Here is a 43,054-nt window from a genome sequence, read left to right on the forward strand (position 1 = left end):
GCACCTTGAGCTTCGAGCAGTACCAGGCCGTCGCGTCGGGATTGGTGAAGTCGACAAGGGCCATGCCCGCCTGCCACATGTCCCACTGCCACACGTCGCCGCTCGGCGTCGTGACGAGGTAGCCGAGCTCCCTGCCCTCGGCGAAGAGGTAGGACCGTTGCGCGATGTACGGGTTGATCCACGCCGAGATCCGCAGGCCCTTCGCGCGCAGCCGGGCGAGCATCCCCTCGGGGTCGGGGAACGTCGCCGGGTCCCAGACGAAGTCGCACCAGTGGAACTGGCGCATCCAGAAGCAGTCGAAGTGGAAGACGCTCAGCGGGATCTCCCGGTCCGCCATCCCGTCGATGAACGAGGTGACGGTCTGCTCGTCGTAGTCCGTGGTGAACGACGTCGAGAGCCACAGCCCGTAGGACCACGCCGGAACACGCGCCGGCCGGCCGGTGAGCGCCGTGAGCTTGCGGAGGATCTCCTTGGGAGTCGGCCCGTAGATGACGTAGTACTGCAGGTGCTGCCCCTCGACGCTGAACTGCGTGCGGGACACGACCTCGGTGCCCACCTCGAACGAGACCCGGTCGGGGTGCGCGACGAACACGCCGTACCCCGCGTCGGAGAGGTAGAACGGGACGTTCTTGTACGCCTGGTCGCTCGCGGTCCCGCCGTCCTCGTTCCAGATGTCGACGCTCTGCCCGTTCTTGACGAACGCACCGAAGCGCTCGCCCAGCCCGTACACGTGCTCGCCGACCCCGAGCGCGAGCTGCTCGTACACGTATCGGCTGCCGTCGTCCCGCGAGACGATCCCGACGCTGCGGGGGGTCGAGGACGTGAGCACGCGACCGTCGGCGACGAAGTCGACGCCCCACGCCCCGCTCGCGCTCACGTCCGCGCGCAGGGCACCGGACGTGATGTGGGCGGTCGACCCGCCCTCGGTCTGCGGAGCCACGACCTTGCAGTCCCCGGGCTCCCGGTGGATCTCGAACGCGGGTCCGCGAGCGCTGACGCCCTGGAAGTGCTCGACCCGGACGCCGATGACGTCGTCCATCGGGGCGTCGAAGGTCACGGTGACCTGCGGCCGGTTGAGGGTGTCACCTCGGCTCGTGATCGGTGCGGTCGGCGCGTAGACGGTGAGACGGTCGTCCTCGACCGTGACGTCTGCGGCGGACTGGGGACGCAGGATGGTCGTCCCGGGCAGGACGAGCCAGTAGCCGTCGGTGAACTTCATGCGGACCTCTCGATGAGAACGACAGCGTCCACCGGGCCGACGACGATCTCGTCGCGGTGGTCGCTCAGGGTGAGCAGATCGGTGACCTCTCCCGGGGGGAGGTTCACGGTGACAGCGGTGTCGCTGTGGTTGAGGAGGAAGTGCAGGTCGCCGCGCCGGACGGACTCGACGCCGGGGTAGCCCGTCGTGTCGATGCCCTGTGCGGCGCAGACGTCGCCGAGGAGCGCAGCGGTCGCTCTCTCGGGGAGGAGCACCCCGACGTACCAGGCGCTCCCGTCGCCGTGGTCGTGCACCGTCACGGCCGGCGTGCCGGCGAGGCCCAGCGGGGCGCCCTCGCCGTGGTGGGCCACGACGCGTGCGCCGTGCGCGCGCAGCCGCTCGGCATAGTCCTTCACGTGCACGGGACCAAGGAGCTCCGACCCGAGGGTGGTCCCCTGCTCGGGCAGCGGCAACCACTCCTCGCCCGAGACCCCGACGACGTCGGCGAGCGGTACGGGGAAGCGCCCCGTACGCACGTGCGCGTCCGGGGTCGCGACGGCGGAGAACGGCCCGACGACGAGCGCACCGCCGTCGGCGACGTACGCGTCGAGCGCACGGGCGTCGTCGTCGCCGAGGAGGTAGAGGTTCGGGGCGAGCACGAGCGCGTAGTCGCCGAGGTCGTGGCTCGGGTGCACGAGGTCGACCGCGATGCCGCGCTCCCACAGCGGGCGGTACCAGGAGCGCACCTGGTCGAGGACCTGGAGGCGGGTCGTCGGCCGCGCAGCCTCCTCCGCAGCCCACCAGCTCGACCAGTCGAAGACGATCGCGACCCGGGCGTCGACGCGGGTCCCGACCACGGCACGGAGCGCGCGCAGGTCGGCACCGAGCCGACGGATCCCGCGGTGCACGTCCGTGTCCGGTCCCGCGTGCGGGAGCATCGCCGAGTGGAACCGCTCGGCGCCGGCACGCGACGCACGCCACTGGAAGAAGCAGATGCCGTCCGCGCCGCGAGCGACCGCCTGGAGGGACTCGAGCCGCATCCGGTCCGGCGACTTCGGCACGTTGTGGTCGCGCCAGTTCACGGAGCTCACGGCCTGCTCCATGAGCAGCCACGGCGCGCCCGACCCGAGCGACCGCATGAGGTCCTGGGTCAGCGCCGCGGTGCTCGGCGCGTCCGGGTCGGTCGGGTCCGGATAGGCGTCGTCCGCGACGACGTCGAGGTCGCCTGCCCAGGACCAGTAGTCGACGAGCGGGAAGAAGCCCATGAAGTTCGTGGTGATGGGTGTCACCGGGTCGATGCTGCGGATGATGTCCCGCTGCTCCCGGTAGACCTCGAGCAGGGCGTCGGAGCTGTAGCGGCGGAAGTCGAGCTCCTGCGTCGGGTTGATGAGGTACGGCGCCCGGCGCGGCGGGATGATCTCGTCCCACTCGTCGTAGCGCTGGCTCCAGAAGGTCGTTCCCCACGCCTCGTTGAGATCGTCGAGCGTGCCGTAACGGGCGCGGAGCCACGCCCGGAAGGCCTGGGCGCTCTCGTCCGAGCGGCAGACCTGGCCGAGCTCGTTGCCCACGTGCCACATCCGCACGGCCGGGTGGGTCGCGTAGCGCTCGGCGAGGTCGCGCGTGATCTCACGCGCGAAGCGACGATAGACGGCGGACGCAGGGCTGAACTGGTTCCGCGAGCCGTAGGCCAGTCGGACGCCGTCGGCGTCGACCGGGAGCGTCTCGGGCCACCGGTGCCCCATCCACGGCGGCGGGGACGCGGTGGGCGTGGCGAGGTCGACCGCGATGCCGTGGGTGTGCAGGAGATCGAGGACACGGTCGAGCCACCCGAAGTCCCGCGCGCCTGGGCTCGGCTCGAGCTGCGCCCAGCTGAACACGCCCACGGTGACGAGGGAGACGCCTGCGTCCCGCATGAGGGTGACGTCGTCCTCCCAGACGGTCTCCGGCCACTGCTCGGGGTTGTAGTCGCCGCCGTAGAGCAGCCCGTGCTCGGCGGTCAGGCCGCTCAGTCCTCGCGCCTCCGTGCCGTCCGGGGACGGTCGGTTCCTCTGGTGCACCATTGCTCCTTGGTCCGGCTTCCAGGCGATTCTCGGTGACCTGGCGTTCGTCGAAGTGTATCGTCGAAGCGGTTCAACACGGTAGCGTCCTGCGGACCTTCGTGTCCACCATCAGGACGCGCGACGACGACGAGGTCAGAGACGATGGCACAGGCACCGACGGACGGCCCCTATCCAGCCCTGTCCTCAGAGAGACCGCCCGATCCGGTGACCGACCGCACCCATGCGACGCATCGCTCCGAGCCTGCGTCGACCTGGATCGAAGCGCTTGCGCTTGGGAACGGCTCGCTGGGTGCGGTGAGCTACGGTGCCCTCGCCGCGGGCCCCACCCCCGGCGGCGAGCGGCTGCAGGTCAACCACGCAGACGCCTGGTCAGGCTCTCCTCGCTCCGCCACCCAGATGCCCGTGCACGACAACGACGGCCCCACGCTCCTCGCGAGCGCCCGCTCCGCCCTCGACGCCGGAGACGTCCGGGCGGCCGAGGCCACGCTCCAGCGCATGCAGTCGACGCACAGCCAGGCGTTCCTGCCCTTCGTCGACCTCACCGTCGACGTCCACCCGGCCGACGAGGACCGGCGACCACGGGACGGCGCACGGCCCGGAGAGATCGGCTACCGCCGCTGGCTCTGCCTCGCGACCGCGCGAGCAGGCCACGAGTACTCGGTCCCGGGAGCCGACGGGGTCGCGCGCCACACCACCTGGACGTCGCGCGCCCACGACGTGCTCGTGCACACCGTCCACAACGGCACGACGCTGGCGCTCGACGTCACCGTCGACCTCGGCTCCCGGCTCCCGGACGCACCTGCGACCACGGGCACCGACCAGAGCGAGACCGGCGCGACGCCTGCCGGCTGGACGACCGCTCTCTCTGTCGAGCTGCCCGTTGACGTCGCACCCGCGCACGAGGAGACCGCCGAGCACGTCAGGTACGACTCGGCACGGGCGCGCTTCGGCACCTCGGCGCTCGCCTCCCGCGTCGAGGACGCTGCCGGGAACCCGGTCCCCAGACACCCGACCGAGGTGGGGGTCCGCCTCGCCCCCGGCGAGCGCGTCGTGCTCGTCCTCGCCGCAGGAGTCACGAGCCGGCCCGGCGACCTCGACGACCTGCGGCGCACCGCGCTCGACGCCCGGGACCGCGCCGAGCACGCCGCCGCCCTCGGCAGCCAGCACCTCTACGCCGCGCACCGCGCCGCCCACGCCGAGCTGTACGACCGGGTCACCCTCGCGCTCGAGACCGCAGACGCCGCCGAGAACGGCGGCGGCACCGGCGACGGGGCGTCTGACGATGTATCGCCCGACCAGGCGGCGCTCGACCGCGCGGCTCTCGTCTTCCACCTCGGCCGGTACCTCCTCGTCTCGGGCTCCCGGCCCGGCGGGAGCCCGATGACGCTCCAGGGCCTGTGGAACGACGAGCTCCCGGCGCCGTGGAGCTCGAACTACACGCTGAACATCAATACCGAGATGAACTACTGGGCGGCCGAGACGGCGAACCTCGCGGAGTGCCACCGCCCCCTCCTCGACTGGGTCGCCGCCGCCTCTCGCGGCCCGGGCGCGCTCGCCGCGCGAACGCTCTACGGGGCACGCGGGTGGGTGCTGCACCACAACTCCGACAGGTGGGGCCACGCGACCCCCGTCGGTGCCGGGTCCGGCGACGTCTCCTGGTCGTTCTGGCCTCTCGGTGGCGTCTGGCTCGCGCGGCACCTGTGGGACCACGTCGACTTCGCCTGCGCGACGGGCACGGCGGGCACAGCAGGTACGACGGGCACAGCGGGTACGACGGGCACGGACCCGTCATCCGTTGCTGCCTCGTCGGGCCTGACCTTCCTCCGCGAGGCGTGGCCCGTCCTGGAGTCCTGCGCAGCCTTCGCGCTCGACTGGATCGTCCCGGACCCTGCGCGCGGCGCCTCCCGGACGAGGACCTCACCGTCGACGTCACCGGAGAACACGTTCGTCGCTGCGGACGGGCTGCCGGCCGCGGCGTCGACGTCGAGCACGATGGACGTCGCGCTCCTGCGCGATCTCGCGCTGCGCTGTCGCACCGCCGCCCTCACCCTGGGCGTCGCTCCGCCGTGGCTGGACCGGCTCGAGGAGGCGGTGGCGGGCCTTCCCGACCCTCAGGTCGGCGCGCGCGGTGAGCTCCTCGAGTGGTCCGCGGAGCTGCCCGAGGCCGAGCCGGACCACCGCCACACCTCGCACCTCGTGGGCCTCTACCCGCTCGGCCAGATCACCCCGGAGCGGACCCCCGCCCTCGCGCGCGCGGCCCGCCGGACCCTCGAGCTCCGCGGCCCGGAGTCGACGGGCTGGGCCCTCGCCTGGCGCGCGGCGCTCTGGGCCCGCCTGCACGACGCCGAGCAGGCCCACGACACCCTCCTGCGCTGCCTGCGGCCCGTCCCGACGGACGACCAGCCCGGCGGTGCGCACCGCGGCGGCCTCTACCCCAACCTCTTCAGCGCGCACCCGCCGTTCCAGATCGACGGGAACCTCGGCTACGTCGCCGCAGTGACGGAGATGCTCCTGCAGAGCCACGCCGGCGGCCTGCACCTGCTCCCGGCGCTCCCGTCCGCGTGGCCGAGCGGTTCCGTGCGCGGCCTGCGAGCGCGCGGCGGCGTGGTCGTCGACCTCGAGTGGTCCGCGGGCCTGCTCACGCAGGTCACCCTGGTCTCCGCCACGAGCGCCCGTGCGACGGCACCGGTCGAGGTGCGCTACGGCGGCCGGTCCGCGGTGGTGCACCTCGACCCCGGCACGGCGCTCCGGCTCGACCACGACCTGCAGATCGACTGCTCGACACTAGGCTGACGGGACGCGAGCACCCGGCACCCCGCTCGACGAGCACGACCAGCGACCAGACCCAAGAACCGAAGGAGCGACCACCCGTGGCCACCATCGACGACGTTGCACGGGCGGCAGGCGTCTCGACGTCCACCGTCTCCTACGTGCTGAGCGGCAAGCGGCCGATCTCGGCCCCGACGCGTCACCGGGTGGAGAAGGCGATCCGGGAGCTCGGCTACCGCCCGCACGCCGGGGCGCGCGCTCTCGCGTCGAACCGGACGAACGTCATCGCCCTCATGGCACCGCTGCGCGTGGACGTCAACGTCAACGTCATCATGCAGTTCGTCGCCGGCGTCGTCACGAGCGCGCGGTCGTTCGAGCACGACGTCCTGCTGCTCACCCAGGACGACGCGGCGGGCCTCGACCGGGTGGCGAGCGGCTCGATGGTCGACGCCCTCATCATGATGGACATCGAGGCCGACGACCCACGCATCCCCGTCCTCGCCGGGCTGCGCCAGCCGACGATCCTCATCGGCCTGCCCCGGCAGTCGCAGGGCCTGAGCTGTGTCGACCTCGACTTCGACGGCGCCGGTCACCTCGCGGTGCGGCACCTGGCATCGTTGGGCCACTCGCGCATCGGCCTCCTCGGCTCGCCGCACGTCGTCCTCGAGCGCCACACGACCTATGCCGAACGCCTCCTGCGCGGGTTCCGCGCCGAGGGCGCGGAGCTCGGCGTCGACGTCGCGGCCGTCCCCTGCGAGTCGTCGCAGACCGGTGCCGGCCAGGCCGTCGCACGGCTGCTCGAGGAGATGCCCGACATCACCGCTGTCGTCGTCCACAACGAGGTCGCGCTCCCCTACGTCGTCACGGCGCTCAAGGACCGCGGCCTGAGCATCCCGGGCGACGTCTCTCTCGTCGCCCTCTGCCCTCCGGACGTCGCGGTCGCGCAGCCCGCACCGCTCACGTCGATCGACATCCCCGCCCCGGCGATCGGTCGGGTCGCCGTGGAGATGGCGATGGCGCGTCTCGACGAGGTGCAACCCGTCGAGACGCGCCTGCTGACCCCCCAGCTCACCGATCGCGGGACGACAGGACCCCCGCGACAGGCGGTCCGGCTCAGCCCTTGATGGCGCCGAAGATGATGCCCTTCGTGAAGTGCCGCTGCACGAACGGGTAGACGACGAGGACCGGGACGAGGGCGAGGACCATGACGGCCATCTTCACCGAGAGGCTCGCGATGTCGCCCGTCGCGACGTCGACCGACGTCCCTCCCGAGCCCGGGATGGGCTGGCCCTGGAGCACGTACGCCCGCAGCACCATCTGCAGCGGCCACTTCTCCGTGTCGCGGATGTAGAGGACGGCGTTGAAGAACGCGTTCCAGTAGCCGACGCCGTAGAAGAGCGCGATGACCGCGGTCACGGCCTTCGAGATCGGCATGACGATCTGCCAGAGGATGCGGGCGTCGCTCGCGCCGTCGATCCGTGCCGCCTCGAGGATCCCGCCGTCGATGCCCATGAAGAAGTTCCGCATGATGAGGACGTTGAAGGCCGAGACAGCACCGGGCAGGATGAGCGCCCAATAGCTGTTGATGAGGCCGAGGTTGCTCACCCAGAGGTAGGTCGGGATGAGGCCGGCGCCGAAGAACATCGTCACGAGGAACACGAAGAGGATCGGCCGGTGCCACAGGGTCCCGGGGCGGGAGAGCCCGTAGGCCGCCATGGCGGAGACGATGGTCGAGATGATCGTCCCGACGACCGTGATCCCGATGCTCACGAGGGCCGCTCGCCCGACGACTCCGCCGTTGACGAGCTGGACGTAGGCGTCGAACGTGATCTCGCCGGGCACGAAGACCATGCCGCCGGCCGCGGAGATCGTCGCCTTCGACGACATCGAGGTGAGGACGATCGAGTAGAGCGGGATGAGCACCACACCGGCCACGACCGTCAGCGCGATCCCCTTGACGGCGAGCCCGACCGGGCCTGCGGGCTCCTCCCACGCCGGGCGGTGCTTCGAGCGTCGACGCCGCTTCACGGGCACCGGTCCGCCGACGATCGTGTCGAGCGGCTTGGTCACGTCACTGGTCGCTGTGCTCATGATTTCTTGTACACCCCTGCCTCGCCGAAGACGTGCGCCAGCTTGTTGGCGCCGAGCACGAGCGCGAGGCTCACGACGCCCTTCATGAGTCCTGCGGCAGCTGCGAAGCCCCAGTCCCCGTACTGGACACCTTGGAAGTACACGTACGTGTCGATGACCTCCGAGCGCGCCGCGCCCACGGCGTCCCGCTGGAGGTAGAGCTGCTCGAAGCCGACGGTGAGCGCGTCACCGAGCCGCAGGATGAGCAGCAGGATGATGACGGGCCGGAGCGCGGGCAGCGTGATGTGCCACATCCGACGCCACTTCCCGGCACCGTCGACGGCCGCGGCCTCGTACTGCGAGGGGTCGACCGTGCTCAGCGCGGCGAGGAAGATGATGATCCCCCAGCCGGCGTCCTTCCAGATCGCCTGCGAGGTCACGAGCACGAGGAACGTGTCCGGGTTGCTCATGATCGTCAGCGGCTCACGACCGGCGGCACGCAGCGCCTGCGAGATGAGGCCCGCACCGCCGAACATCTGCTGGAAGATCGTGATGACGAGCACCCAGGAGAAGAAGTGCGGGAGGTAGACGATCGCCTGGATCGACGTCTTGAGCCGAGGGCTGAGCACCGAGTTGAGCAGCAGCGCGAGGACGATCGGCACCGGGAAGTAGAAGACGATCTGGAAGAGCGTGATGAACAGCGTGTTCTCGACCGCGTTGAGGAACTGCGGGTTCGAGAACACCCGCACGAAGTTCTCCCACCCCACCCACGGGCTGAAGAAGAACCCCGTGTACGGCGAGAACTTCTGCCACGCGATGACGTTCCCCATCATGGGGATGTAGGCGAACACGACGAGCAGCAGGACAGCCGGGAGCGTCATGAGGAGCATCGAGCGGTCCCGCTTGAGCCGCGTCGAGAGCTTGATCTTGCGCACTGCCGGGCGGGGCTTCCTCGTCGAGGACGTCGAGGCAGCGACGCCCGCGGGCTCCGGCGCCTTCGCCTCCGTCGTCGTGCTCACGACTCGTCCAGGAGGTGCTGGTAGAAGCCGCGGAGCTCGTCACCGCCCGCGGACTTCCAGGTCGCGACGGCGGCGTCGAGGTCGGTGATGGACTTTCGTCCGCGCGAGATGTCCTTCTCGAGGTCCTCGAACGGCTGACCGATCGACGCGTACTGGTCCGGTTCGCTGATCTGCAGACCCCAGAAGACCGGCTCCTCGGCGTAGCCCGCGGCGAGCTGGCTGAACTCCGAGGAGGCCTTGACGAACCCGGGGTACTGGACGCGCGCGTTCGTCTCCGGGCCGTCGACGAGGAACATGTAGGTCGGCTGGAGCTCCGTCTTCGCGAGGTCGGTCGGGACAGGCAGGCCGTCGGCGCCGCGCTCGTAGTGGACACCTTCGACCCCGTTCGCGATGAGGTCGAACTCGACGGTCCCGAACGGCGCCGCGATGACGTTCGCGAGATCGAGCAGCTCGAGGATCCGGTCCTCGTCGTCCGTCTTCTTGAGGAACGAGAAGATGTTGCACGGGTTGCCCTTGAAGTACGTCGGCTCACCTCCGTCGGCGCCGAAGGGTGCGAAGGGCTTCTGCGACCACGTCGGGTTCGTGCTGAGCATCTGGGCGAGGTTCTCGTGCCACGAGCCGATGCCGTCGTTGAGGATGACGACCTCGCCGTCCCAGAAGAGCTGCTTGGCCCACGTGTTGTCGACGTCCGGGTGGACGGCGCCGGACGCGAAGACCGCCGCGTTCCACTCGAGCGCGGCTCGGTACTCCTCGGTCTCGACACGGTGGAGGAGCTGTCCGTCGTCGCCGACCTTCCACTTCGGCACGACGCCGTGGATGATCGTCGCCGCCGTCCACATGTCGTGGGCGCCGTACCGCTTGGTGGCAGGGTCCGTCACCTCGACCATGAGGTCGATGAGGTCCTGGCCGTTCGTCACGTCGGGTGTGATGCCGAGGCCGGTGAGCACGTCGTCGCGGTAGAAGATCGCGTCGTTGATGACACCGGTCGGGAAGGGCAGTCCGTAGACCTTGCCGTCGAAGCTCGAGTACTTCCATGCCGCGGTGGGGATGTTCGCGAGGTTGGGCCACTTCTTGATCTTGTCGCCGGAGACGTACTGCGTGATGTCCTGGAAGACGTTCGGCACCACCTCGGTGGCGAAGCGTGGGGGGATGTTCCACGTCGGGACGCTCACCCAGTCCGGCAGGTCCTTGGGCGCTGCGAGCGCGGTGGCGAGCACGGTCCCGTACTCGTTGCCGTCAGCGATCTGGAACTTCAGCGTGGAACCGAGCATCTCGTCGACGGCCGCGTAGTAGGCGTTCCCGCTCGTGGGCGGCGGAGTGCCCCACAGCGGGGTCATGGCGGTGAAGGAGGAGCCCTTGCCCGGCGGTGCCTTGATCGACTGGACCAGCTCTGTCGGGATCGTCTCGAAACCTGGGACCGATCCGTTGACGCTCGGGTAGTCCGGCTCGACGTAGGTGATGGGCACGTAGGTCGGCAGGTGGTCCGAGGTGAGCGCGACCCCGCCTGCGTTGCTCGACCCGGTCGACGCGGTCCCGCCGCACGCGCTGAGGAGGGAGGGGACGCCGATCACTGCAGCGCCGGCGGCGAGCATGCCGAGGAACGAGCGGCGGTGGATCGGGGCCTGCGTGAGCGGCTGGCGATCTGGGCTGGTCTTCATGGGGCGTCCTTCACTCCTTCGTGGGATGCGCAGCACGTCGATGTGCTCTTCGTGGTCGCTCCGTCGCGTCCGTATCGTCGCGTTCATCGTCGAAGCGATTCGACGGAGTGGACTCTACGACACATCATTGCGAGTGACAAGACACACTGGGCAGATCGCCCGATCTGGTCCTCGTGATCGGCGCATTTGCTCACCAGTGGGCCATCCGGAGGGGTGGCGCCCTGTCCGCGCGACAGCACCGCCATGGCATCGAACCGTTTCGAGCGCTACTCTGTGCGCTACCCCGATCGAAGGACGACGACAGTGGCAGCCCAGGCAGACGACGAGGTCCAGCCCGTGACACCCCCCACCACTCCCGCGAACCGCGCCCGTGCACTCGTGGCACTGATGACGCTGGACGAGAAGCTCGCTCTCCTCCACCAGGTCAGCCCCGGAATCGAGCGGCTCGGGCTCGCACCCTTCCGCACCGGGACCGAGGCTCTCCACGGAGTCTCCTGGCTCGGGACAGCCACCGTCTTCCCCCAGCCGGTGGGACTCGCCGCGACGTGGGACGCCGAGCTCCTCGAGCGGGTCGGCGATGCCGTGGCGACCGAGGTGCGCGCCAAGCACGCCGCCGACCCCACCGTCAGCCTCAACGTCTGGGCACCGGTGGTGAACCCGCTGCGACACCCCCTGTGGGGACGCAACGAGGAAGGGTTCTCCGAAGACCCGTGCCTCACCGCACATCTGGCGGGTGCCTACGCGCTCGGCCTGCGCGGCCGTCACCCCGACGTCTGGAAGACGGTGCCCACGCTCAAGCACTTCCTCGCCTACAGCAACGAGGCCGACCGCTCCGTCACCTCGTCGCAGATGCGCCCACGCGTGCTCCACGAGTACGAGCTGCCCGCCTTCCGTGGCCCCGTCGAGGCAGGCGTCGTCGGCGCGGTCATGCCCTCGTACAACCTCGTCAACGGCCGTCCGAACCACGTCGCGAAAGAGCTCCTCGACGAGCTGCGCAGCTGGACGGACGAGTCCCTCCTCGTCGTCTCCGACGCCGCTGCGCCGACCAACCTCGTCGAGTCGGAGCGGTACTACGACTCCCACGTCACCTCCCACGCGGCCTCGCTGCTCGCCGGCGTGGACTCGTTCACCGACAACGACACGGACTCCGGCCCGACGATCGAACGGGTGCGGACAGCCCTCGAGCAGGGACTCGTCACGGAACGAGACATCGATACCGCCGTCCAGCGTCTCCTCCACGTCCGTGCCCTCACCGGCGAGCTCGACCGCGACAACGACCCCTACGCCAGCATCCCCGCCACCTCGCTCGACCTCCCCGAGCACCGGGCGCTCGCCCGCGAGGCGACCGCACGGGGAGTCGTCGTGCTGACCAACGACGGGATCCTGCCGCTCGTCGGCGACGACGGGCAGTCTCCCGCGTCGGTCGCGGTCGTCGGGCCGCTCGCCGAGCGCGTCCTGCACGACTGGTACTCGGGCACACCCCCGTACCTCCACGGTCTCGGCAGCGCTCTCGACGCACGTCTGGCCGGGACGGAGGTGACCGTCGTGGACGGTGCCGACCGGGTGGCCCTGCGGTCCTCGAGCACGGGCCGCTACCTCCGCGTCAGCCAGGGCGACGGGACCATGACCGCCGACTCCCCCGTGCCGGACGAGTCCGCGTGCTTCGACCTCACCGACTGGGGCGACGGGGTCGTCACCCTGCGCCACGTCCTGACCGGCGCTCTCGTCTCCGGACGCTCGTGGATCGTCCGGGCCGACGCGGAGCGGGTCGGCGGCTGGGTCGCCCAGGAGACCTTCCGGCTGCACCGGCACGACGACGCGACATGGTCGGTCAAGCACATCGGCTCGGGACGCTGGCTCCGTGTCCAGGCAGGCTCCGGGACGCTCGTCGCCGAGGCCGAGACCGCGCAGGACGCCGAGCGCTTCGACCTCAAGACCGTCGTCTCGGGCGAGGTGGCCGTCGCCGAGGCCGCCGCCGCCGCGCAGGCCGTCGTCGTCGCGGTCGGCAACGACCCGCACATCCTCGGCCGCGAGACCGAGGACCGCCCCGGCCTGGCCCTGCCCGCGAGAGCGCAGGCGCTGTGGCGCGCCGCACGCGAGGCGAACGACCGCGCGGTGCTCGCCGTCGTCTCCAGCTACCCCTACGCGCTCGGGGAGATCGCCGAGACAGCGGCTGCGGTCGTCTGGTCGAGCCATGCCGGCCAAGAGCTCGGTCCGGGGCTGACCGACGTCCTCGTCGGCGACGAGGAGCCGTACGGCCGCCTCGCGCAGACGTGGACGGCCGAGGACGCGCACCTCGCCGACATCCTCGACTACGACATCATCGCGAGCAGGTCCACGTACTGGTACAGCCCGCACGAGCCGCTCTTCGCCTTCGGTCACGGCCTGACGTACTCGACCGTCGAGTACGTCGGTGCCCGGCTCGCCGACGACGGGCGGGCCGTCACCGTGGACGTCTCGAACACCGGCGCGCGCACCGCGCACGAGCTCGTCCAGGTCTACTCCGCGGCCCCGGAGCACCGGCTTCCCGTGCCGCGGGTGCGGCTCGCCGGGCACGAACGGGTCACGCTCGCGCCCGGGGAGCGTCGCTCCGTCGAGGTCTCGGTCGACGAGGCTGCGCTGGCCGTCTGGGACGTCCGTACGCACACCCTGCGCGTCGAGCCCGGCGAGTACGAGCTCCGCGTCGGTCCGTCGAGCGGGGACCTGCCGCTCATGGTCCGCCGGACCGTGGCCGGGACGCCCGTCGGGGCGACAGCCGTGCTGGGCACGACCGTGCGCGCTGCCGACTTCGACGCCGCCAGGGGCCTTGTGCTCGCCGAGCGCACACGCGAGCGTGGCGACGCGATGGAGGTGGCCGCGGGCCGGAGTGCGGGGTGGCTCGAGCTCCGTGACCTCGACCTCTCCGGTGTGGGTGCTCTCGCCCTCACGGTCGCGCGGCGCGGACCGGGGCGCGCGACCGTGACGGTCAGCAGCGACGTGCTGGCGAGCGGCAGACACCCCGAGGTGTGCCAGGTCCCGCCCACCGACGGGCCCTACGACTGGCAGACCGTCACCGTACCGCTGACGGCCGACCCCGGAGCAGCCGGACTTCTCCGGATCACCCTCGGTGGTCCAGCGCGGCTCGCCGAGATCGTCTTCGGCTGACACTGCGGACTCGGCGGACCGTCAGGGCGCCGGCGGGACCGGGTCAGAACAGGCGTGAGTCCACGTCGTCGAAGCCGCGCATCGCGTCGTAGTCGAGGACGACGCAGGTGATCCCCCGGTCGGCGGCCAGGACGCGGGCCTGGGGCTTGATCTCCTGTGCGGCGAACACGCCGCGGACGGGTGTGAGGTGCGGGTCGCGGTTGAGCAGCTCGAGGTACCGCGTGAGCTGCTCGACGCCGTCGATGTCTCCGCGGCGCTTGATCTCGATCGCGACCGTGGCGCCGGTGCTGTCGCGCGCGAGGATGTCGACCGGTCCGATCGCGGTCGGGTACTCGCGCCGCACGAGCGTGTGCCCGGTCCCGAGCAGCTCGATCTGCTCGGCGAGCATCGCCTGGAGGTGGGCCTCGACGCCGTCCTTGATGAGGCCGGGATCGATGCCGAGCGCGTGCGACGAGTCGTGCAGCACGTCGTGGAGCTCGATCTCGAGCCGGTCGTCGCTCTTCGCGTGCTGGACCGCCCAGACCTGCGTCACGCCACGGGCTGCGGCCTCGTCGTCCGGTGCGGAGACCGCCATCGAGCACGGGGGGCTCATCCAGTTCAGCGGCTTGTACGATCCACCGTCCGAGTGCAGCAGGACGCTTCCGTCAGCCTTGACGACGAGGAGGCGGGTGGCGATCGGGAGGTGCGCGGACAGCCGACCGGTGTAGTGGGCAGAACAGCGGGCGACGACAAGACGCACGACGATCTCCTTGGGTTACGGGGTGACGCCTTGACGTCACACGACGGGATATCGCCGGTTGGGAGGCGCTGACTCGAGCCAGGACGAGAACCCGGCGTAGGCGCCGTCGGACATCGTGAGGTCGAAGGTCGCGTCGTCGCACCGGCAGCGGACGAGCCAGAGGTCCGGAGCCTCGGGATCAGTGATCTCGGAGCGGCTGATGACAGCGAGCTCCTCCCGGAGCCACTGGCGTTGCGGCCTGGGCCGGAGCGACCATGAGCGCCACCAGTCGAGGCGGTCGTCCTGGTAGACGGCGAATCCGGCCTGCCATCCGGTGCAGACGTCCAGGCCGGCACCACGCCAGGCAGACTCGAACGACCCCGGCTGCCCGGACACAGCACGAAGTCGTGAGAATCCCCACGCGGCGAGCGCGAGGACTGCGACGAGCAGTCCCACCACGCACCAGAGGAGGATTCTCACGACTTCGTCAGGACAGCGACCGGACCGTCAGTGGGACGCGCGACCGCGCGGAGCGGACGCCATCTCGACCGAGTCGGCGACGATCGTCACGGTGTCCGAGTCGACGGAGAGGAAACCTCCCGTGATGGACGCCGCGACGTTCGCACCGTCGGCCGAGGTGATGCGCACGTGACCGGCACGCAGGACCGCGAGCAGCGGTGTGTGCCCCGCGAGGATGCCGATCTCGCCGTCGGCGGCCGGAGCGCTGACCTGCCGTGCTGGTCCGGACCAGACCTTGCGGTCTGCTGCCACGAGGTCGACCTCGAGCTGTGCCACGTGTGTTCTCCTTCAGATCTCGGTGCTGGAGCGGGAGGGGACGGACGTCTGGATCAGACGCCGTACTCCTTCTGGATCCGCGCCCAGTTGCGCTCGAGGTCCTCGAGGCCACCGATGTTGAAGAACGCCTGCTCGGCCATGTGGTCGAACTCTCCGTCAGCGATCTTCGAGAAGGCCTCGATCGTCTCGGACATCGGGACGGTCGAGCCGGCGACGCCCGTGAACTGCTCGGCCATGTACGTGTTCTGCGAGAGGAACTGCTGGATGCGGCGGGCGCGCGACACGACCGTCTTGTCCTCTTCGGAGAGCTCGTCGACACCGAGGATCGCGATGATGTCCTGCAGCTCCTTGTTGCGCTGGAGGATCTGCTTGACGCGGGTCGCCGTGTCGTAGTGCGCCTGGCCCACGTAGCGGGGGTCGAGGATGCGCGAGGACGACGCGAGCGGGTCGACGGCCGGGTACAGACCACGCGACGCGATCTCGCGGGAGAGCTCCGTCGTCGCGTCGAGGTGCGCGAACGTCGTCGCCGGTGCGGGGTCGGTGTAGTCGTCCGCCGGCACGTAGATCGCCTGGAGCGACGTGATGGAGTGACCACGCGTCGAGGTGATGCGCTCCTGGAGCTGGCCCATCTCGTCGGCAAGGTTCGGCTGGTAGCCGACAGCCGAAGGCATGCGCCCGAGCAGCGTCGAGACCTCTGAACCGGCCTGCGTGAAGCGGAAGATGTTGTCGATGAAGAGGAGGACGTCCTGCTTCTGCACGTCGCGGAAGTACTCGGCCATGGTGAGGGCCGAGAGCGCGACGCGAAGACGCGTGCCTGGCGGCTCGTCCATCTGGCCGAAGACGAGGGCCGTCTGCTTGATGACGCCGGACTCGGTCATCTCTTCGATGAGGTCGTTGCCCTCTCGGGTGCGCTCGCCCACGCCCGCGAACACGGAGACACCGTTGTGGTTGTTCGCCACGCGGTAGATCATCTCCTGGATGAGGACGGTCTTGCCGACGCCCGCTCCACCGAAGAGGCCGATCTTCCCACCCTGCACGTACGGGGTGAGGAGGTCGATGACCTTGATGCCGGTCTCGAACATCGTCGTCTTCGACTCGAGCTGGTCGAAGGCCGGCGGCTTGCGGTGGATCGGCCAGCGCTCGGTGATCTCGATCTTCTCGCCGGGCTTGGCGTTGAGGATCTCGCCGGTCACGTCGAAGACGTGGCCCTTGGTCACGTCGCCGACGGGCACGCTGATGGGCTCACCCGTGTCGGTCACGACGGCACCGCGGACGAGGCCGTCCGTGGGCTTGAGGGCGATCGCGCGGATGAGGGAGTCGCCCAGGTGCTGGGCGACCTCGAGCGTCAGCACGAAGGCCTTCTCGGACTCGCCCTGTGCGGAGAGGTCGATCTCCACGGTCAGTGCGTTGTACATCTCGGGGATGGCATCGGCCGGGAACTCGATGTCCACGACGGGACCGATGACGCGGGCAACGCGGCCCACGCCCGGCCCAGCCTTGGAGTCGACCGGAGCTTCGACGGTGGCGGTCATGACTGGCCTCGCTTCGCTGGGCCGGAGCGAGCTCCGGCGGGGTCTGTGCTGGGTGTGCGTGCTGTGGTCATCATGTCTCCATCACGACGCGGCGAGCGCGTCGGCGCCGGACACGATCTCGCTGATCTCCTGCGTGATCTCGCCCTGGCGCGCCTGGTTGGCGAGCCGTGTGTAGAGACGGATGAGGTCTTCGGCGTTGTCTGTCGCCGTGTGCATGGCTCGCTGACGGGAGGCGAGCTCGGATGCTGCCGCCTGGAGGAGGCAGCTGTAGATCCTGCTGCGCACGTAGCGTGGCAGGAGGGAGTCGAGCACCGAGTCGGGTGACGGCTCGAAGTCGTAGAGCGGGAGCGCCTGCGCAGCCTCGGCCGGCGCCACCCCGTCGACGACCTCGAGGGGAAGCATCCGGATGACGCGAGGACGCTGCGTGACCATGTTGACGAACTGCATGTAGACGATGTGCAGCTCGCCGACACCGTCGACGGGGTCGGCGAGGAAAGCCTCGAGGAGAGTGTCGGCGATGTCCTCCGCCGTCTCGGGAGTAGGCGAGTCGGACGCGCCCGTCCACGACCGGGCGATGGGTCGCCCGCGGAACTGGTAGTACGCCAGCGCACGCCGACCGCTCACGTAGAGGTCGATCTCCTTGCCCTGCTCGGTCAGTCGCTCGATGAGGCGCTCCGCCTCACGGATCGCGCTCGCCGAGTACGCCCCGGCCATCCCGCGGTCCGACGCCACGAGAAGCACCGCGACGCGACGCGCCCCAGGCCGCTCAGACGTCAACGGGTGGTTGACGTCCGTGTGCGTCGCCACGGCCGAGACGGCGCGCGTGATCGCGTCCGCGTACGGCTCGGACGCCGTCACTCGAGCACGCGCCTTGCCGATGCGCGACGCAGCGATGAGCTCCTGCGCGCGGAACATCTTCTTCAGCGACTGTGTCGACTTGATCCGCGCCTTGTAGACGCGCTGGTTGCCGGCCATCCGTCAGGCCTTCTTCTGTCGGACGATCTGCTCCTGCTCGACCGGAGCGGCGTCGCTGTCGTCCTCGTCGTCCCCGCCGACGAGCGGCGAGCCGTCGAACTTGAGGAAGCCGTTGCGGAAGTCCTCGACCGCAGCCGTGAGGGCCGCTTCGGTCTCGTCCTCGAGCTTGCCCGACGACGCGATGGTCGAGAGGACCTCGGTGTTGCGGCGCAGGTGGTCGAGGAGCTCGGTCTCGAAACGACGGACGTCCTCGACGGGAACGTCGTCGAGCTTGCCCTTGGTCCCGGCCCAGATGGATGCGACCTGGTCCTCGATCGGGTACGGCGAGTACTGCGGCTGCTTGAGCAGCTCGAGCAGGCGCGCACCGCGGTTGAGCTGGGCACGCGAGGCCGCGTCGAGGTCGGATGCGAACATCGCGAACGCCTCGAGGGAGCGGAACTGCGCGAGGTCGAGCTTGAGCGTGCCCGAGACCTTCTTCATGGCCTTGATCTGTGCCGAGCCACCGACGCGCGACACCGAGATGCCGACGTCGACCGCGGGGCGCTGGTCGGCGTTGAAGAGGTCCGACTGCAGGAAGATCTGACCGTCGGTGATCGAGATGACGTTCGTCGGGATGTACGCCGAGACGTCGTTCGCCTTGGTCTCGATGACCGGCAGACCGGTCATCGAGCCTGCGCCGAGCGCGTCGGACAGCTTTGCACAACGCTCGAGCAGACGGGAGTGCAGGTAGAAGACGTCACCGGGGTACGCCTCGCGGCCCGGCGGGCGCCGGAGCAGGAGCGACACGGCTCGGTACGCCTCGGCCTGCTTCGACAGGTCGTCGAAGACGATGAGGACGTGCTTGCCCTCGTACATCCAGTGCTGGCCGATGGCCGAACCGGTGTAGGGGGCGAGGTACTTGAAGCCGGCGGGGTCGGACGCGGGTGCCGCGACGATCGTCGTGTACTCCAGCGCGCCGGCCTCTTCGAGCGCGCCGCGCACTGCGGCGATCGTCGAGCCCTTCTGGCCGATGGCGACGTAGATGCAGCGCACCTGCTTCGTCGTGTCCCCGGTCTCCCAGTTCGCCTTCTGGTTGATGATCGTGTCGATCGCGATCGCGGTCTTGCCCGTCTGGCGGTCACCGATGATCAGCTGGCGCTGTCCTCGACCGATCGGGATCATCGCGTCGATCGCCTTGAGACCGGTCTGGAGAGGCTCGTGGACCGACTTGCGGTCCATGACGCCAGGAGCCTGGAGCTCCAGGGCCCGGCGACCCGTCGTGGCGATCTCGCCGAGACCGTCGATCGGGGTCCCGAGCGGGTCCACGACACGTCCGAGGTAGCCGTCACCCACGGCGACGGAAAGCACCTCGCCCGTCCGGCGGACGACCTGGCCCTCGTCGATCCCGGTGAACTCACCGAGGATGACGACACCGATCTGTCGCACGTCGAGGTTCAGCGCGAGGCCGAGCGTGCCATCCTCGAATCGAAGCAGCTCGTTGGCCATTGCTCCCGGAAGACCCTCGACCTGAGCGATGCCGTCACCGGCCAGCACAACGCGGCCGACCTCTTCTGTGACGACGGACTCAGGGGTGTAGGACTTCACGAAGCTGTCCAGCGCAGCCCGAATCTCCTCGGGCCGGATCGTCAGCTCAGCCATTGCTCTTCTCCTGTCGTGGCCGCATGTGCGGTCGTACTTGCATGTCTGTTGTGCCGAGGGGGTCGGCCGTGCATCAGGTGCGTGATCATCCGGCCAGCTGGCGACGCGCGTCGGCGAGACGTGCGAGGACCGTCGAGTCGAGGACGTCCGAGCCGACCAGCACACGCAGTCCGCCCACGACGGCCGGGTCGACCGTCACGTTGAGCTGGATCTGGGTCCCGTACGACTCCGCGAGGAGCCGGCCGAGCCGGGCCTCCTGCTCGGCGGTGAGCTCTGCACCCACCGTGACGGCGGCGACGATCTTGTTGCGGCGTGCCGCGGCGATGTCGCCGACACGGACCAGCGCCGGGACGAACCGCTCGCCGCGAGGCTTGGCGGTCGCACGGCGGCAGACGGCGAGCGTGACGGAGTCAGCCTTCCCGACAAGGAGGTCGTCGACGAGCGCAATCCGGCGAGCGGGGTCGGTCGAGGCGTCGGACAGAGCCCGGCGCACCTCCCGCTGCCCCACGAGACCACGAGTGATCTGGAAGAGCTCGTCCTCGACAGTCTCGAGGACCCCTCGGGCCTGCGCCGAGGCGAGATACGCGTCGATCGCGAGATGGTCGATCGCGTCCACCAGGTCACGCTCGGACGACCAGCGCGACCGCGCGACGCCCTCGAGGAGCTCGACGGTCCGGGAGTCGAAGCCGCGGGAGAGGAGCGACCGGACGAGTCCGGCCTTGTCATCCGCGGGACGCGACGGGTCTGCGAGGGACCTGCGGAGAGGTCCGGAGCCGTCGAGGGCGTCGACGACCGTGAACAACTCGTCACCCACGACGTGCGCCTTCTCGCCCGCGGACGCGAGGATCGGCTCGAGCCGCTCCCGTGCCTCGGACAACGACGCCAGGCTGGTCCCGCGCATCAGTTCCCCTTTGCTGCTGTGCTGACGGCAGACGCCTCGAGCTCGTCGAGGAACCGGTCGACCACACGAGACTGCCGAGCGGCGTCCTCGAGGGACTCGCCGACGATCTTGGAGGCCAGCTCGGTCGCAAGGGTCCCGACGTCGTTGCGGAGCGAGACGGCCGCCTGCTGGCGCTCGGCCTCGATCTGACGCTGGGCGGTCTCGAAGATCCGCGCAGACTCCTCGGACGCCTTGGTGCGAGCCTCGGCGACGATCTGACCGGCCTCGGTGCGGGCGTCCTCGCGGATCCGCGCAGCCTCGGTGCGGGCGTCCCGCAGCTGAGCCTTGTACTCGACCAGGAGCGCCTCGGCCTCGGCCTGCGTGGCCTCGGCCTTGTTGAGCCCGCCCTCGATCTTCGCGGTGCGCTCGTCGAGGATCTCCGTGAACCTCGGGAGAACCATCTTGTAGAACATCCACGCGATCGGGATCAGGACGACAGCCGACCAGATGATGTCGTACGACGCGGGAAGGAACAGATCGATACCCTTGACCTCTTCGTCCCCGGCCGCTGCCAGGATCGCCCCGGCTGCTTCCAGGGTTGACATCAGGCGGTGAAGAGGAAGCCGGCGACGATGCCCAGCAGAGCGAGGAGCTCGACGAAGGCAACACCGATGAACATCGTGGTGCGGAGCTGGCCGGCAACCTCAGGCTGGCGTGCCATTCCCTCGACGGTCTTGCCGATGAGGATTCCGAGGCCGATGCCCGGGCCGAGCGTTCCGAGGCCGTAACCGACCGTCGCGATGTTTCCGGTGAGCTCGGCGAGCGTCGTGGTGGTGTCCACTGGGGTGATCCTTCCGTTGGGCGCCCCGTCGGGGCGTCGTGTGGGCCGTAGTAAGTGGGTGTCGTGCGAGATGGGACGCGGTGAGGTGCAGGAGAGGCCTGAGCCTCAGTGCTCCTCCTCCACGGACATCGAGATGTAGACCGCAGCGAGCAGCGTGAAGACGTACGCCTGCAGTGCGGCGACGAGAAGCTCGAACAGCGTGAACCCGAGCCCCGCGGCGAGCGACACGATGCCCATCGCCTTGAGCGCGCCTGCTGCCTCGAAGAAGAAGAAGTGCGTCGCGCCGAAGCAGAGGACGAGCAGGAGGTGTCCGGCGATCATGTTGGCGGTGAGTCGCAGCGCGAGCGTCGCGGGCCGGAACACGAACACCTGGAGGATCTCGATCGGCGTGATGAGGAAGTAGAGGAACCACGGCACGCCGGGCGGGAACAGGCTGGTCTTGAGGTAGCCCCCCAGCCCGAACTTCTTGATCCCCGACGCCAGGTAGACGACGTACACCCAGAGGGCCAGGAGGATCGGCAGGCCGAACAGCGACGTGCCGGCGATGTTGAGGAGCGGGATGATGCCCGTGAGGTTGAAGGCCAGGATGGCGAAGAAGATCGTCGTGAGCATCGCGACGTACTTTCGCGAGTTGTGCCCGAGGATCTCGTCCGCGATGTTCACGCGGACGAAGTCGAGGGCCATCTCTGCGACGTTCTGCGATCGTCCAGGCACGAGCTTCGCGCGCCGTGCGGCGATCACGAAGAGCCAGATGAGGACCACGGCCGCGATGACGCGGACGAGCATGATCCTGTTGAACTCGAAGATCGTCCCGTCGAAGAAGATCGCGCTCGGGAAGAACTCGGTGATCGATGGCGGGTGGAACTCTCCGCCCTCAGCAGAGGCGGTGAACTGCGTCAACGTCGCTAGGGTGGACAGAACAAACTCCTGGTCGTCGTGGTCTGGTGGCGGCTGCTGCATCGCGCGCTCGCCGGAGGCGGACCTGTGCGTCTTGGATCGCTTGAATCCTAACCCATGGAGGCCGTCCTTCCGACCCGGTCCCATGAACGGACGCCGCCCATGAGCACGACCCCGATCTCGTCGACCTCGTCGGCACGGCGTCCCGGCCGATCACGCCTGCGGGGTCGTGTAGGGCTCCCTGCCCTTGATGACCGAGTACATGTCGAGCGCCGCCGAGCCGACGACACCGACGAGCACCACGACCGCGAAGATCACGCGGTGGAAGAAGTCCATCTGACCCACCGTCGCGAGGATGGCGACGAGCACGACCATCTTGCCGATCCATGCCCCGAGGATGACCGCCATCGTCGTGCTCGGGCTCTTGTCCGCGGTGTACATCATCGACAGGATCGTCGTCCCGGAGAAGAGGAGGGTGATCGCCACACCGAGCATCGCTCCCCAGACACCGGGAAGACCGGCGACGAGCGCACCGATCCCGACGCCGAGGACCACGAGGACCACTAGCAGCGCGAGCGTCGCTCGGAGCGCTGCCTGGAAGATCTCCGCGGTCACGTGCGAGGGGACGACCGGGATCGGGGCGTCCGTCCCGTCGGGCTCGGAGCCCGAGCCGGGCCGCGGTGTCGGAGAAGGGTCGGGAAGCGTCATGAGGTGGGTCCTTCGAGATGTGCGGTGCGACGCGCTGCGCGGCCGCGCAACGGTCCGAGCGTCAGGGCGACAGAGACGACGACGACGATGCAGAGCCCTCCGACGACGGTGCGCCACGGCACGGTCACGAGGGCCGCTGCGCCGAACGCGAAGACGGCGCTCCAGAGATACATGATGATCACGGCCCGGGGGTGCGAGTGGCCGAGCTCGAGCAGCCGGTGGTGCAGGTGCATCCGGTCCGGGTGGAAGGGCGACTTGCCGGCGAGCATCCGCCGGACCACGGCGAGCACCATGTCGAGCAGCGGCAGCAGCAGGACCGCCATCGGCAGGAGGATCGGGATGAACGCCGGCACGCTCTGACCGTTCGACGCCCGCTCGGGGTCGATCTGGCCGGTGACGACGATCGAGGCCGCCGCGATGGTCAGCCCGATGAGCATCGAGCCGGAGTCCCCCATGAAGATCCGCGCCGGGTGGAAGTTGTGCGGCAGAAAACCGAGGCACGCCCCGACGAGCGCCGAGATGACGACGGTCGCGAGGTTGGAGTAGTCGGTGGGGCTGGCGTCCTGGGTGAGGAGGTAGGTGTAGACGAAGAACCCTCCCCCGCCGATCGCGATCATCCCGGCGGCGAGCCCGTCGAGACCGTCGACGAAGTTCACCGCGTTCATGGCGACGACGACGACGAGGACGGTGGCGAAGAGCGACAGCCGGCTCGAGCCGATCGTCAGCCCTCCGACGGGGATGGTGATGAGCTGGACCCCCTGGACGGCCATGAACCCCGCCGCGAGCACCTGACCGACGAGCTTGGTCATCCAGTCGAGGTCCCAGATGTCGTCGGCCACACCGAGCAGGCACACCATCGCACCAGCACCGAGGATCACCCACGCGTCGTTCGACGACTCGAACACCCCTTCGAGGAACGGCATCTGCGACGCCAGGACGAACGCCGTGGCGATCCCGAGGAGCATCGCGACGCCACCGAGACGGGGGGTCGGGATGGTATGGACGTCGCGCGCACGGACGGCCGTGACGGCGCGGGTCCGGACGGCGAGCCACCGGGCGAACGGGGTGAGGAGGAACGTGACGGCACCCGCCACGAGCATGACGAGAAGATAGACCCTCACCGGGGGTCGTCCTCGACCTCGGGGACCACGGACGTCTCGGGAGCGGCGGGCGTCTCAGGAGCGGAGCTCGTCTCGGACGCCGTCGTGTGGTCGCTCTCGCCGGGTACGGGCTCGGCAGCGAGAGGCTCGACCGGAGCGACGGAGCGGAGCTCGTCGAGACTCAGGGCACCCTCGCGCACGATGCGCAGGACCTCGCCCGTGGCGTCGACGATCGTCGATGCGACGCCACCGGGTGCCATGCCGCTGTCGAGGTAGACCTGCACGGAGTCACCGAGCTGGGTGTGGGCCTCGGTCGCGGTGAGTGCCGCGCGCTGACCTGTGCGGTTGGCGCTCGAGACGGCCATCGGCCCCGTGCGCGTCAGGAGCGCGATCGCTGCGGGGTGGTCCGGCATGCGCAGCGCGACCGTGCCGTGCGTCTCGCCGAGGTCCCAGGCGAGAGACGGCTGTGCGCGGAGGATGATCGTCAGCGCGCCGGGCCAGAAGCGCTCGGCCAGCGCACGGGCCGGTTCAGGCACGTCGGTCGCCAGGCCGTCGAGGGTCGCGACGGACCCGACGAGGACGGGTGGCGGCATCTGTCGACCGCGACCCTTGGCCGCGAGGAGCGCCGTGACCGCCTCCGGGGAGAAGGCGTCGGCACCGATGCCGTAGACCGTGTCGGTCGGCAGCACGACGAGGCCTCCACGCTGGACGACGTGGACTGCTTCGTCGATGGCGGTGCCCCACTCGGACGCGTCGTGGGCTGGGCGGATGCTCGACGTACTCACGACCGAGAGTCTTCCATGCTCCGGGCCGCTCCCGCGCGCACGCTCTCGCTCCGGCGGGCGACCACCATGCGCGGTCGGTCGCTGAGGTCGTCCGCCGTCGTCGCGGGGTCGAACGCTCGGAGGTCGTCGACCATCGCGCGTGCTGCGGCTGCCTGGACCTCGGCGTGCTCCATGACGAAGAGCCCGCCCGGGCGCAGGAGCCGGGCGGCGGCGGCGGCGATGCCGCGAGGCACCTCCAGCCCGTCGGCTCCCAGCCCGTAGAGCGCGACGTCAGGATCGTGGTGGGCGACCTCGGGATCCTTCGGGACGGCACCCGGCGGGACGTACGGCGGGTTGCTGACGACCACGTCGCAGAGCCCGTCGAGCGGGCTGAGCGCACGCCGTGCGTCGCCCCGGACGAGCGTCAGCCGCGGAGGGACGTCCTGGAGGCCGAGGACCTCCTCGACGTTGCGCTGCGCCCAGCCGAAGGCCGCTGCGTCGAGCTCGACCGCGTGGACGGTGCTCCGCGGCACCTCGGTCGCGACCGCGAGGGCGATCGCCCCGGAGCCGGTGCACAGGTCGACCACGAGCACCGGGCCCGTGCGGGCGAGCACCGCGCGCGCCTCGTCGACGGCGAGCTGCGCGACCGTCTCCGTCTCCGGCCGGGGCACGAAGACGCCGGGGCCGACCGCGAGCTCGAGGTGACGGAACGGTGCACGTCCGACGAGGTGCTGGAGCGGTTCGCGATCGGCCCGCCGGGCGACGAGCGCCTCGAAAGCGTCCTCGACCCCGGGTCCGTCGAGCGTCCGACCGAGGACCGCTGCGGTGGCGATCTCGTTGCGGGAGAGCCCTGCAGCGTGCGCGAGGAGGAGCTCGGCGTCGGTGCGCGGGCTGTCGACGCCCGCGGCCACGAGCCGGTCGGCGGCAGACCGAACGAGGTGCGCGACGTCGCGTGCCACGCCCGTCAGCTCCCGGCTGCGGCGAGTCGGGCGGCTTCGTCCTTGTCGATCGCGGACCGCACCACCGGCTCGAGGTCGCCGTCGAGCACCTGGTCGAGGTTGTACGACTTGTAGCCGGTGCGGTGGTCGGCGATCCGGTTCTCCGGGTAGTTGTACGTCCGGATGCGCTCGGAGCGGTCGACGGTCCGGACCTGCGAGCGGCGGATGTCGTTGGCGGCCGCCGCCTCCTCTTCCTGGCGTGCAGCGAGGAGCCGCGCGCGCAGGACACGCATGGCCTGCTCCTTGTTCTGCAGCTGGGACTTCTCGTTCTGCATCGACACGACGATCCCTGACGGGACGTGCGTGATGCGGACGGCGGAGTCGGTCGTGTTGACGGACTGCCCGCCGGGACCGGACGACCGGTAGACGTCGATCCGCAGGTCGTTCTGGTCGATCTCGAGCTCGCCCGCGTCTTCCACCTCGGGGAAGACGAGGACGCCGGCCGCCGACGTGTGGATCCGCCCCTGCGACTCGGTGGCCGGGACCCGCTGGACGCGGTGGACGCCGCCCTCGTACTTGAGGTTCGCCCACGCGCCGTCCTCGGGCGCGACGGTCCCCTTGGCCTTGACGGCGACCTGGACGTCCTTGTACCCGCCGAGGTCCGACTCGGTCGCCTCGATGATCTCCGTCTTCCAGCCGCGCCTCTCCGCGTACCGCAGGTACATGCGCAGGAGGTCACCGGCGAAGAGCGCCGACTCCTCGCCGCCCTCTCCTGCCTTGATCTCGAGGATGACGTCACGTCCGTCGTCGGGGTCGCGCGGGACGAGCACGCGGCGGAGCTTCTCCGTCGCGACGTCGGCGGTCTCCTGGAGCGCAGGGAGCTCAGCGGCGAAGGAGGCGTCCTCGGTCGCGAGCTCGCGTGCTGCGTCGGCGTCGTCCGAGGCGGTCCGCCAGCTCCGGTAGGCCGCGACGACCTGACCGAGCTCGGCATACCGTCGCCCGAGCGTGCGTGCCCGGCCGGCGTCGGCGTGGATCGCGGGGTCGGCGAGCTGACCCTCGATCTCCGCGTGCTCGGCCAGGAGCGGCTCGACAACCGCGAAAGACTCGCTCATGTGTGTCTGTTCCTCGACTCGTCTGTTCTTCGGTCGTGACGTCCCTGGAAACACGACAGCGCCGGCGGGACGATCACCGACTGCCCCTGGAGAGGTTGTCGGCGGTCGTCCCACCGGCGCTGTGGAGGTGCTACTCGCCCGCGGGCTTCTTGCCGTAGCGCGCCTCGAAGCGGGCGACGCGGCCACCCGTGTCGAGGATCTTCTGCTTGCCCGTGTAGAACGGGTGGCAGGCGGAGCAGACGTCGGAGGCGATCGTTCCGGAAGTCTGGGTGGAGCGCGTCGTGAACGTGTTCCCGCAGGTGCAGGTGACCACGGTGTCGACGTACTCGGGGTGGATATCGGCCTTCATGGGTATATCTCCTAGTGACGATGCCGCTGGGTCGGGGACAGGACCGTCCCCGTGAACCAGAAGCGAACGGGACATTGTTGCAGAACACTGGTCGGGACCGAAATCATCCCGCCCGGCTGTGGAACGGTCGGACGCGACCGGCTAGATGGTACGACCGGCGTTCTCGTCGTCCAGGAAGTTGCCGGGTGTCGTCTTCTGGACCTGGAGCAGGAACTCCGCGTTGGACTTGGTGTCCTTGAGCTTGCCCAGGAGCAGCTCGATCGCCTGCTGGTGGTCGAGCGCACCCATGACACGGCGCAGCTTGTAGATGACGCGCAGCTCGTCCTGGCCCATGAGGATCTCCTCGCGGCGTGTACCCGACGCGTTGACGTCGACCGCAGGGAAGATCCGCTTGTCGGCGAGCGAGCGGGCGAGCCGGAGCTCCATGTTTCCCGTGCCCTTGAACTCCTCGAAGATGACCTCGTCCATCTTGGACCCGGTCTCCACGAGAGCGGACGCGAGGATGGTGAGCGAGCCACCGTGCTCGATGTTGCGCGCAGCGCCGAAGAACCGCTTCGGCGGGTAGAGCGCTGAGGCGTCGACACCACCGGAGAGGATCCGGCCCGACGCCGGGGCAGCGAGGTTGTACGCACGCGAGAGACGCGTGAGCGAGTCGAGGAGCACCACGACGTCCTGGCCCAGCTCGACGAGCCGCTTCGCACGCTCGATGGCGAGCTCCGCGACGATCGTGTGGTCGGAGGCGGGACGGTCGAACGTCGAGGCGATGACCTCACCCTTCACCGTCCGCTCCATGTCGGTGACCTCTTCGGGGCGCTCGTCCACGAGGACGACCATGAGGTGGACCTCAGGGTTGTTCGCCGTGATCGCGTTCGCGATCTGCTGCATGATGATCGTCTTTCCCGCCTTGGGCGGGGAGACGATCAGGCCACGCTGACCCTTGCCGATCGGGGCGACGATGTCGATGACGCGCGGCGTGAGCTTCGTGGTGTCCGCGTGCTCGAGGCGCAGCCGCTCCTGCGGGTAGAGGGGGGTGAGCTTGGCGAAGTCCGCGCGGCCGTGGGCCTCCTGCGGGTCCGAGCCGTTGACCGAGTCGAGACGCACGAGGGCGTTGTACTTCTGGCGGTTGGCCGTCGCCTGGCCCGTGTTCTCGCCCTCGCGCGGCTGGCGGACGGCGCCGGTGACGGCGTCGCCGCGTCGCAGGCCGGCCTTCTTCACCTGGCTGAGCGAGACGTAGACGTCGTTCTGACCGGGCAGGTATCCGCTCGTGCGGACGAACGCGTAGCTGTCGAGGATGTCGAGGATGCCCGCGACGGGCAGGAGCACGTCGTCCTCGGTCACCTCGGTGTCGTCGAACGCCGGGAGGTCGTTGGTGCCGTTGCCCGGACGCGTGCGGCCGCGCTTGCGGTCACGGTCCCGGTAACGGTCACGGCCGCGACGGCGGCGGCCACCGCGCTCGTCGTCGTCGTCCTGGGCGATGTTCCGGTCGCGGTCGGAGCGGTCGTTCTGGGTGGTGCCGCCACGGTCGCTGCGCTCCGGACGGTCGCCGCCGCGCTCCGCGCGGTCGCTGACTGTGCGCTCGGTGCGCTCGCTGCCCTGGCGCTGCTCGCCGGAACGGTCCGGGCGCTGACGCGACGGGCGCTGCTCCCCGGACTGCCGGGAGGCCCCGTCGCCGCTGGGCACGGAGTCGATGATGTTCGCGGTCGCGTCGGAGGACGACGCCCCGCCGGACCGCGAGGCCTGGGCTGCGCCGTCCTGCGGTGCGCCGGCACCGCGCGCTGCACGGCGGGAGCCGCGCTCACGCTGCCCGCGCTCGGGCAGCGTGACGTCGACGACGGCTGCGGCGGCGCGCGCCGCCCGCTCGTCGGCGGTCTCACCCGGGGCGAGCCGGACGTCCGGGCGCTCGGTGCGTGCCTGCCGTTCCTGGGCGGGCGCCTGAGACTGGACCTGCGTGTCTGCCTGGGCGGCAGCGCGCGCCGACCGGGTGGACCGCTCACGCACCGGAGACTCGGCCGACGCAGGCGGTCCGGTGTCGGGCGTCCGCCCCTCGGCGGGAGCAGCGGTCGGCGTGGTCGCGGGAGTCTTCTCGCCGGCGGACTTCTCCGCAGAGCGTGCGGGGCGCGTCGTCGCGCCACCCTGGGTCGCCTTGATGACGTCGAGAAGATCGCTCTTGCGCATCTTCGACGTGCCCTTCACGCCGAGCTGAGCGGCGAGCGCCTGCAGCTCGGGGAGCCGGAGCGCCGAGATGGCGCCGGAACGGGGTGAGCCGTCTGCAGTGCTGCTGACGGCATCGATGATTTCTGTCACGAAGGACCCTTCCCCTCGTCTACGGCCTCATGCCTCGAGAGGCGGGCCGCGGGCGGTCGACGTACGGCACTGAGGCGGCCGGTACGTAGTACGAGCGCACGTCACGTCGACAGGTCAGACATGACGTCACATGACGTGGCTCGGATTGCCTCCCGGAAGATGTGCCGGTTCCGGATCCACCGAGGCTGTCCAACAGGAATCTCGATGATTCACAGTGACGCCGTGCGGGGCATCTCGCGGTGATCGGAGTGACACACTGCCAACCGACGACTGCCGGAGGGTGCGGGAGACTGCCGCAACTATATCACCAGGACACCCGCATCAGGCCAGGCCCGCGGCTGCGTGGCAGGTCACACGCGCTCCGCGACGGCCCCTCCGAGGTCGAGCCCCGGCTGCAGCGCCCTCCACCGGTCGGAGCCACCGACGAGGTCCTCGACCGCGGCCGCCACCGCGCCCGAGCGGTCGGCTCGGTCGAGCACGAGGACGGTCGGTCCGGCGCCCGAGACCATGGCGGCGATCCCCTGGTCACGCAGCCCGCGCACGAGCTCCCACGTGCTGACCATCACCCCAGAGCGGTACTCCTGGTGGAGCCTGTCCTCCGTCGCGTCGAAGAGGAGATCCGGCTCCTGGGCGAGCGCATGGACGAGGAGCGCGGTGCGTCCCGCGTTGAACGCCGCGTCCGCGTGCGGGACCACGTCGGGCAGGACACCGCGAGCCGTGCGCGTCGCGAGCCGAGACACGGGGACCACGACCGTGGGAGTGACCTCGGGGTGCACGCGCAGCCGCACGGCGCGCGGTCCCTCGCCTGCACCGGGGGTCCACGCCACGGTGGCGCCCCCGAGGATGGCCGGCGCGGCGTTGTCCGGGTGGCCCTCCAGCTCGGTCGCGAGAGCGAGCACGGTCGCGTCGTCGAGCGCGTCCGGGTCGGCGACGAGCATCCGTGCAGCGAGCAGGCCCGCGACGACCGCGGCCGCCGAAGACCCCATACCCCGTCCGTGCGGGATCAGGTTGGTGCACGTGAGGTGCAGCCCGGTCTGGGGCGCCCCCGCATGGTCCAGGGCGATGCGCAGCGCACGCACGACGAGGTGTCGTTCGTCGTCGGGCACCTCGCCGGCCCCCTCCCCGGTCACGTCGACGCGCACCTGCGAGCTACCGAGCGCCCGTACCTCGAGGGTGTCGTGGTAGCCGAGAGCGAGGCCGAGGGAGTCGAAGCCGGGGCCGAGGTTCGCACTGGTCGCCGGGACACGCACGCGGACGTGGTCCGCACCGAGCTGCACAGCCGGCTCAGGCGAGCTGGAGCGCGTCGGCGATGGAGACGACGTCTGCCGTGACCCGCTGCGGGACGATCTCGCCGCCGTCGGCGGTGCGCAGTGCCCACTGGGGGTCCTTGAGCCCGTGACCCGTCACCGTGATGACGATGCGCGCACCGGCCGGCACGAGTCCCCGACGAGCGCGCGAGAGGACACCGGCCACTCCGGCAGCCGACGCGGGCTCGACGAACACGCCCACCTCCGCGGACAGGATGCGGTGCGCGGTGAGGATCTCCTCGTCGGTGACGGCCTCGATGACGCCGCCCGACGTGTCCCGGGCTTCCTCGGCCTGCGTCCAGGACGCCGGGTTGCCGATGCGGATCGCGGTCGCGATCGTCTCCGGCTCGGTGATGGGGTGCCCTGCCACGATCGGCGCGGCGCCCGCGGCCTGGAAGCCCCACATCTGCGGACGTCGCGTGGCGACGCCCGCCGCCTCGTACTCCGTGTAGCCCTTCCAGTAGGCGGTGATGTTCCCGGCGTTGCCGACCGGGAGCGCATGGATGTCCGGCGCGTCGCCGAGCACGTCGACGACCTCGAACGACCCCGTCTTCTGGCCCTCGATACGGTCCGGGTTGACGGAGTTGACGAGCTCGACCGGGTACGCCTCGGCGAGCTTGCGCGCCGCGACGAGACAGTCGTCGAAGTTGCCGTCGACCTGGAGGAGCTTCGCTCCGTGCGCGATGGCCTGGCTGAGCTTGCCCATGGCGATCTTGCCGTCGGGCACGAGCACGGCGCAGACCATCCCGGCCGCGGTGGCGTAGGCCGCCGCCGACGCGGACGTGTTCCCTGTCGAGGCGCAGACGACGGCCTTCGCGCCCTTGTGGGCTGCCGCCGAGATCGCGGTGGTCATCCCCCGGTCCTTGAAGGAGCCGGTCGGGTTCATGCCCTCGACCTTGAGGTAGACGTCCGCGCCGGTCAGCGCGCTGAGCGCGGGCGCTGGCACGAGAGGCGTCCCGCCCTCGCCGAGCGTGACGACGTGCGTCTGGAGGTGCTCCGGGAGCAGGTCGGCGTACTCACGGATGATGCCTCGCCACAGGTGGGCCATCAGGATCCCTCGACTCTCAGTACTGACGTGACGTCCTGGACGGCGTCCAGGTCAGCGATCGCGGCCACCGTCGCCGCGAGGGCGGACTCGGCGGCGTCGTGCGTGGTGATGACGAGGTGCGCCGTGCCGGTGGTGCCGTCCTCGGACGACTGCGGCGCCTGCCGGACGGCCTCGATGGAGACCCCGTTCTCGGCGACGAGGTGCGCCACCTGCGCGAGGACGCCGAGGCGGTCGTCGACCGCGATCCGCACCTGGTAGCGGGTGATCGCCGACGACGGCGAGGCGATCGGCAGCTGCGCATAGCTCGACTCGACCGGTCCTCGGCCACCGAGCACCCGGTGCCGCGCGACGGAGACGACGTCACCGAGGACGGCGGACGCCGTGGGAGCGCCGCCCGCGCCGCGCCCGTAGAACATGAGCTCGCCGGCTGCCTCGGCCTCGATGAAGACGGCGTTGAAGGCACCACGGACACCGGCGAGCGGGTGGGACGTGGGGACGAGCGCCGGGTGCACCCGCGCAGACACACCGTCCGGGGTGACCTCGCAGATGGCGAGGAGCTTGATGACGTGCCCCGTCGTGGCGGCCCAGGCGACGTCGTCGGCGGTGATTGATGTGATGCCCTGGCGGCTGACGTCCTCGAGGGTCACGCGGGTGTGGAACGCCAGGGACGCGAGGATGGCCGCCTTCGCGGCCGCGTCGAATCCCTCGACGTCGGCGGTCGGGTCCGCCTCGGCGTACCCGAGCTCCTGCGCCTGCGCGACGGCCTCGTCGAAGCCCATCCCGTGCGTCGCCATCTGGTCGAGGACGTAGTTCGTCGTCCCGTTGACGATGCCGACGACCCGCTGGACGCGGTCACCGGCGAGCGACTCACGGACCGGGCGGACGAGCGGGATGGCTCCGGCGACGGCCGCCTCGTAGTAGACGTCCACGCCGGCCTCGTCCGCTGCGCGGTAGAGAGTCGGGCCGTCCTCGGCGAGGAGCGCCTTGTTCGCGGTGACGACGGAGGCACCGGCCGCGACCGCGGCGAGGATGAGCGATCGTGCCGGCTCGATCCCGCCCATGACCTCGATGACGATGTCCGCGCGGGCGACGAGGCCCTCGGCGTCCGTCGTGAGAAGCGCGGGGTCGACGACGGCGTCACGGGGCACGGTGGTGTCGCGGACCGCGATACCGACGAGCTCCAGCCGTGCACCCACGCGCGAGGCGAGGTCGTCGGCCTGCTCGGTGAGGAGCCTGACCACCTGCGTGCCCACGACGCCGCAGCCGAGGAGTGCGACGCGGAGCGCCGTTGGTGCGGGCACGGGTGCCACCCTTCGATTCGTCGATCTCGATGCTCTCCGGGGCGGGGAGCACACGTTCGTCCTGCTGTCGGTCTCCGACGATCCTCACCTGCCGCGCGCGCCCGCGGGAGCGCGTCTCAGGATACGGGTCTAGCCGAGGTCGAGAGCGAGGAGGTCGTCCTCGGTCTCCCGGCGCACGATGACCCTCGCCACGCCGCTGTCGACCGCCACGACGGGCGGGCGCAGGACGTGGTTGTAGTTGCTGGCCATCGACCTGCCGTACGCGCCCGTCGCCGGGACCGCGAGCAGGTCCCCGGGCGCGATGTCCGCCGGGAGCTGCAGGTCGGGGATGACGATGTCGCCGCTCTCGCAGTGCTTGCCGACGACGCGCGCGCGCACGGTCTCGGGCGAGCCGCTGCGGTTGGCGAGGCGCGCGGTGTACCGGGCGTCGTAGAGCGCGGGGCGGATGTTGTCGCTCATGCCGCCGTCGACCGCGACGTAGGTGCGGATGCTGCCGTCGTCGAGCGTCACGGGCTTGACCACCCCGACGGTGTAGAGCGTCACCGTCGTCGAGCCGACGACCGCACGGCCGGGCTCGATCGAGATGCGCGGGACGGTCGTGGCGAGCTCGGCACAGACCGCCGCGACGACGCGGGCGAGGTCGGTGGCGAGCGCACGCACGTCGATGGGCACCTCCCCGGGGAGGTAGGCGATGCCGTACCCGCCGCCGAGGTCGAGCTCGGGCATGAGGAAGCCGCTGGCCGCACGGAGGTCCTCGCGCAGGCCGAGCATCGTGCGGGCGTTGAGCTCGAAGGCCTCGGCGTCCTGGATCTGCGAGCCGATGTGTGTGTGGGCGCCCAGCAGCTCCAGCTCGGGGTGAGCGAGGACGGCCTGCAACGCGTCGAGCGCCTGTCCGCCGGTGATCGAGATGCCGAACTTCTGGTCCTCGTGCGCGGTCGAGATGAACTCGTGCCCGCCCGCGTGGATGCCGGTCGTCACGCGCACCATGACCGGGACCCGGTCGTCGGCCGTGCGGCCGGCCGCACGCGCTGCCTGGGCGATCCGCTCGATCTCGGCGTGCGAGTCGACGACGACGCGGCCCACCCGGGCCTCGATCGCACGGGCGATCTCCGAGTCCGACTTGTTGTTGCCGTGCAGGCCGATCTCGGCGCCGGGCACGCCGGCCCGGAGCGCGACGGCGAGCTCACCTCCGGTGCAGGTGTCGACGCGCAGCCCGTCGGCCTGAGCCCACCGGGCGACCGCGACCGAGAGGAAGGACTTGCCCGCGTAGTAGACGTCGACCGCGCTGCCGATCGCCCCGAAGGCCTCCCCGAACGCGTCGACGAACAGTCGCGCCCGAGAGTGGAACGTCTCCTCGTCGAGGACGTAGGCCGGGGTTGCGAAGCTCTCTGCGAGCTCTCGCGCGCCGATGCCCGCGAGCGACAGCTCGCCGTCCGGGTCGAGGGCGGCCGTGAGGGGCCAGACGTCCGGGTCGAGCGTGCGGGGCTCCACCCCTGACACCTCCGACGGCGCGCTCACATCCGCTCCGGTGCCGAGACGCCGAGGAGGGCGAGGCCGTTGGCGAGCACCTGGCGGGTCGCGTCGTTGAGCCACAGCCGCGTGCGGTGGACGTCGGTGACGTCCTCGTCGCCCACGGGGGTCACCCGGCACTCGGCGTACCACTTGTGGTAGTCGCCGGCGAGCGCCTCGAGGTAGCGCGCGACGCGGTGCGGCTCGCGCAGCTCGGCGGCCTGGGCGATGACGCGGGGGAACTCGGTGAGCGACCCCAGCAGCGCGGACTCGGTCTCTGCCGTGAGCAGCGAAGGGTCGAACGCGTCGGCACCTGCCGCGTCGAGACGGTCCACACCGTGGTCGGCGGCGTTGCGGGCGACGTTCGCCGTGCGCGCGTGCGCGTACTGGACGTAGAAGACGGGGTTCTCGTTCGTCGCCCGCGCGAGCAGGTCGAGGTCGAGGTCGATCGTCGAGTCGGCGGAGGACCGTACGAGCGAGTAGCGTGCCGCGTCCACACCCACGGCGTCGACGAGGTCCTCGAGCGTCACGACGTTGCCTGCGCGCTTGCTCATCCGCAGCGGCTGGCCCTCCTTGAGGAGGTTGACCATCTGGCCGATGAGGATCTGCAGGTTCTTGCCGGGCTCGTCGCCGAACGCGGCACAGACGGCCATCATCCGGCCGACGTAGCCGTGGTGGTCGGCACCGAGCATGATGATGACGTCGTCGAACCCGCGCTCGCGCTTGTCGAGGTAGTACGCGATGTCACCCGCGATGTAGGCGGCCTCGCCGTCGGACTTGATGACGACGCGGTCCTTGTCGTCGCCGAAGTCCGTCGTGCGCAGCCACGTCGCGCCGTCGGACTCGAAGATGTGACCGGCCTCGCGCAGCCGCGCGACGGCACGGTCGACCGCGCCCGACTCGTGCAGGGTGTCCTCGTGGAAGTAGACGTCGAAGTCGACGCCGAAGCCGTGGAGGGCCGCCTTGATCTCGGTGAACATCCGGTCGACGCCGATCGCCCGGAAGACCTCCTGGGCCTCGACGTCGGGGAGCGTCAGCGGGTCGGGCTCCCCCGCGGCCGCGACCTGGGCGCGGACGGCGTCGGCGATCTCCTGGATGTACTGACCGCCGTAGCCGTCCTCGGGTGCGTCCTCTCCCTTGGCGCGGGCGAGCAACGAGCGGGAGAAGCGGTCGATCTGCGCGCCGTGGTCGTTGAAGTAGTACTCCCGCGTCACCTCGGCGCCCGCAGCCTCGAGGACACGCGCGAGCGAGTCGCCCACGGCAGCCCACCGCACGCCACCGATGTGGATGGGACCGGTGGGGTTGGCGGAGACGAACTCGAGGTTGATCTTCGTGCCCGCCTCGACCTGGCCGCGGCCGTAGGCGGTCCCTTCGCGCAGGATGGTGCGGGCGAGCTCACCGGCCGTGGCCGCGTCGAGCGTGATGTTGAGGAATCCCGGTCCGGCGACGTCGACGCGAGCGATCCCGGGCGTCGACGCGAGCCGCGTCGCGAGATCGTCCGCGAGCGCGCGCGGCGAGATGCCGGCCTTCTTCGCGAGCTGGAGGGCGACGTTCGTCGCCCAGTCGCCGTGCTCGCGCTGACGCGGTCGTTCGACGTGGACCTGGTCGGGGATCTGGGCCGGGTCGAGGGCGAGCGCGCCCTCGGCGAGGGCAGCGGCGAGGGCAGCGCGAAGGGCGTCGGAGAGCTCGGTGGGGGTCACCCGTCGATCCTACCGACTCCGGGCCAGGGGAATCCCGGAGCCCAGCGAGTAGGGTGCCGGGAGACGAGCGGACCCGGGGACGCGACCGCCACCGAGCTGAGAGAGTTCATCGGATGAACGACAGATCAGGCCTCATCGACCGTGCGGTCGACGAGCTGCGCCGGCACATCACGTCCGGCGACTGGCCGGTGGGAAGCCGGATCCCCACCGAGCCCGCACTCACCATGCTGCTCGGCGTGGGTCGCAACACGGTGCGCGAGGCGGTGCAGTCCTTGGTGCACGCCGGTCTCCTCGTGCGCCGTCAGGGCTCGGGCACCTACGTCCTCTCGGACTCGGAGCTCACGGTCGTCATGGGTCGGCAGATCGCCGACGCGACGCACCACCACGTGCTCGAGGTACGCCGCAGTCTCGAGGTGGAGGCAGCCCGGCTCGCCGCCCAGCGACGCACCGACGAGGACGTGCAGCTCCTCCGGGTGCTCAACGCCGACCGACAACGGGCGTTCGCGAGCGGGGACGTCGACGCGATGGTGGCGTCCGACCTGGCGCTGCACCGGGCGATCGCGGCCGCGGCCGGGAACCCCGTGCTCATGTCGCTCTACGAGAACCTCATCGACGCGATCGGCGCGAACATCCGGACGAACGTCGTCGGACTCGTGCACACGCAGTCGGAGGACGACCACGATGCTCTCGTCGAGGCGATCGCCGACGGCGATGCGCTCCGAGCGATGGGCGAGATCACGTCTTACCTCGAGACGTACATCGGTGATCCTGTGTCCTGAGCGGCCGCCCGGCGCGCTGCCCACGGTCCCCGCGAGCGCCTCGAGTCATCTCCGTCGCCCGGGGCTGGTAATGTGCTCCATGCCTGATCCGGCCGATGCCTGTGCGTCGATCCCGGCCATGGTCCCCGCCCTCGTAGCTCAGGGGATAGAGCGTCTGCCTCCGGAGCAGAAGGTCGTAGGTTCGAATCCTATCGAGGGCACCACTGCACCACCCACGACACCGCGCCGTCGGACTCATCCGTAGACGGCCTGCGTCCACAGGTGCGTCACCGCGCAGGCACGCCACGGTGCCCAGTCTCCGCTGAGCGCGGCAGCCGCCCGTCCGGTGGGTACTCCGAGGGCTCGCTTGAAGACGAGGTCGTCGGCGGGGTAGGCGTCCCGGTCCCCGAGCACACGCAGGGCGAGGTAGTCCGCCGTCCACGGGCCGATTCCCGGCAGCGCGATCAAGGACGCCCGCAGCTCGTCGGGGTCCGGCACGCCGTCCTCGCTGGAGTGGTGCACGGGTGGAGCACCGGCCACCTCCCACCCGAGGTGGACGGCTCCGTCGGCCACCGCTCGCGCGAGGGTCACGACCGTGGCAGCCCGGGCCCGGGTGAGGCCTACGAGCGCGCGCAGGTCCTCGGCGTCGGTCGCAGCGAGCACGGCCGGGCCAGGGAACGCCCGCAGCCCTGCGGGTGCCGGAGACCCGAGACCGGCCACGAGCCGACCCCCGAACGTCCGCGCAGCGGCGAGGGAGACCTGCTGCCCGAGCACCGTCATGACAGCCGTCTCGAAGCCGTCGGTCGACCCGAGCACCCGCAGCCCGGGACGCGCCGCCACGAGCGGACGGAGGAGCTCGGAGCGCCGCAGGTGCGCGTCGGCGACGTCGACGTCGCGGTCGAGGTCGAGCCACCGGCGGACGAGTCCCACGAGGGCGTCGTCGACGACGACGGGCCCGGTGCAGCCCGTGGCGCTGAGCGTGAGACGTCCGGGGGCGGCCCACTCGACGGTGACGACCGTCTCGCCGCCGCGCACGACTCTCGAGTGTCGCCGGGCCGCGAGGTCGCACACCTCGAGGCCGGGAACAGCGTGGGCGTCGATGGTGCGCAGCAGCGGTCCGAGGGTGATGGGTTCGGGGTACGAGAGGTGCACCTGGGTGCTCGTCGGCTCTGCCCGGGTGCTCATCGACCACGCTCGAGATCGAGCAGCCAGGACTTGGCCGCCGCGCCGCCGGCGTACTGGCCGAGGCTGCCGTCCGAGCGCACCACACGGTGGCAGGGCAGGACGAGCGGGAGGGGGTTGCGCGCGCATGCCGACCCGACCGCGCGGGTGGCCCGCGGGCTCCCCGCCCGAGCAGCCACGGCGGCGTAGCTGGCAACCTCCCCGTAGGCGATCTCGGACAGGTGCACGACGACGTCCCGTCGGAAGCCCGCGGTGAGCCGCAGGTCGAGCGGCAGGTCGAACACCCTGCGTCGACCGGAGAAGTACTCCTCGAGCTCACGGGCCACGTCGTCGAGCCGTCCGGGTGCGGCCAGCACCCGTGGGCTGATCCGGCGGGCGAGGACGTCGAGGACGAGGTCGATCCCCTCGCTCGCGAACGCCACCCGGACGAGGCCCGCGTCGGTCGCGGCGAGCAGCAGGTCACCCACGGGCGAGCCGACGACACGGTAGGCGACGTCGAGCAGCCCGTCGGACTGCGCCGCGGCGACAAGACGCGCCCGCAGGCGCGCGATCGCCGGGTCGTCCGGGACGGTGAGCGAGGCGAGCAGGGCGGCATCCTCGGCATCCTCGGCGTCGGGACCCTCTGCCGCCGGGGCGACGAAGGCGTGCTCTTCAGCCATGACGAGCCTCCAGGGGGTAGGTGCGACGCAACCGCGCGAGCCCGTCCGCCGCTGCCCGCCGCGCCGCGACCGCGGTCCCGCCGACGATCTCGGCGACCTGGGCGTACGGCAGGCCGACGAGCACGTGGTAGGCGATGACCTCGCGCTGACGCGGGGTGAGGGCTGCGAGCGCGGCGACGAGGTCGTCGTTGCGCACAGGATCGACGACAGCATGATCGGGTCGCTCGGGGACCTCGGCGACCGGGTCGGCACGCCGAGCCCCGGCGCGCAGGGCGTCGATCCCCTTGCGCTTGGCGATCGTCACGAGCCAGGCCTCGACGTTGGCATCCTCGGGCAGCGCCGGATAGGCACGCAGCGCCGCGAGGAACGTCTCCGACCAGACGTCCTCGGCGTCGCTCGGCCCGACGACCGCACGGCACACCGCAAGGATCGTCGGGCCGTGCCGGGACACGACAGCATCGAACGGTGACTTCATCGGCGAGGGTCCTGCATCAGAACAGCGGCCGCGCTCGGGCAGGGTTCTCGAGGGCGAGCAGGATCTCCTTGCGCTCGAGGCCACCGGCGTAGCCGGTGAGCGTGCCGTCCGCGCCGATGACGCGATGGCACGGCACGACGATGCAGATCGGGTTCCGGCCGTTCGCGGCACCGACGGCCCGGACGGTCCGCGGGTCGCCGAGGTCGTGCGCGATCTCACCGTACGAGCGGGTCTCCCCGTAGGGGATGCGTCCGAGCGCGGCCCACACGCGGTGCTGGAACGGGCTGCCGGCCGCTGCAGTGGGCACGGCGAACGTGCGCCGCTCCCCCGCGAAGTACTCGTCGAGCTCTTCGTGCAGCTGCGCGAAGCCTGCCCTGCCGGCATCGGCGGCACCGAAGGCTCCTGCGGGCGGCCGGTGCGCCGCGTTCTCCATGTACAGCGCGCTGAGCGTGCCGTCCGTCGCCACGGCTGTCAGCACGCCGAGCGGCGAGTCGAGCATCGTGAACGTCTTCATCTTCCCTCGATCCTCCAGGTCCCAGGCCAGGCGCGTGTGCCGGTGCGGCTACGGGTGACACCGTCCTGCCCTGTAGACGTCGGACCGCTCCAGTTCGTGAGGTCAGAAAACATGGGACCTTTGACGCATGTGACGCCGGTTACAACCCCTAGTGTTGAGGGCAAGACAAAGATCTCACACGGGCCGCTACGCAAGGGGACACAATGACCATCACCGACACACCAGTGAACGAGTCGGTCGCCACCCAGATCGACGTCCTGGTCGCCGGGGCGAAGGAAGCGCTGGCCGAGTACGCCGCGTTCACGCAGGAGCAGATCGACCAGATCGTCAAGAAGGCATCGGTCGCCGCTCTCAACCAGCACGGCGCGCTCGCCGTCCACGCCGTCCAGGAGACCGGGCGCGGCGTCTTCGAGGACAAGGCCGTGAAGAACATCTTCGCGTGCGAGCACGTCACCAACTCGATGCTCAAGCTCAAGACCGTCGGCGTCATCAACCGCGACGAGCTCACCGGCATCACCGAGATCGCCGAGCCCGTCGGGGTCATCTGCGGCGTCACCCCGGTGACCAACCCGACCTCGACCGCGATCTTCAAGGCGCTCATCGCGCTCAAGACCCGCAACCCGATCGTCTTCGGCTTCCACCCCTCCGCACAGGCCTGCTCCGTCGCCGCCGCCAAGGTCGTGCGCGACGCCGCCGTCGCTGCCGGCGCCCCGGAGAACTGCATCCAGTGGGTCTCCACCCCGTCGCTCGAGGCGACGAACCTCCTCATGAACCACCCGGGCGTCTCCCTCATCCTCGCCACGGGCGGCAACGCGATGGTCCGCGCGGCCTACTCCTGCGGCAAGCCCGCTCTCGGAGTCGGTGCCGGCAACGTCCCCGCCTTCATCGAGCGCAGCGCCAAGCTCAAGCGCGCCGTCAACGACGTGGTCCTGTCCAAGGCCTTCGACAACGGCATGATCTGCGCGTCCGAGCAGGCCGTCATCCTCGACGCCCCGATCTACGACGAGGCCATGGCCGAGTTCGCCACCCTCCACGCCTACCGCGCGAACGCCGCCGAGAAGGCCCTCCTCGAGGACTTCATCTTCGGCGTCCAGGCCGACTCGGAGAACTGCGGCGAGGCCAAGCTCAACGCCAAGGTCGTCGGCCAGTCACCGGTGTGGATCGCCCAGCAGGCCGGCTTCACCGTCCCCGAGGAGACGTCCATCATCCTCGTCGAGGTCTCCGGGGTCGGTCCCCACGAGCCCCTCACCCGCGAGAAGCTCGCGCCCGTCCTCGCGGTCCTGCGGGCCGACGGCGCCGAGCACGGCATCACGCTCTCCGAGCAGATGGTGGAGTTCGACGGCCTCGGCCACTCGGGTTCCATCCACTCCGAGGACGCGGCGATCATCGAGGAGTTCGGCTCCCGGGTCAAGGCCGTCCGCATCATCACGAACGCCCCGAGCTCGCTCGGTGGCATCGGCGACATCTACAACGCCTTCATCCCCTCGCTGACGCTCGGGTGCGGCTCCTACGGCCACAACTCGGTCTCCAACAACGTCTCCGCGGTCAACCTCGTCAACATCAAGCGCATCGGCCGGAGGAACAACAACTTGCAGTGGTTCAAGGTTCCCGCCAAGACGTACTTCGAGCCGAACGCCATCCGCTACCTCGCGGACATGCGCGGCATCAGCCGGGTCACGATCGTCACCGACTCGACCATGACGCGCCTCGGCTTCGTCGACAAGATCCTCGACGTGCTCAACCGTCGCGGAGAGCGCGTCGCGCTCCAGATCATCGACGACATCCTCCCCGAGCCCACGGTCGACTCGGTCCAGAAGGGCGCCGAGCAGATGCGCCACTTCAACCCCGACACGATCATCGCGCTCGGTGGCGGTTCCCCGATGGACGCCGCGAAGGTCATGTGGCTCCTCTACGAGCACCCCGAGATCGAGTTCGCGGACATGAAGGAGAAGTTCTTCGACGTCCGCAAGCGTGCCTTCAAGTTCCCCGACCTCGGCGAGAAGGCCAGCCTCGTCTGCATCCCGACCACCTCGGGCACCGGCTCCGAGATGACGCCGTTCGCGGTCATCAGCGACCCGGTCACGGGCAAGAAGTACCCGCTGGCCGACTACGCGCTGACGCCCACGGTCGCGATCGTCGACCCGGTCCTCACCGCGATGATGCCGTCCTTCCTCGCAGCCGACTCCGGCTTCGACGCCCTCACGCACGCCACCGAGGCGTACGTGTCCGTCTACGCGAACGACTTCACCGACGGCCTGTGCCTCCACGCGATCAAGCTCATCTTCGAGAACATCGAGGAGTCGGTCGTCGGCGGCCCCGGCAGCACCAAGGACTCGGTCGTCAAGGCACGCGAGAAGCTGCACAACGCAGCCTCCATCGCCGGTATGGCGTTCGGTAACGCGTTCCTCGGTATCGTCCACGCGATGGCACACGTCACGGGCGCTGAGTTCCACCTCATCCACGGCCGGACGAACGCGACCTACCTGCCGCACGTCATCCGATACAACGGCACCGTCCCGACCAAGCTCACGAGCTGGCCGAAGTACGAGCACTACGTCGCTCCCGAGCGCTTCCAGGAGATCGCCCAGCACCTCGGGCTCCCCGCCTCCACTCCCGCCGAGGGCGTCGAGTCCTATGCACGGGCCGTCGAGCAGCTGCGCGACAAGGTGGGCATGCCCCGCTCCTTCCAGGCGCAGGGTGTGGCCGAGGAGGACTTCATCGGTCGCCTCGACAAGCTCGCCATGGGCGCGTACGAGGACCAGTGTGCACCGGCGAACCCGCGCATGCCGATGCTCGAGGACATGAAGACGATCATGGAGGCCGCGTACTACGGGACGTCGTTCGCCGAGGTCCGCGCCGGCCGCACGGCCGTCGTCGAGGCAGCGATCGAGACGGGCGCCGAGACGCCCGCGGACGCGGTCGAGGCGGCTCCGGCCGAGGCAGTCGAGGACGCCCAGGCGGTCTCGAAGAAGACCCGCAAGACGAGCCGCTAGTCACCCTCGGAGCCCGGTCCCGCGCGTGCGGGACCGGGCTCCGACGGACAGCACCCGTCACGCACGAACGACGTCCCGTAGTACGCGGCCTCCATGATCGTCTTCATGTCCTCGAGCATCGGCATGCGCGGGTTCGCCG

Annotated in this window: 36 protein-coding genes and 1 tRNA gene (1 of these 37 running past the window's edge); 6 read left to right on the plus strand and 31 right to left on the minus strand. The window is 70.2% G+C overall.

Annotated elements, in window-relative coordinates:
- Together yicI and ABKW26_RS08565 are read right to left on the minus strand one after the other, a co-directional pair.
- On the minus strand, positions 1-1,219 hold the 5' portion of the coding sequence (gene yicI / locus ABKW26_RS08560) for an alpha-xylosidase (RefSeq protein WP_348592694.1). 1,076 nt of this gene lie to the left of the window's left edge; the window shows 1,219 of its 2,295 coding nt (coding positions 1-1,219); the start codon lies at positions 1,217-1,219; its stop codon lies beyond the left edge, outside the window.
- The gene (locus tag ABKW26_RS08565) at positions 1,216-3,258 is read right to left on the minus strand and encodes a beta-galactosidase (protein ID WP_348592696.1); all 2,043 of its coding nucleotides are present in this window, start codon (positions 3,256-3,258) and stop codon (positions 1,216-1,218) included. Before ABKW26_RS08565 ends, yicI begins: the two co-directional genes overlap by 4 nt.
- A gap of 141 nt (positions 3,259-3,399) precedes the next feature.
- On the opposite strand from ABKW26_RS08565, the gene ABKW26_RS08570 reads away from it, so the two are divergent.
- Positions 3,400-6,051 (plus strand): glycoside hydrolase N-terminal domain-containing protein, encoded by a 2,652-nt coding sequence (locus tag ABKW26_RS08570; RefSeq protein ID WP_348592698.1) that lies wholly within the window; start codon positions 3,400-3,402, stop codon positions 6,049-6,051.
- A 77-nt stretch (positions 6,052-6,128) separates the two neighbouring features.
- A complete protein-coding gene (locus ABKW26_RS08575) occupies positions 6,129-7,151 on the plus strand; it encodes a LacI family DNA-binding transcriptional regulator (RefSeq protein WP_348592700.1) in 1,023 nt (340 codons plus the stop codon).
- Here ABKW26_RS08575 and ABKW26_RS08580 read toward each other — a convergent pair.
- The 3 genes from ABKW26_RS08580 to ABKW26_RS08590 all read right to left on the minus strand — a co-directional run bounded on the left by ABKW26_RS08580 (position 7,141) and on the right by ABKW26_RS08590 (position 10,774).
- On the minus strand, positions 7,141-8,118 hold the full coding sequence (locus ABKW26_RS08580; protein ID WP_348592702.1) for a carbohydrate ABC transporter permease: 978 nt from the start codon (positions 8,116-8,118) through the stop codon (positions 7,141-7,143). The genes ABKW26_RS08575 and ABKW26_RS08580 overlap by 11 nt on opposite strands.
- Positions 8,115-9,032, minus strand: a complete 918-nt coding sequence (locus ABKW26_RS08585; protein WP_348592768.1) for an ABC transporter permease subunit — start codon at positions 9,030-9,032, stop codon at positions 8,115-8,117. Before ABKW26_RS08585 ends, ABKW26_RS08580 begins: the two co-directional genes overlap by 4 nt.
- Before the next feature lie 80 nt (positions 9,033-9,112).
- Positions 9,113-10,774 carry a sugar ABC transporter substrate-binding protein gene (locus ABKW26_RS08590; RefSeq protein ID WP_348592704.1) on the minus strand — a complete coding sequence of 554 codons (1,662 nt, stop codon included), beginning with the start codon at positions 10,772-10,774 and terminating at the stop codon, positions 9,113-9,115.
- A gap of 303 nt (positions 10,775-11,077) precedes the next feature.
- Between ABKW26_RS08590 and ABKW26_RS08595 the strand changes: the two genes are divergently transcribed.
- Positions 11,078-13,918: a glycoside hydrolase family 3 N-terminal domain-containing protein gene (locus tag ABKW26_RS08595; RefSeq protein WP_348592706.1), complete on the plus strand. Its 2,841-nt coding sequence runs from the start codon at positions 11,078-11,080 to the stop codon at positions 13,916-13,918.
- 43 nt (positions 13,919-13,961) lie between these two features.
- Here the strand turns inward: ABKW26_RS08595 and nucS are convergent, their stop codons facing one another.
- The 22 genes from nucS to argS all read right to left on the minus strand — a co-directional run bounded on the left by nucS (position 13,962) and on the right by argS (position 36,334).
- The gene (gene nucS, locus ABKW26_RS08600) at positions 13,962-14,657 is read right to left on the minus strand and encodes an endonuclease NucS (protein ID WP_348592708.1); all 696 of its coding nucleotides are present in this window, start codon (positions 14,655-14,657) and stop codon (positions 13,962-13,964) included.
- A gap of 36 nt (positions 14,658-14,693) precedes the next feature.
- Entirely contained in the window at positions 14,694-15,116 is a 423-nt protein-coding gene (locus ABKW26_RS08605; protein ID WP_348592710.1) for a DUF2550 domain-containing protein, read from the minus strand.
- A gap of 27 nt (positions 15,117-15,143) precedes the next feature.
- Positions 15,144-15,431, minus strand: coding sequence for a F0F1 ATP synthase subunit epsilon (locus ABKW26_RS08610; RefSeq protein ID WP_348592712.1), 288 nt, complete (start codon positions 15,429-15,431; stop codon positions 15,144-15,146).
- A gap of 53 nt (positions 15,432-15,484) precedes the next feature.
- Positions 15,485-16,963: a F0F1 ATP synthase subunit beta gene (atpD, locus tag ABKW26_RS08615; RefSeq protein ID WP_348592714.1), complete on the minus strand. Its 1,479-nt coding sequence runs from the start codon at positions 16,961-16,963 to the stop codon at positions 15,485-15,487.
- A gap of 81 nt (positions 16,964-17,044) precedes the next feature.
- Positions 17,045-17,938: a F0F1 ATP synthase subunit gamma gene (locus ABKW26_RS08620; RefSeq protein ID WP_348592716.1), complete on the minus strand. Its 894-nt coding sequence runs from the start codon at positions 17,936-17,938 to the stop codon at positions 17,045-17,047.
- A 3-nt stretch (positions 17,939-17,941) separates the two neighbouring features.
- Positions 17,942-19,576 carry a F0F1 ATP synthase subunit alpha gene (gene atpA / locus ABKW26_RS08625; protein WP_348592718.1) on the minus strand — a complete coding sequence of 545 codons (1,635 nt, stop codon included), beginning with the start codon at positions 19,574-19,576 and terminating at the stop codon, positions 17,942-17,944.
- 85 nt (positions 19,577-19,661) lie between these two features.
- The gene (locus ABKW26_RS08630) at positions 19,662-20,477 is read right to left on the minus strand and encodes a F0F1 ATP synthase subunit delta (protein WP_348592720.1); all 816 of its coding nucleotides are present in this window, start codon (positions 20,475-20,477) and stop codon (positions 19,662-19,664) included.
- A complete protein-coding gene (locus ABKW26_RS08635; protein ID WP_348592722.1) occupies positions 20,477-21,061 on the minus strand; it encodes a F0F1 ATP synthase subunit B in 585 nt (194 codons plus the stop codon). Before ABKW26_RS08635 ends, ABKW26_RS08630 begins: the two co-directional genes overlap by 1 nt.
- Positions 21,061-21,297 (minus strand): F0F1 ATP synthase subunit C, encoded by a 237-nt coding sequence (gene atpE / locus ABKW26_RS08640; RefSeq protein WP_307844257.1) that lies wholly within the window; start codon positions 21,295-21,297, stop codon positions 21,061-21,063. Before atpE ends, ABKW26_RS08635 begins: the two co-directional genes overlap by 1 nt.
- Positions 21,298-21,402: 105 nt before the next feature.
- Positions 21,403-22,257: a F0F1 ATP synthase subunit A gene (atpB, locus tag ABKW26_RS08645; RefSeq protein WP_348592724.1), complete on the minus strand. Its 855-nt coding sequence runs from the start codon at positions 22,255-22,257 to the stop codon at positions 21,403-21,405.
- 150 nt (positions 22,258-22,407) lie between these two features.
- Positions 22,408-22,902, minus strand: coding sequence for a hypothetical protein (locus tag ABKW26_RS08650; protein ID WP_348592726.1), 495 nt, complete (start codon positions 22,900-22,902; stop codon positions 22,408-22,410).
- Entirely contained in the window at positions 22,899-24,023 is a 1,125-nt protein-coding gene (locus tag ABKW26_RS08655; protein WP_348592728.1) for an MraY family glycosyltransferase, read from the minus strand. The genes ABKW26_RS08650 and ABKW26_RS08655 overlap by 4 nt, the downstream gene beginning before the upstream one ends.
- A complete protein-coding gene (locus tag ABKW26_RS08660; protein ID WP_348592730.1) occupies positions 24,020-24,787 on the minus strand; it encodes an L-threonylcarbamoyladenylate synthase in 768 nt (255 codons plus the stop codon). The genes ABKW26_RS08655 and ABKW26_RS08660 overlap by 4 nt, the downstream gene beginning before the upstream one ends.
- Positions 24,784-25,725 carry a peptide chain release factor N(5)-glutamine methyltransferase gene (prmC, locus tag ABKW26_RS08665; protein ID WP_348592732.1) on the minus strand — a complete coding sequence of 314 codons (942 nt, stop codon included), beginning with the start codon at positions 25,723-25,725 and terminating at the stop codon, positions 24,784-24,786. The genes ABKW26_RS08660 and prmC overlap by 4 nt, the downstream gene beginning before the upstream one ends.
- Before the next feature lie 5 nt (positions 25,726-25,730).
- The gene (gene prfA, locus ABKW26_RS08670; protein ID WP_348592734.1) at positions 25,731-26,816 is read right to left on the minus strand and encodes a peptide chain release factor 1; all 1,086 of its coding nucleotides are present in this window, start codon (positions 26,814-26,816) and stop codon (positions 25,731-25,733) included.
- Between the two features lie 130 nt (positions 26,817-26,946).
- A complete protein-coding gene (gene rpmE / locus ABKW26_RS08675; RefSeq protein ID WP_348592736.1) occupies positions 26,947-27,165 on the minus strand; it encodes a 50S ribosomal protein L31 in 219 nt (72 codons plus the stop codon).
- Positions 27,166-27,306: 141 nt separating this feature from the next.
- Positions 27,307-29,469 (minus strand): transcription termination factor Rho, encoded by a 2,163-nt coding sequence (rho, locus tag ABKW26_RS08680; RefSeq protein ID WP_348592738.1) that lies wholly within the window; start codon positions 29,467-29,469, stop codon positions 27,307-27,309.
- A gap of 350 nt (positions 29,470-29,819) precedes the next feature.
- Complete coding sequence (thrB, locus tag ABKW26_RS08685) at positions 29,820-30,746, minus strand: homoserine kinase (RefSeq protein ID WP_348592740.1); 927 nt, start codon at positions 30,744-30,746, stop codon at positions 29,820-29,822.
- Between the two features lie 7 nt (positions 30,747-30,753).
- Positions 30,754-31,824 (minus strand): threonine synthase, encoded by a 1,071-nt coding sequence (gene thrC / locus ABKW26_RS08690; protein WP_348592742.1) that lies wholly within the window; start codon positions 31,822-31,824, stop codon positions 30,754-30,756.
- Positions 31,824-33,134, minus strand: a complete 1,311-nt coding sequence (locus tag ABKW26_RS08695) for a homoserine dehydrogenase (RefSeq protein WP_348592744.1) — start codon at positions 33,132-33,134, stop codon at positions 31,824-31,826. The genes thrC and ABKW26_RS08695 overlap by 1 nt, the downstream gene beginning before the upstream one ends.
- Before the next feature lie 120 nt (positions 33,135-33,254).
- On the minus strand, positions 33,255-34,616 hold the full coding sequence (lysA, locus tag ABKW26_RS08700) for a diaminopimelate decarboxylase (RefSeq protein ID WP_348592746.1): 1,362 nt from the start codon (positions 34,614-34,616) through the stop codon (positions 33,255-33,257).
- A 23-nt stretch (positions 34,617-34,639) separates the two neighbouring features.
- Positions 34,640-36,334 carry an arginine--tRNA ligase gene (gene argS, locus ABKW26_RS08705; RefSeq protein ID WP_348592748.1) on the minus strand — a complete coding sequence of 565 codons (1,695 nt, stop codon included), beginning with the start codon at positions 36,332-36,334 and terminating at the stop codon, positions 34,640-34,642.
- A 113-nt stretch (positions 36,335-36,447) separates the two neighbouring features.
- Here argS and ABKW26_RS08710 point away from each other — a divergent pair, with 113 nt between their 5' ends.
- Together ABKW26_RS08710 and ABKW26_RS08715 are read left to right on the plus strand one after the other, a co-directional pair.
- Positions 36,448-37,113, plus strand: a complete 666-nt coding sequence (locus ABKW26_RS08710; RefSeq protein ID WP_348592750.1) for a FadR/GntR family transcriptional regulator — start codon at positions 36,448-36,450, stop codon at positions 37,111-37,113.
- Positions 37,114-37,240: 127 nt separating this feature from the next.
- Positions 37,241-37,316, plus strand: a tRNA-Arg gene (locus ABKW26_RS08715).
- A 31-nt stretch (positions 37,317-37,347) separates the two neighbouring features.
- Here the strand turns inward: ABKW26_RS08715 and ABKW26_RS08720 are convergent.
- From ABKW26_RS08720 to ABKW26_RS08735, 4 genes are read right to left on the minus strand one after another with little or no spacing between them, the layout of a single operon-like run.
- On the minus strand, positions 37,348-38,277 hold the full coding sequence (locus ABKW26_RS08720) for an AlkA N-terminal domain-containing protein (protein ID WP_348592752.1): 930 nt from the start codon (positions 38,275-38,277) through the stop codon (positions 37,348-37,350).
- Positions 38,274-38,933: a methylated-DNA--[protein]-cysteine S-methyltransferase gene (locus tag ABKW26_RS08725; protein ID WP_348592753.1), complete on the minus strand. Its 660-nt coding sequence runs from the start codon at positions 38,931-38,933 to the stop codon at positions 38,274-38,276. Before ABKW26_RS08725 ends, ABKW26_RS08720 begins: the two co-directional genes overlap by 4 nt.
- Positions 38,926-39,408, minus strand: a complete 483-nt coding sequence (locus ABKW26_RS08730; protein WP_348592755.1) for an RNA polymerase sigma factor — start codon at positions 39,406-39,408, stop codon at positions 38,926-38,928. Before ABKW26_RS08730 ends, ABKW26_RS08725 begins: the two co-directional genes overlap by 8 nt.
- A 16-nt stretch (positions 39,409-39,424) precedes the next feature.
- Positions 39,425-39,922: a methylated-DNA--[protein]-cysteine S-methyltransferase gene (locus tag ABKW26_RS08735; protein WP_348592757.1), complete on the minus strand. Its 498-nt coding sequence runs from the start codon at positions 39,920-39,922 to the stop codon at positions 39,425-39,427.
- Positions 39,923-40,125: 203 nt separating this feature from the next.
- Between ABKW26_RS08735 and adhE the strand changes: the two genes are divergently transcribed.
- Entirely contained in the window at positions 40,126-42,915 is a 2,790-nt protein-coding gene (gene adhE, locus ABKW26_RS08740) for a bifunctional acetaldehyde-CoA/alcohol dehydrogenase (RefSeq protein ID WP_348592759.1), read from the plus strand.
- Positions 42,916-43,054: the final 139 nt, after the last annotated feature.

The organism is Sanguibacter sp. 25GB23B1, assembly GCF_040012415.1.
Taxonomy (GTDB): Bacteria; Actinomycetota; Actinomycetes; order Actinomycetales; family Cellulomonadaceae; genus Sanguibacter.

What these genes read in the sequence shown, in the direction of transcription:
- ABKW26_RS08710 (WP_348592750.1), top strand. Translation starts at nt 36,448, where the DNA reads ATGAACGACAGATCAGGCCTCATCGACCGTGCGGTCGACGAGCTGCGC.
- atpA (WP_348592718.1), bottom strand. Translation starts at nt 19,576, where the DNA reads ATGGCTGAGCTGACGATCCGGCCCGAGGAGATTCGGGCTGCGCTGGAC.
- ABKW26_RS08565 (WP_348592696.1), bottom strand. Translation starts at nt 3,258, where the DNA reads ATGGTGCACCAGAGGAACCGACCGTCCCCGGACGGCACGGAGGCGCGA.
- atpD (WP_348592714.1), bottom strand. Translation starts at nt 16,963, where the DNA reads ATGACCGCCACCGTCGAAGCTCCGGTCGACTCCAAGGCTGGGCCGGGC.
- atpB (WP_348592724.1), bottom strand. Translation starts at nt 22,257, where the DNA reads ATGCAGCAGCCGCCACCAGACCACGACGACCAGGAGTTTGTTCTGTCC.
- ABKW26_RS08735 (WP_348592757.1), bottom strand. Translation starts at nt 39,922, where the DNA reads ATGAAGACGTTCACGATGCTCGACTCGCCGCTCGGCGTGCTGACAGCC.
- ABKW26_RS08630 (WP_348592720.1), bottom strand. Translation starts at nt 20,477, where the DNA reads ATGCGCGGGACCAGCCTGGCGTCGTTGTCCGAGGCACGGGAGCGGCTC.
- ABKW26_RS08720 (WP_348592752.1), bottom strand. Translation starts at nt 38,277, where the DNA reads ATGAGCACCCGGGCAGAGCCGACGAGCACCCAGGTGCACCTCTCGTAC.
- ABKW26_RS08725 (WP_348592753.1), bottom strand. Translation starts at nt 38,933, where the DNA reads ATGGCTGAAGAGCACGCCTTCGTCGCCCCGGCGGCAGAGGGTCCCGAC.
- ABKW26_RS08730 (WP_348592755.1), bottom strand. Translation starts at nt 39,408, where the DNA reads ATGAAGTCACCGTTCGATGCTGTCGTGTCCCGGCACGGCCCGACGATC.
- adhE (WP_348592759.1), top strand. Translation starts at nt 40,126, where the DNA reads ATGACCATCACCGACACACCAGTGAACGAGTCGGTCGCCACCCAGATC.
- prfA (WP_348592734.1), bottom strand. Translation starts at nt 26,816, where the DNA reads ATGAGCGAGTCTTTCGCGGTTGTCGAGCCGCTCCTGGCCGAGCACGCG.
- ABKW26_RS08620 (WP_348592716.1), bottom strand. Translation starts at nt 17,938, where the DNA reads ATGGCCGGCAACCAGCGCGTCTACAAGGCGCGGATCAAGTCGACACAG.
- ABKW26_RS08650 (WP_348592726.1), bottom strand. Translation starts at nt 22,902, where the DNA reads ATGACGCTTCCCGACCCTTCTCCGACACCGCGGCCCGGCTCGGGCTCC.
- ABKW26_RS08635 (WP_348592722.1), bottom strand. Translation starts at nt 21,061, where the DNA reads ATGTCAACCCTGGAAGCAGCCGGGGCGATCCTGGCAGCGGCCGGGGAC.
- ABKW26_RS08580 (WP_348592702.1), bottom strand. Translation starts at nt 8,118, where the DNA reads ATGAGCACAGCGACCAGTGACGTGACCAAGCCGCTCGACACGATCGTC.
- ABKW26_RS08570 (WP_348592698.1), top strand. Translation starts at nt 3,400, where the DNA reads ATGGCACAGGCACCGACGGACGGCCCCTATCCAGCCCTGTCCTCAGAG.
- rpmE (WP_348592736.1), bottom strand. Translation starts at nt 27,165, where the DNA reads ATGAAGGCCGATATCCACCCCGAGTACGTCGACACCGTGGTCACCTGC.
- ABKW26_RS08590 (WP_348592704.1), bottom strand. Translation starts at nt 10,774, where the DNA reads ATGAAGACCAGCCCAGATCGCCAGCCGCTCACGCAGGCCCCGATCCAC.
- thrC (WP_348592742.1), bottom strand. Translation starts at nt 31,824, where the DNA reads ATGGCCCACCTGTGGCGAGGCATCATCCGTGAGTACGCCGACCTGCTC.